This window comes from Variovorax beijingensis, from assembly GCF_003951285.1.
Lineage (GTDB): Bacteria > Pseudomonadota > Gammaproteobacteria > Burkholderiales > Burkholderiaceae_C > Variovorax > Variovorax beijingensis.
In genome coordinates, this window is sequence record NZ_RXFQ01000003.1 from 281,709 (window position 1) to 336,442 (window position 54,734).

Genomic DNA, 54,734 nt, shown 5'->3' on the forward strand with positions numbered 1-54,734 from the left:
CTGGCAGGACGCCCAGGCCGCCGAGGAATCGCTGCGCGCCGACGTGGCCCACTGGCAGCAGCAGGCCGCCGACATCACGGCCGATGCCAACTGGACCAGCCTGGATGCCAGGTTTGCCCCGCAGCTCGAGTCGTCGAAGGCGCAGCTGCTGGTCGTCTCCGATGCGTTCCATGCGGCATTGGCCCAGGCGCAGGCCGCGGCCGCCGACGCTGCGGCTGCCTTGCCGCCGGTGCCGGTGTGGGCCGACGAACTTCGCGCCGCGCGCGGCGAAGTCGTTGCACCCAAGGCGGCGCCCGCCAAGCCCGCCGCACCCAAGGTCGATCCGGCCCTGCGCGCAGCGGCGCAGGACGCCGTGCAGGCGGCCCTGGCCAAGCTCGAACAGGAAACCGCCGAAGGCCACGGCAAGGCCAGCGCCGGCGCGGCCGCCGCACTGCGCGCGGTGCTGAAGGAACACGGCAAGCTGGTCGAGGCACCGCTCGAGGCGCGCGTGCATGCGGCCCTGGTCGCCGCCGGCGAACTCGAAGGCTGGCAGCGCTGGAGCGCCGACAAGGTGCGCGAAGACCTCGTCGCCAAGGCCGAAGGCCTGCTCAAGCGCCCCGAAGGCCAGGCGCTCGGCGGCCGCAAGATGCAGGAAACGCTGCGCTCGCTGCGCGACCAGTGGAAGCAAGCCGACCAGGGCGGCGTGCCCAACCATGCGCTGTGGAAGCGCTTCGATGAAGCCTGCAACGAAGCCCACAAGGTGGTCGAGGCCTGGCTCGAGAAGGTTCGCGCCGATGCGGCAGAGCACCGCGCCCACCGCGTGGCGCTGATCGAAGAGGTGCGGGCCTGGGCGGCCGAGCATGCCGGCGCCTCCGACCTGAAGGCGCACAACCGCGCGCTGCACCAGTTTGCCGACCGCTGGCGCGATGCCGGCCACGTGGGCGAAAAAGTCTTTGCCGAGCTGCAGCCGCAGTGGAACGAAGCTTTCGGTGCCGCGCGCGCACCCTTCGAGGCGGCGCAAAAGGCCAGCATCGAACGGCGCCAGGCCATGATCGCGGAGGCGGCCGAGCTCGGCGCCCAGCCTATGCTGCGCATCGATGCCGTCAAGGCGCTGCAGCAGCGCTGGCAGGCCGAGGCCCAGAGCGTGCCGCTCGACCGCCGCCATGAACAAAAGCTGTGGGACGCGTTCCGCGCGCCCATCGACGAAGCCTTCAACCGCAAGACGGCCGAGCGCGAGAAGGTCTCCTCGGCAATGAGCGAGCACGACCGCCATGTGCTCGAGGCCTCCAAGGCGCTGGACGCGGCCAATGCCGGCGGCGACGTGCAGAAGATCCGCGCTGCCATTGCGCGGCTCGAAGCCGCGCTGCGCGGCGAGGCGCCTCCGCCTGCACCTGCACCTGCACCTGCACCTGCACCTGCACCTGCCGCGAAGCCTGAGTCCTCCAGCGACGGCCCCGCCGTGGGCGCTACCGAAGTGGTTGCGCCCGGACAGGCCGCAGCCGAGTTCGGCGAAAGCGCCGAGCAGGCGCCGGGCTCGAGCGACGCGGAAGCCCTGCCGGGCACGCCCGCTCCGGCCCATGCCGCGGCCACGCCGGACCTCGTTGCGCCGGCCGACGGTGCCGACGCATCCGCGCGTTCCGACGTTGCGGCACACGAAGCCGGCGAAGCTGCCGCGGCCGAGGAAGCCAAGGCACCGCCCGCACCGCCGAAGCCCGCTCCCAAGCCCGTGGTCGCGGTGCGCGGCGACGACCGTCCCGGCAACAAGAAGGCCGAGGCTGTGCCTGCGGGACGCGCGGGCGGCCGCTTCGGCGACCGGCGCGACGGTGCCCGTCCGGGCCCGGGCGGCCCTGGCCGCCCAGGCGATCGCGGCGCACCGCGTTCCGATGGCCGCGGCGACCGTGGCGCCCCGGCCGGACGCTTCGGCGATCGCCCGCCGCGCTTCGAGGACCGTGGTCCGCGGCTCGGCGACGCGGCTTTCCGCGCCCAGCGCGAAGCGCTCGAGCGCGCCGATCTCGCACTGCGCAAGCTCGCGGCCCAGGCCCACGGCGAAGCGCTCACGCAGGTGCTTGGCGCATGGGAGCAGCGCGACGCCTCGCGGCTGCCCAGCGTGCAGGAACTCGGACGCGCGGTCACGCCCGCGGTGCGCAGCGGCTGGTCCCAGGCCATCGGCTCGGCACCCAAGGCTGCGCCCGATGAAGCCGCCGAAGCACTGCTGCGCCTCGAAATGGCCGCCGAAGTGCCGACGCCGGCCGAGCAGCTCGACGCACGCCGTGCGCTGCAGCTCAAGCTGCTGACCAAGCGCGGCGATCCGGCGCCAGCCCAGACCTGGGGGCAGGATGCCGGCAAGGTGCTGGCTGCCGCGCACGATGCGGCCAGCGCGCGCCGCCTGCAGAACGCGTTGAAGGCCTTGCTGCGCAAATAAGGCGCCAGCGTGCGTTCACACGAGAAAGGGCCCGCCGCGTGCGGGCTTTTTCACTTCACCGCCCCATCTGAAAGAGGCAAGTCCAGGTTCAACGAGCGACCAGAGCCGCCGTCAAGCCGGCTCAGGGCAGCTTGGCCAGGATCTTGTCCATTTCCCCGGCGGTGTAGGCGCGCAGGGAGCGCGTGCGCACATTGCCCTGCATGGCGACAGCCAGACTGAATGCGGCCAGCGCCTGCTCCTCCTCGGCCTCCAGCACGCAGACCACATCGCAGTCGCCCATGGTCCAGAAGATCTCGCGCATGGTGACGCCGAGCTTCTGGGCCATTTCCTTGGCGGCAGCGGCGCGCTTGGTGGTTTCCTTGACGCTCTGAATCCCCTTGTCCGTGAAGTTCAGCATACCGATATAGGTCACCATTTTTCGCTCCTGTGTTATCCGCGGGGGGACGAATCACATGAGGCAACGCCGCCCCCGACGGCGACGCTTCACGTCATCACGCGCGCAGCGGTGCTGTGGTGAGCGATGGCGGCAGCGATGCTACGCCTGCGGCCTGCAAAGGCAAGGCGCCCCGGCCAACGCATACCCTGGACAGGGTATGCGGGCCGGTATCGTGCGCGTAAGCAAGGCAACGCCGACGTGATGGACGATCAGGTCCGTTCGGGCTGAAAGAACGCATCGAAGAGAGCCAGCACCGCCGGGAAGTCCCGGGCGAAGTTCGGACGGTTCACGAAGTAGGCTTCGCAGGCCACGGCGAAGAACTCGCCGATCGATGTCGCGCCGTAGTCGTCGAGCCAGGGCGGCTCGGCGCCGAAGCGGTCGGCGAGGATCGTCTTCTCGCGAAAGTCTTCATATGCCGGCTGCAGCACGGCGAGCCAGGCGGCGCGGGATTCGCGTGTACTGCGCTTGCCCGCAAAGCCGGCCGGCAGCGGCGGACAGCCGTCGGCATCGCCTGCGCGCATGTCGATCTTGTGGGCGAACTCATGGATCACCACGTTGTAGCCGCCGTCGCTCGTGATGCTGCTCGCGAGCACGTCCTGCCAGCTCAGCATCACCGGTCCGCGGTCCATGGCTTCGCCGGACACCACCTCGTCGTATTCGTGCACCACCTGTGCTTCGTCGACGATCTTTCGGCGTGCGACGACTTCGGACGGGTGCACCACGATGCCGACGAAATCGTCGTACCAGTCCAGCCCGCCCTTCAGGTTCAGCACCGGCAGCACCGCTTGGGCGGCGATCGCCAGTGCAACCTCGTCGGTGATGACGAAGCCCTGGGTGCCATGGAATTCCTTGTCGCGCAGAAATTCGGCTGCCAGGGTGCGCAGCCGCTGCTGCGCGGCGACGGGCAATGCGCCAAGGAAGGCATAGCGCTCGAGCGTGGCGCGCCAGGCGGCTTCGGGAATCGGGGGCAGGGCGCGCAACCGGCGCAGCCACTTGAACATGGTCTGCGCTAGCGCAGGTCGACGCGCTGCGCGCCGGCGGGGGACAGGCACAGCAGCTGTGCGCGCGGCGAATGGGCCGCAGCGTCCCAGTCGCTGAGCACGATGCGCCTGAGGCCATCGCCCAGGTCGTGATCGGCCGGGCGGTGCGTGTGGCCGTGCACCAGCGTACCTGCGCGCGCCTGCTGCAGCCACTGGCGCGCGGCGCCGCCGTCCACGTCGGCCCAGACGGCGGAGGGATTGCGCTTGCGGTCTTCGCTTTGCGCGCGCATGGAGCGCGCGAGCGCGCGGCGCTCGGCCAGCGGCCTGGCCAGGAATGCGGCCTGCCATTCGGGCGTGCGCACCTGGGCGCGGAACTTGAGGTAGTCGGTGTCGTCCAGGCAAAGGATGTCGCCGTGGCTCAGCAGCCAGCGTTCACCATGCAGCACCAGCACCGTGGGATCGTCCAGCAGCGTGAAGCCGCACCGGGCAGCGAGCGCAGGGCCCACGAGGAAGTCGCGGTTGCCGTGCATGAAGTACACCGGCAGCCGCTCGGCCGTGCGGCGCAGCAACTCGGCGCATTCGGCCTCGAAACCGGGCAGGGCGGCGGCGTCGTCGCCCACCCACACTTCGAACAGGTCGCCCAGGATGACGAGCGCATCGGCCGGCGTGGTCTGCAGGTAGCCGCGCCAGGCCTCGAAGGTGGCGGGCTCGTCGGCCTGCAGGTGCAGGTCGGAGATCAGATCGACGGTGCGCCACGCGGGCGGTGCAAGCAGTTCCTTGAAAACCGGATGTTCCGCCATGCCCGTGCCGTGCCGCGTTCGTTCGCCGGTCCGCGCGTTATTCCGCGACGAGGACGGCCTTCTCGATCACGACGTCCTCGAGCGGCACGTCGTCGTGGAAGCCCTTGCGGCCCGTTTTCACGGCCTTGATCTTGTCCACCACGTCGGTGCCGCCGGTGACCTTGCCGAACACCGCGTAGCCCCAGCCCTGGGCCGAGGGAGCGGTGTGGTTCAGGAAGCCGTTGTCGGCCACGTTGATGAAGAACTGGGCGGTGGCCGAGTGCGGTGCGCTCGTGCGGGCCATGGCCACGGTGTAGTTGTCGTTCTTGAGGCCGTTGTTGGCTTCGTTCTCGATCTCGGCGCCGGTGGGCTTTTGCTTCATGCCGGGCTCGAAGCCGCCGCCCTGCACCATGAAGCCCGGAATCACGCGGTGGAACACGGTGTTGTCGTAGTGACCGTTCTTCACATAGTTGACGAAGTTCTCGGCCGACTTCGGCGCCTTGGCGCTGTCGAGTTCGAGCGTGATCACGCCGTAGTTCTTGATGTGCAGTTCGACTTTGGGGTTGCTCATGAGGGAGTCCTTCTTTCGGATGTTCGGAGGAGATTACTTCGCCAGTGCGGCGGACTTGATGATGATGGGCTCGAGCGGCACGTTCTGCATGCCGCCCTTGTTGCCGGTTTGCACGGCACGGATCTTGTCGACCACCTCGGTGCCGGCCACGACCCGTCCGAACACCGTGTAGCCGTAGCCGTCGGGGTTGGGCGCGTTGAGCGAATCATTGTTCTTCACGTTGATGAAGAACTGCGAGGTGGCCGAGTTCGGATTGCCCGTGCGCGCCATCGCGATGGTGTAGCGGTCGTTCTTCAGGCCGTTGCTGGCTTCGAGCGGAATGGGTGCGCGCGTGGGTTTTTGCTGCATGTCGGCCGTGAAGCCGCCGCCCTGGATCATGAAGCCGTCGATCACGCGGTGGAACACGGTGCCGTCGTAGTGCTTGTCCTTGACGTACTGCAGGAAGTTCTCGACCGTCTGGGGCGCCTTGGCCTGGTCGAGCTCGACCAGGATGTCGCCGGCCGAGGTGGCGAGCTTCACGCGCGGGCCGGGCTGCTGCGCATGGACGGCACCCGCAAGCGCGAGCGAGGCGGCCAGCACGAGCGCGCCGCGGCGGCTGAAACGGGTGGACAGGGAAGGGGCTTGGATCGTCAAGGATGGCTCCGTGTGCGAATGATGTGGGGTGCGGGCCGGGCAATGCAAGCGGCCGCGGCCGGAGGATGCTGCCGGCGGTGGTCGTTACTTGCTGGCGCGGCCGACCGGCTTGCGGACTTCAGGCGGTGCCGCCGGCAGGGCCGCGGCATCGGCCTCGACCTTGGGCGTGAAGATCTGGCGGATCAGCGAGAGCTTGGGCGCCACGCTGGCGTTGGTGCTGGCGAATTGCTGCGCCCGCACATATTCCTGGGCCGCCAGGCGGGCGTACACGTCGCCGAGGTTCTCGTGCGCGGTGGCGTAGTTGGGGTTGAGCCTGAGCGCCTGCTCCAGCGCGGCGCGCGCCTGGTCGAACTTGCTTTGCGCTGCATAGAGCGCGGCCAGGTTGTTGTAGGGCTCAGGCAACTCGGGAAAATCCTGCGTCATCTGCGTGAACGCGGCAATGGCCTCGTTCTGCTTCTTCTGCTCGGTGAGGATCACGCCGCGCAGAAAGCGCATCTGCGGATCGCGCGGCTTGCCGGCAATGTAGGCGTCGGCCTTGGCGAGCGCCTCGTTCGACTTGCCCTGGCGCAGCAGGGTATTCACGTCGTCGTAGTCGTTGGCGTAGGCAGCCGAACCCCACAGGCTGAACAGCAGTGCGAAGGCGATGGAGAGTTTGGAGAACGCGACGTGCTTCATGAAGCCTCGGCAGGAGTGGGAATGCGGGCTTCGAAAACACCCGGAATGAGACGGCAGCAGCCGTTTATACTGCGATGCATTGTAGCCGAGGGGCCATGTCCAACCCCTCGTGGCCACTGTCCCGTCACCCCTGAAATACACCGTCGTTCGCCCGTGCCGCACGAGCGCGAAGCGACGCTTTCCGAGCCTCATGAGTCTGCGCATCTACAACACGCTTTCGCGTGAACTGGAGGAGTTCTCCCCATTGCAACCGGGCCGGGTGCGCATGTACGTTTGCGGCATGACGGTCTATGACCTCTGCCACCTGGGCCATGCACGCTCGATGATCGCCTTCGACCTTGTGCAGCGCTGGCTCAAGGCCAGCGGCTTGGCCGTGACCTACGTGCGCAACATCACCGATATCGACGACAAGATCATTCGCCGCGCGGTCGAGAACGGCGAAACCATCCGCTCGCTCACCGACCGCATGATCGACGCGCTGCACGAAGATGCCGATGCGCTCGGCATCGAGCGGCCCACCCACGAACCCCGCGCCACCGACTACATCCCGCAGATGCTGTCGATGATCGGCACGCTCGAGAAGAAGGGCCTGGCCTACCGCTCGGACAACGGCGACGTGAACTACGCGGTGCGCAAGTTCCCGGGCTACGGCAAGCTCAGCGGCAAGTCCATTGACGAACTGCATGCGGGCGAGCGCGTGGCCGTGCTCGACGGCAAGGACGATCCGCTCGATCCGGTGCTCTGGAAGAGCGCCAAGGCGAGCGAGCCTGAAGAAGTGAAGTGGGCCAGCGAGTTCGGCCCGGGCCGCCCCGGCTGGCACATCGAGTGCTCGGCCATGGCCTGCGAGCTGCTGGGCGAAACGCTCGACATCCATGGCGGCGGCGAAGACCTGCAGTTCCCGCACCACGAAAACGAAATTGCGCAGAGCGAAGGCGCAACCGGCAAGCCGCTGGCCAACTACTGGATGCACAACGGCTTCATCGTGACCGACAACGAGAAGATGTCCAAGAGCCTGGGCAACTTCTTCCTGATCCGCGACGTGCTCAAGAAGTACGACGCCGAAACCATCCGCTTCTTCGTCGTGCGGGCGCACTATCGCCGCCCGCTCAACTACAGCGATGTGCATCTCGACGACGCCCGCGCTTCGCTCAAGCGGCTCTACACGGCGCTGGACCTGGTCGCGCCGCAGGCGGTGGCCATCGACTGGAGCGACCCGTATGCGGCGCGCTTCAAGGCCGCAATGGACGAGGACTTTGCAACGCCCGAGGCCGTGGCCGTGCTGTTCGACCTGGCTGGCGAAGTGAACCGCACGCGGTCGCCCGTGCAGGCCGGGCTGCTGAAGGCGCTCGGCGGATGCCTGAACATCCTGCAGGACGATCCGAAGCGCTTCCTGCGCGCGGGTACCACGCTCGACGAAGCCACCATCCAGGCGCAGATCGATGCGCGCGCGGCCGCCAAGGCCGCAAAGAACTTCGCCGAGGCCGACCGCATCCGCAACGACCTCCTGGCGCAGGGCATCGTGCTCAAGGATTCGCCCACCGGCACAACCTGGGCCGCAGCGCAGTGAACGGAACCACGAATCCCATGCCTGCTTCCTCGAAAAATCCGGCGGTCCAGATCTTCACGCCGGACTATTGGGAAGAGGCCTGCAAGCACCTGTCCAAGAAGGACCGCGTGATGAAGCGGCTGATCCCGAAGTTCGGCGATGCCTGCCTCGAGTCGCGCGGCGATGCGTTCACCACGCTCGCGCGCAGCATCGTGGGCCAGCAGATCTCGGTGAAGGCCGCGCAGACCGTGTGGGACAAGTTCGCGGTGCTGCCGCGCAAGCTGACCCCGGCCAACGTGCTCAAGCTCAAGGTCGACGACATGCGCGCGGCAGGGCTGTCGGCGCGCAAGATCGAGTACCTGGTGGACCTGGCCATTCACTTCGATTCGGGCGCCGTGCATGTCGACGCCTGGAAGGACATGTCGGACGAGCTCATCATCGATGAACTCGTGGCCATCCGCGGCATCGGCCGCTGGACGGCCGAGATGTTCCTCATCTTCCACCTGATGCGCCCCAACGTGCTGCCGGTCGACGACCTGGGTCTGCTCAACGGCATCAGCGTCAACTATTTTTCGGGCGATCCCGTGAGCCGCAGCGATGCCCGCGACGTTGCCGTGGCCTGGGCCCCGTATTGCAGCGTGGCGACTTGGTATATTTGGCGATCGCTCGACCCGGTACCGGTCGCATACTGAACAACAGGAGAAGACGTTGGCGAAACGAACCTTCCTCGACTTCGAGCAGCCCATTGCTGAACTCGAAACAAAGATCGAAGAACTGCGCTATGTACAGACCGAATCGGCGGTCGACATCTCGGAGGAAATCGACCAGCTCGGCAAGAAGAGCCAGCAGCTCACCAAAGACATCTATAGCGACCTGACGCCCTGGCAGATCACCAAGATCGCGCGGCATCCGGAGCGGCCCTACACGCTCGACTACGTCAACGAAATCTTCACCGACTTCGTCGAACTGCACGGCGACCGGCACTTTTCCGACGACCTCTCCATCGTGGGCGGCCTGGCGCGCTTCAACGGCACGCCCTGCATGGTGCTCGGCCACCAGAAGGGGCGCGACACCAGGGAGCGCACCGCGCGCAACTTCGGCATGAGCAAGCCCGAGGGCTACCGCAAGGCGCTGCGCCTCATGAAGACGGCCGAAAAGTTCAAGCTGCCGGTCTTCACCTTCGTCGACACGCCCGGTGCCTATCCGGGCATCGACGCCGAGGAGCGCGGCCAGTCCGAAGCCATCGGCCGCAACATCTACGAGATGGCGCAGCTCGAGGTGCCGATCATCGTCACCATCATCGGCGAAGGCGGTTCCGGCGGCGCGCTGGCCATTTCGGTGGGCGACCAGCTCGTGATGCTGCAGTATTCGATCTACTCGGTCATCAGCCCCGAAGGCTGCGCCTCCATTCTCTGGAAGACCAGTGACAAGGCGCAGGAAGCGGCCGATGCGCTCGGCATCACCGCGCACCGCCTGAAGGCGCTGGGCCTGGTCGACAAGATCGTGAACGAACCGGTCGGCGGCGCGCACCGCGACCACCGCCAGATGGCCGCTTTCCTCAAGCGCGCGCTCAACGACGCCTTCCGCCAGGTCAGCGACCTGAAGCCGAAGGAACTGCTCGAGCGCCGCTACGAACGCCTGCAGAGCTACGGGCGCTTCAACGACACCAAGGCCGACACCGGCAGGTAAACAAGCCAGCGCGCTGCTCCTTCCATGAACGAAGCCTTCGAACGCGCCATGGCCGCGTTCGAGCCGGCGCACCTGCCGCTGGCGGTGGGCTTCAGCGGCGGTGCGGATTCCACGGCGCTGCTGGCCGCTTGTGCCTCGGCCTGGCCAGGGCAGGTTGTTGCCTTTCATGTGCACCATGGCCTGCAGGCCGCCGCCGACGATTTCGAGCGCCATTGCGCGGCCGTGTGCGAACGCCTCGGCGTGGCACTGGTGGTGCACCGCGTGGACGCCCGCCATGCGCAGGGCGACAGTCCCGAAGATGCGGCGCGCCGCGCCCGCTATGACGCCTTTGCAGCGATGGCGCGCATGGATACGGCGCTTGGTGCTATTGAATCGATAGTCCTCGGGCACCATGCCGACGACCAGGTCGAAACCCTTCTGCTGGCGCTCTCCAGGGGCGCCGGTTTGCCGGGCCTCGCGGCCATGCCCGCGCATGCGCGGCGCAACGGGCTGGACATCTACCGTCCGTTGCTGGCGGTGCCCGGGGCCGACATTCGCGCGTGGCTCAAGGGCGTGGACCTGCCCTGGATCGAGGATCCGACCAACGAGGACGAGCGCTACACCCGCAACCGGATCCGCGCCGTGCTGCTGCCCGCGCTGGAGCGGACTTTCCCCCAGTTCCGCGCCACCTTCGCCCGCAGCACCGGCCACGCCGCGCAGGCGCAGGAACTGCTGGGCGAACTCGCGGCGCAGGACCTGGGCGTGGTGGGCAACCCGCCCCGCATTGCCGCGCTGCAGGCGCTTTCACGCGCGCGGCAGGCCAATGTGCTGCGGCACTGGCTGATGCAGGCGCACGGCTGCGCGCCCAGCGCGGCGCAGCTCGACCAGTTGCTGGACCAGGTTCGCGCCTGCACCACCCGCGGCCACCGGATCCACCTCAAGGTGGCCAATGGATTTGCCCAGCGCAGGGGCGACCTGCTGCATTGGTACAATTCCGGGCCCTCGCCCAAGGCTTCGCGCTGACGGCTCGCAGGGCGCCGCGCTGGCACTCGGGAGTGCAGCGGCGGCCCTTCCCATTTCTCTGAATTCATCCATGGCATTGATCGTTCACAAATACGGCGGTACGTCGATGGGCTCGACCGAGCGCATCAAGAATGTCGCCAAGCGCGTCGCCAAGTGGGCGCGCGCCGGCCACCAGATGATCGTGGTCCCGAGTGCCATGAGCGGCGAAACCAATCGCCTGCTCGGCCTGGCCAAAGAGTTGGCGCCGAGCAAACCGAGCGACGCCCACGGGCGCGAGCTCGACATGCTCGCCTCGACCGGCGAACAGGCTTCGTCCGCGCTGCTGGCCATTGCGCTGCAGGCCGAGGGCATGGAAGCCGTGAGCTACGCGGGCTGGCAGGTGTCGGTGCGCACCGACAACTCCTACACCAAGGCGCGCATCGAGAGCATCGACGACGAGCGCGTGCGCGCCGACCTGGACGCCGGCAAGGTGGTCGTCATCACCGGCTTCCAGGGCGTGGACGACGACGGCAACATCACCACGCTGGGCCGCGGCGGCAGCGACACCTCGGCCGTGGCCATTGCGGCAGCGATGAAGGCGCACGAGTGCCTGATCTACACCGACGTCGACGGCGTCTACACCACCGATCCGCGCGTGGAGCCCGATGCGCGGCGCCTCTCGACCGTGAGCTTCGAAGAGATGCTCGAGATGGCGAGCCTGGGCTCCAAGGTGCTGCAGATCCGCTCGGTGGAATTCGCCGGCAAGTACAAGGTGCCGCTGCGTGTGCTCTCGAGCTTCACGCCGTGGGACATCGACATCAATGAAGAGGCCAAGTCCGGCACGCTGATCACTTTCGAGGAAGACGAAAACATGGAACAAGCCGTCGTATCCGGCATCGCTTTCAACCGCGACGAAGCCAAGATCTCGGTGCTCGGCGTGCCCGACAAGCCGGGCATCGCGTATCACATCCTCGGTGCCGTGGCAGACGCCAACATCGAAGTCGACGTGATCATCCAGAACCTCAGCAAGGACGGCCGGACCGACTTCAGTTTCACGGTGCACCGCAACGAGTATGCGAAGACGGTCGATCTGCTGCAGTCGAAGGTCATGCCCTCGCTGGGCGCGACCGAGATCGTGGGCGACACCAAGATCTGCAAGGTCAGCATCGTGGGCATCGGCATGCGCAGCCACGTGGGCGTTGCCAGCAAGATGTTCCGCGTGCTGAGCGAAGAGGGCATCAACATCCAGATGATTTCCACCAGCGAGATCAAGACCTCGGTCGTGATCGACGAAAAATACATGGAATTGGCCGTGCGCGCCCTGCACAAAGCCTTCGATCTGGACCAACCGGCCGCCTGATGGTGGCATAATCTCGGCTTCTTTCAGGAACTGTGACCGAGTGGCCGAAGGTGCTCCCCTGCTAAGGGAGTATGGGGTGTAGAGCCTCATCGAGGGTTCGAATCCCTCCGGTTCCGCCAGATAGCAAACAAAAACGCCCCTCACGGGGCGTTTTTCATTTGGGGCGCTGCACCCGCAGCAGCCACCCCTGCCGCGGCCCCTGCGCGCCGTGACACATTGTCCCGCTCCTGGGACATCGCCGGCCTCCTGAACGCGCCCTGGCCCCGGTGCCCCCTCTGGGCGCATGGACGGAACGGCCCTTGCTATGACAAGCGAGTCCATGACCTCGCCTCATCGCACACCGCCGCCCATGACTTCCGCCGACCTCGCCTTTGCTTCCAGGCTCGACCAGAGCGTTCGCACGGTGAGCGTGAGCGCGCCCGGGCGCCTGCACCTGGGCTTTCTGGACCCCTCGGGCTCGCTGGGGCGCGCGTTCGGCAGCCTGGGGCTGGTGATCGACAGCTTCACCACCGACCTCGAGCTGTCGGCGTCCGCGTCATCGGACCAGCTGTCGGCCGACGTGCCGGCCGGCGAGGCGGAACTGGCCCGCGCGGCGGACTATCTGGCGGTGTTGAAGCAGCGCAGCGGCCGCCACGCGCCGCTGTCGCTGCGGCTGCGCCATGCGCTGCCGCCGCATGCGGGCTTCGGCTCGGGCACGCAGCTCGCGTCGGCGATCGGGCGGGCTTTTGCCGAATGGCATGGGCTCGATCTGGACACGGGCACGCTGGCGCACTGGCTCGGGCGCGGCCTGCGCTCGGGGATCGGCATTGCGGGGTTCGACAGCGGCGGCCTGCTGCTCGATGGCGGCCCGGGCGCCGACGGGCTGCCCGCACCGCTGCTGTCGCGCATCGAGTTTCCGGAAGAATGGCGCGTCATCGTGGTCCAGGACCCCGTGCACAAGGGCCTGTCGGGCGGCGCGGAGAAGAAAGCCATCGCGGCCTTGCCACCCCTGCCGCAGGCGGGCGCGGCCGAGATCTGCCATCAGGTCCTGATGCGGGTGCTGCCCGGCGCCGCGCGTGCGGAGTTCGCGCCCTTTGCCGCGGGCATCAACCGCATGCAGCAACTGCTCGGCCAGCACTTTGCGCCGGCGCAGGGCGGCATCTACACGAGCGCGGCGGTCGGGCGGCTGATGCACTGGTTCGCGGATGCGAGCCGGGGGCATGACGCGGCCATCGGCCAGAGTTCATGGGGCCCCACGAGTTTTGCGATCGTGCCTTCGCACGTGCGGGCCGAGATGCTGGTCGATGCTGCGCGCGCCTCCGGGCAGCTCGATCCGCGGCTGGAGCTGCGCATCGTCTCGGGCCGCAACCGCGGGGCGGTGGTGCGGGGCCGTGCCGCCGAGCCGCGCAATCGTTGAATCCTGCTGGCGCAACCACCCGCCGCCCTCAACCTTCCACATCAACATCAACCAACGCAGGTCCTCATGGAACGTCCCCGCATCCTCCACATGTTCACTCCCGGTCAACAGATGAGCCCGTTCGACATCAACATGGCGGCGGACGCCGGCTACCAGATCATCGTGCCGTACTGCGAAGTGGGCCTGGACCGCATCACCGGACTGACCCAGGACACGATCTTCTCGCGCGGGCCCAAGGGCGTGGCGCGCACCGGCATCTTCATCGGCGGGCGCGACGCGCAGCTGGCGGCCGACATGCTCGAGCGCGCACGAACCTCGATGGTCAAGCCCTTCGTCGTCTCGGTGATGGCCGACCCGAGCGGTGCCTACACCACGGCGGCGGCCATGGTGGCCTGCGTCGAGGCCGCGCTCAAGCGCCACCATGGGCAGGGCCTGGAAGGCCAGCGCGTGGTGATCCTTGGCGGCACGGGGCCGGTGGGCCGCGTGGCCGGTGTGATCGCGGCAGGGGCCGGCGCCGAGGTGTACCTGTCCAGCCGCAACGGCATCGACGCGGCGCAGGAAGCGGCCGACGAAACCGGTCAGCGCTTCGGCGTGAAGCTGCACGGCCTCTCGGGCGGCGACCCCGACGCGGTGCGCCGCTCGATCGCCGATGCCGATGTGCTGCTGGCCTGTGCGGCCGCGGGCGTGCAGGTCGTATCGAGCGAGGCGCTCGGCGCCGCGACGCGGCTCAAGGTGGCGTCCGACGTGAATGCCGTGCCGCCCGAAGGCATTGCCGGCGTCGGGGTGATGGACGACGCCAAGCCATTGGCCGGCACGCAGGCCGTGGCCATCGGCGCGCTGGCCGTGGGCAACGTCAAGTACCAGACGCAGCATCGGCTGCTGGTGCAGATGTGCGAGGCCGAAAAGGCGCAGGTGCTGAGCTTTCCCGAAGCCTTTGCGGTGGCCCGCGCATTCCTGGTCGAGCAGGCCGGGAAGACGGCTTGAAGCCAGCGGGCACCATGCAGACGATCGCCGTCGCCGCCATCTCTGCGCGCGCCATGGCCGACGCGGCGGCAAGCGACGGCTTCAAGGTGGTCGCGCTCGATCTGTTCGGCGATGTCGACACGCGCCGGGCCGCGTCGCGCTGGCTGCCCATTGGCGCGCCCGGCAGTTTACAGATCGATGCGGCCAGCGTCCTGGCTGCGCTGCGGACACTGGCTGAGGACAGCGAGCCGGTGCAGGGCTGGATTGCAGGCAGCGGCTTCGAAGGCGAGCCCGATTTGCTGGAAGAGGGCGCGGCCGTGCTGCCGCTGATCGGTACCGCGCCTGCGGCCGTGCGCCGCCTGCGCGATCCCGCGGCCTTCTTCGGTTTTCTCACGGCGCAGGTCATCCCCTTTCCGCAAGTGCTGCTGCAGCCGCCCGAGGACCCCGCGGGATGGCTCATGAAAGACGCGCACGGCTGCGGCGGCTGGCATGTGCGCCATGCGCCGTGGTCGATCGACGAGCCGCCGTCTTCGCACCACTACTTCCAGCGGGAGATGGCCGGGCTGCCGATGTCGGCCACCTTCGTTGCCAACGGCCGCGACGTTCACGTGCTCGGCTTCAACGAGCAGACCGTGCGCCGCTTCGGCACGCGGCCTTTCGTGTTCTGCGGCGCCGTCGGGCCGGTGCCCGTGTCAGAGGACATCGCGCGCCGCGTGACGGCCATTGCGCGCACGCTGGCCGTGGAGTTCGAACTGCGCGGCCTGTGCAGCCTCGACTTCATGCGCGACGGCGACGCCATCGGCGTGCTGGAGGTCAACCCGAGGCCACCGGCCAGCATGAGCCTCTACAGGGCGCGCGCCGGTTCGCCGGGCGTGATGCAGGCCCATCTGCGTGCCTGCCTGCATGGCGAACTGCCGCCGCCGGTGCCATCGCATGCGCAGGAGGTCGAAGGCATCGAGATCGTATTCACGCGGCAGCCGCTGCAGCTCGACGCGGCCGCGGCGCAGCGCCTTGCCGCATGGCCCGGTATCCGCGACCTGCCCGAAGCCGGCCAGCGCTTCGAGATCGACGATCCGCTGTGCACCCTGACCGCGAGCGGCAGCGGCGCGCAGCAGGTGCGCGCCCGCTTGAGCGAAGGCCGCGAGCGGCTGCTGCAATCATTGGAGACCAAGGCATGAGCAACACATCCTCGCCCACAGCCACTTCGGGCCTGAGCGTCAACCTGCTGGCCCGTCCGCTGGTCGAGCGCCTGCTGGCCGATGCCGATGCGCTCGGGCTGCAGCTGCGCCGCGACGACAGCGGCGCGCGCATCGTCGACGCCGGCATCGAGGCACGCGGCAGCGTGGCGGCCGGCCTGCGGATCGGCGAGATCTGCATGGGCGGGCTGGGGCATGTGAACCTGCGCAGCGGTGGCAGCGGCGAGGGCTGGCCCACGTGGCTCGACGTGCGCAGCTCGCAGCCGGTGCTGGCCTGCCTTGGCAGCCAGTACGCCGGCTGGAGCCTCTCGGCCACCAAGGAAGAGACCGGCGGAAAGAAGTTCTTCTCGCTCGGCTCGGGACCGGCGCGCGCGCTGGCGGTGAAGGAAAAGCTCTTTGCCGAACTGGGCTACCGCGACCATGCGTCCTGCGGCGTGCTGGTGCTGGAAGTCGATCGCGCGCCGCCGAAGATCGTGATCGACAAGCTGCTGCGCGATTGCGGCCTGGCCGCGGAAGCGCTGACCTTGATCCTGACGCCCACCACCAGCCTCGCGGGCACCACGCAGGTGGTGGCGCGCGTGCTCGAGGTGGCGCTGCACAAGGCGCACGAACTGGGCTTTGCGCTGGGCAACATCGTCGAGGGTGCCGGCACCGCGCCGCTGCCGTCGCCGAGTGCCGATGGCGTCGAGGCCATGGGCCGCACCAACGACGCCATCCTGTACGGCGGCCGCGTGCACCTGACGGTCCGCGGCGACGACGACGCGGCACGCGAGCTGGCGCGTGCGCTGCCGTCGCGCAACTCGCGCGATCACGGGCGCTCGTTCGCCGAGATCTTCAAGGAGGTCGGGTACGACTTCTACAAGATCGACGGCGCCTTGTTCGCACCGGCCGAGGTGTGGGTCAGCAACATCGACAGCGGCAACACCTGGCACGGCGGCGCGCCCGACATGGCGCTGCTGCAGCGCCTGTGGCTGCAGGAGGCCTGACCGTGCGCATCGTCATCATGACGGACGAGATCGGCTGGCACACGCGCCAGCTGCAGGCCGCGCTGCGCGCACGCGGCGCGGTGGGGCGCTGCGTCGATCTTGCCGACTGCAACATCGACACCACCGCGGCATGGCATGGCCTGGTCATTCCCGGCTACGGCCGCGAGCTGCCCGATGCGGTGCTGGTGCGCGGCATCGCCGGCGGAAGCTTCGAGCAGGTCACCAAGCGCCTGGGCGTGCTGCATGCCCTGCGCGAGCTGGGCGTGCCGGTCTACAACGATGCACGTGCCATCGAGCGCACGGTCGACAAGTCGATGACCAGCCTGCTGCTGCATGCCGCGCGCATTCCCGCGCCCGCCACCTGGGCCACCGAGTCGGCGGCGCAGGCGCGGCGCATCGCCATGCGCGAGATGGCCGCGGGCCATGCGCTGGTGCTCAAGCCCTTGTTCGGTTCGCAGGGCAAGAACCTGCAACTGGTGGGCGAGGTCGACGGTGTTCATCATCCGATGCCCGACATCGACGCGCGCTACGCGGGCCTGGCCTATCTGCAGCGCTTCGTGCCGCCCATGGCCTCGCCGGGTTTCGACTGGCGCGTGATGGTGGTGGGCGGGCGCGCCGTCACCGCGATGCGGCGCGTCAGCACGCACTGGATCCACAACGTGGCCCAGGGCGCGCGCTGCGAGCCGGCCGTGCTGGAGCCCGCGCTCGCGCAGCTGGCCGAAGGCGCGTCGCAGGCGCTCGACATGGACTACGCGGGCGTGGACCTCATCGCGGCGGCCAGCGGGCCAAAGATCCAGGTGCTCGAGGTCAATGGCGTGGCCGCATGGCAGGGGCTGCAGCGCGTGACGGGCTTCAACATCGCGCGCGCCATCGTCGACGACCTGCTCGACCGCAAGCTCGCGCAGGCGCGCCGCCTCGCGCAGCAGAGCCTGCCGCTGCCGGAACGCCGCGCCTGATGATGATGACGAACGCGCGGCAGGCGGCCATCGAGCGTGCGCGGGCCTGCTTCCTGCGCGCCTGCTGGCTCGACGTGGCGGTGCGAAAGCCCGGCAACGTGAGCCAGGCTTCGCCGGGCCACGGCATGCAGGCCTCGATGTTCGTCGCCAGCGCCGAAGCCGCGGCCGGTGCGCTGTTCGAGCCCGGCTTGCGCGTGGGCGCGCGCATCGAGGCGGCCGTGGCCGCCACCTGGGCGGTGGCGGGATGCAACACCAACCTCGGCATCCTTCTGCTCTGCGCGCCGATCGCGCTCGCGGTAGAGCAGCATCCGCATGCCGGAACCCCCGCAGCCTTGCGCGCCGCCGTGGAGTCGGTGCTGGCCACGCTCGACATCGACGATACACGCGCCGCCTATCGCGCGATTGCGCAGGCGCATCCCGGCGGCCTGGGCACCGCGCCGTCCGAGGACGTGCGCGATGCACCCAGCGTCGATCTGCGTGCCGCCATGGCCCTTGCCGCGGACCGCGACCTCATCGCGCGCCAGTACCGCGACGGATTCGCGGACCTGTTCGCGCTGGCGTTCCAGGAACCGGTGCAACCGGCGGGCTGCGGCGAAGCGCCGGCCGATGCCGGTGCACTGCCCGATACCGCCACTGTGGCTTTCGTCCAACGGCTTTACCTGGCATGCCTCGGCGCCTTTCCTGATTCACACATTGTTCGAAAACACGGCGAGCGCGTGGCACAGACTGTCATGACGGCGGCGCAGGCCTGGCGCGAGCGCGCCGGCGCGGGCGTGGCGCTCGATGCCGACCCCGGCTTCGCCGCCTGGGATCTTTCCCTCAAGGCCGCAGGCGTCAACCCCGGGACCAGCGCCGATTTCACCGTGGCCGCGCTGCTGCTTTCAGGCTGGATCCGCTCGTGCGCGGCGCCCGCACGCGAGGCGGCGAATGGATGGCACGGATCGTGATACCCATGGCTTTGCGCTGGTCTTCCTGACCGGTGTCGTATTGACCCTAATCACCTTGGACCTCTGAGAGGAGACTCGAAACCATGGCAAAAATCGATCGACTGATGGTGGGCGAATCGCTCGTTGGCGACGGCAACGAAGTAGCCCATATCGACCTGATCATCGGACCGCGCGGCAGCGCTGCCGAGACCGCCTTCGCGAACGCGTTGACGAACAACAAGGACGGCTTCACTTCGCTGCTCGCAGTCGTGGCTCCCAATCTGCTGACCAAGCCGGCCACCGTGATGTTCAACAAAGTGACCATCAAGGGCGCCAAGCAGGCAGTGCAGATGTTCGGGCCGGCGCAGCGCGCCGTGGCGCTGGCGGTGGCCGACAGCGTCGAGGATGGCACCATCCCCATGGCGGAGGCGGACAACCTGTTCATCTGCGTCGGCGTGTTCATCCACTGGCTTGCCGACGACGACAAGAAGATCCAGGACTACAACTACCAGGCCACCCGCGAGGCCATCCAGCGTGCCGTGACCGGCTCGCCGACCGCCGCGGAAGTGGTGGACAAGAAGGGCACCACGGCGCATCCGTTCGCAGCCCACCTCTGAGCCGCAGAAAGCAAAAAACCGGCGCGTGGACCGCGCCGGTTTTTTTGTCTTCGAGTGTTCAGTGCTTGGCGGGCACCATGCCGCTGGCAAGGAAGTTCAGCACGGTGGCGCCGTGCACCAGCTTCGAGGCGCGATGCGTGGGCGCGTGGCGCTCGATCTGCACGCCCACGGCCTGCACGTCGTCGAACTTGCGCGGCTTCACGACCTTCACGCGGACCCAGCTGGCGCCGAACTCGTCGATGAGGATGTCGGCAATGGCCTCTGCAAAGGCCTCGAGCAGTTGCAGCCGGTGTTCGGCCATGAGCCGCACCAGCCGCTCGCGCACCACGCCGTAGTCGATGGTGTCGCCGATGCGGTCGGTGTCGCAGGCGCGCGCGCGGGGCACGCCGGCGTGCACGTCGATCAAGAGCGGCTGCGGATGATGCAGCTCGGAGTCGTGGATGCCGATCACCGTCTGGCCGCTGAAGCCCTCGATGAAGATCAGGTCCATGGGCGCCGGTGCCTCGGCCGCGTCGGGCGATGCATTCGAGGCCGGCGAGGCATTCGAAGAAGAAAGGCGGGCGATGGAAGGGCGCGGGCTGGTGTTCAAGTGGTGTCTCCAGTGATTCGAATGTGTTTGAAAGTGTGTCTGGCGGCATGCAAGCCCACCCCAGCAGGATTCATCAACGCAAAATGCAGGCCAGAGACCGGACCCGCTGCGGCATTGCCAGTGCTTGGTGTTTCACCGGGTGCGCGGTAAGCCGGCAGGCACAACAATGGGCCGAACGAGACATGATGGAACGCGCCGGAGAACTCCAATGACATTGACGCTGAGGCAAGGCGATCGACACGCTGACCGTGTGCTCGACGTGGTGAGGCGGGGCTTTCACGAGGAGGGCAATGATCTGGTCACGCGCTCGTGGAGCCGCTGCCTGAACCAGTACCAGCTCGATCCGGGCCGCCCGCGCGAACCGGTGGTCATTGCATCGTCGGCGCTGCAGAGCCGGCGCAACCAGCATGCCGACGTCATCGAGTGCGCACGCTACGAGATGACCACGCTCTACCAGCAGCTCGCGGATGCCGAGTCCGCCGTGGTGCTGACCGACACCGACGGCGTGATCGTGCACATGGTGTCCTCGCCCGAGTTCGCCGCCGAAGCGGAGCCCATGGGCCTGCGCGCCGGTGGCATGTGGGGCGAGGCCGAAGCCGGCACCAACGGCATGGGCACCTGCCTGGCCGCTGCGCATCCGATCTCGGTGCGGCGCGAAGAACATTTCTTCAGCCACTTCACGCAGCTCACGTGTTCGGCGGTGCCGGTGTTCGATCCGTCCGGCGAGATCATCGCCGTGCTCGACGTGACCAGCCGATCCAGCCTCATGCAGCAGCACGTGCTGGTGCTCCTGGGCATGACGGCGCGCATGATCGAGAACCGGCTCATCGACAAGCGCTTCTCGAATGCGCATCCGCTGCATTTCCACAGCCGGCCCGAATTCGTCTACACACTGCACGAAGGCAAGCTCGCGGTCGGCGACGACGGGCGCATTCTTGCGGCCAACCGCAGCGCCTTGTTTCAGCTCGGCCTGCAGTCGATGGACGAGATCCGCACGCAGCGCATCGACGACCTGTTCCAGACCTCGCTCGAAGACATCGTCCAGCGCAGTCTTTCTTCTTCATTCCATCCGGTGGTGGCCTACCGGGCCAATGCGGCGCTGCGCTTCTTCGCGGTGGCGCGGCGGCCGGCCTCCGATGCCGCCACGCCGGCGCGTGCGCGTGTGGCCGGCGCTGCAGGCACGGCTTCGATGGTGGCAGAGACAGGCGCCGAGGCCTTCCGTGCGCCGCTGCGGCCCGCAGCCGCGCGTGCGCCGAGCGTCCGCACCTTCAAGGACGCGCGGCTCGTCGCGCACCTGGACACCGCGCGGCGCGTGGTCGCGCGCCGGACCCCCGTGCTGCTGTGCGGCGAAACCGGTTCGGGCAAGGAAGTGTTCGCGCGCGCCATCCACGAGAGCAGCCCGCATGCCGAAGGCGCCTTCGTCGCAGTCAATTGCGCGAGCCTGCCCGAGACGCTGATCGAATCCGAACTCTTCGGCTACAAGGCCGGCGCTTTCACCGGTGCACAGCGCAGCGGGCGGCGCGGCAAGATCCTGCAGGCCGATGGCGGCACGCTGTTCCTCGACGAAATCGCCGACATGCCGCTGGAGCTGCAGGCCCGGCTGCTGCGCGTGCTCGACGAGCGCCAGGTCACGCCGCTGGGCACCGAGGAAACCCATCCGGTGGACTTCCAGCTCGTGAGCGCGAGCCACCAGCACCTGCCAAGCCTGGTGCGCGAAGGCCGTTTCCGCGAAGACCTCTACTACCGCCTGGCCGGCATCGAGCTCGACCTGCCCGCGCTGCGCGACCGCAGCGACAAGCGCGATCTGATCCACGACGTGCTCAAGGACGAAGGCGGCAGCGACAGCCGGCTCGGCGAAGAAGCCGAGCGCCTGCTCATGGCCTATTCATGGCCCGGCAACCTGCGGCAGCTGCGCCATGTGCTGCGCAGTGCCGCCGCGCTGGCCGACGGCAAGACCATCACGCGGGAGCACCTGCCTTCGCTGGCCGTGCGTACGGCGCCGTCGCCATTGCCCGCGCTGGCCCATGCGGCTGCAGTGTCCGAACCGGCCGATGCGGCTGCGGACGCAGCGCCGTCCGATGCGGCGCCCGCCATCAAGCAACTCAACCCGATCCAGGCCAACGAGCGGCAGGTGCTGCTGCAGATGCTCGAGCAGCATCGCTGGAACGTGAGCAACGTCGCCAAGGCGCTCGATGTCAGCCGCAACACCCTGTACCGAAAACTCCACAAGCTTCACATCGAGATCTCTCCACCCGATTGAGCCTCAAGGCTCGCAGACATGACGAACGGGGAACCGGCGGGCACGGGCAAGATCGATCCACGCGGCGCCGCGCTGGCTGCCGAAGACGGGGAAGCGCCGCTGCCCGCATCGCCGCCGCGCTCGCGGCTGGCCTGGTGCGTCACGGGTTCGGGCCATTTCCTCGAGGAATCGCTCGCCCTGGCGGCGCGGCTGCCCTCGGTCGACCTGTTCCTCTCGGCCGCTGCCGAGGAAGTGCTGCCGATCTACAAGCTGCAGATCGAAGCGCTCAAGCCGCGCTTCCGTGTCTTTCGCGACAAGACGGCCAGCGGCGTGCCAGTGGGCATGCTCTACGACGACGTCTATCACACGGTGGTGGTGGCGCCGGCCACCAGCAACACGGTGGCCAAGTGCGCATTCGGCATCAGCGACTCGCTGCCGACCAACATGTTTGCGCAGGCCGGCAAGCTCGGCATTCCTGGCATCGTGTTTGCATGCGATACGGAACCGGTGGTGGTGACCAAGTCGCCGCATGACTGGGTCACGCTGCGTCCGCGGCGCATCGAACTGGACAACGTGGAGCGGCTGCGCGGCATCGACTTCTGCCAGGTGGTCTGTTCACCGGCCGAACTGGAGACAGCGCTCGACACGCGCCTGAAGGAACTTTCTCTCGCATGGAACACATCGTCTTCCTGACCGGGCGCCTCGCCCAAGCCAGCCTCACGCGGGTGCTGGCCGGGATCGAGGCGGCACCGTTCACATGGGAAGTGCGCGAGATCGGTCTGCAGGTGGCGGCGCTGATGACGGCCGACATGATCCGCCGCCGCGTTGCGGCCCCGGTGTTCACCGAGGGCGAAGGCAAGGGCGCCGCGCCGCGCCGCGCGGACCGCATCATGGTGCCAGGCCGCTGCCGTGGCGACGTCGAGGCCCTGAGCCTTCACTTCGGCGTTCCGGTGGAGCGCGGCCCGCAGGAACTGAAGGACCTGCCGCGCCACTTCAACCGCAGCGCGCGCGCGGTCGACCTGGACGACTACGAGGTCGCGATCTTTGCCGAGATCGTCGACGCGCCGCGGCTCTCGGTGGCGCAGATCATCGAGCGCGCGCGGCAACTCGCGGCCGACGGTGCCAACGTGATCGACCTGGGCTGCCTGCCCGAGACGCGCTTCGACCACCTGGCCGAGAGCGTGCAGGCACTGAAGGCCGCGGGCTTCCAGGTCAGCGTCGATTCGAGCGACACAGAGGAGCTGCTGCTCGGCGGCAAGGCCGGCGCCGACTACCTGCTGAGCCTCACGCTCGACACGCTGTGGATCGCCGACGAGGTCGCGGCCACGCCGGTGCTGATACCGCGCGTTCCGGCCGATGAAGAATCGCTGTACGAAGCTGTGGCGCAGATGCAGAGCCGCGGCCGTGCCTTCCTGGCCGATTCGATCCTCGACCCCATACCGTTCGGCCTGACCGCTTCCATCGTGCGCTACCACCGGCTGCGCGAGCGCTTTCCAGATGCGCCGATCATGCTGGGCGTGGGCAACCTCACCGAGCTCACCGAGGCCGACACCAGCGGCATCAACGCGGTGCTGTTCGGCATTGCCGCCGAGCTGAACGTGGCGGCGGTGCTGACCACGCAGGTGAGCCAGCATGCGCGCCGCGCGGTGAGCGAGGCCGACTGGGCGCGCCGCATCATGCATGCCGCGGCGCGCAACGCCACGCTGCCCAAGGGCATGAGCGATGCGCTGATGACGGTGCACGCCAAGCATCCCTTCCCCGACACGCCCGAAGAAATCGGCGAGATCGCCTCGCAGGTGCGCGACCCCAACTTCCGCGTGCAGATCTCGCCGCTGGGCCTGCACGTCTACAACCGCGACGGCATGCGGCTCGCGCAGGGCGCCTTCGAACTCTGGCCGCAGCTCCAGCTGCAGGACGACGCCGACCATGCGTTCTACATGGGCGTGGAACTGGCGCGGGCCGAGATCGCCTGGCAGCTCGGCAAGCGCTACGTGCAGGACCAGCCGCTCGACTGGGGCTGCGCCACGCCGCGGGCCACCGAAGACCTCGCGCGCTGGTGCGCGCCGGGAACCACCATGAAGACATCGAAGAAGAACAGCGCGGCCGAGACCGGCGCCACCGGCACCACCACCGCGCCATCACCCTCATGAACGACCAGATCTTCGAAGCCGTGGTGACCACCGTGGCGCCCGGCGGCAAGCCGCACGTGGCGCCGATGGGCGTCCGCTACCAGGAGGGCGGCATCCTGCTGATGCCGTTCAAGCCCTCGACCACGCACGACAACATCGTGGCGACTGGCCATGCGGTGCTCAACATCGTCTGCGACACGCGCGTGTTCGCGGGCTGCGTCACGGGCCGCAAGCTGTGGCCCACGCTGCCGGCTGAGCGCATCGAAGGCGTGCGGCTGGCCGCTGCGCTGCGCCACGTCGAACTCGAACTGGCCGGGCAGCGCGACGACGTGCAGCGGCCGGTGCTGCGCATGGTGGCCGTGCACGAGGCCACGCATGCGCCGTTTGCCGGCTTCAACCGCGCGCAGGCTGCGGTGATCGAAGGCGCCGTGCTGGTGAGCCGGCTGCACATGCTCCCTCCCGAGAAAGTGGAAACCGAAATGACCTACCTGCAGATCGCGATCGACAAGACCGCCGGCCCCGAGGAACGCGAGGCCTGGGAGTGGCTGCGCGCCGCGGTCGCGCAACACCGGGCCGGCGACCGGGAGCGCACATCATGACGATGCGCATGCTGGTGAGCGTGCGCAGCGTGGACGAAGCCCTGCTCGCGGCCCGCGGCGGCGCCGACTTCATCGACCTGAAGGAACCCAGCGAAGGCGCACTGGGCGGCCTGCCGGTGGCAACCATCGGCGCCATCGTGAGCGCGCTGCGTGCGCACGGCATCGGCCTGCCCGCGAGCGCGACGATCGGCGATCTGCCGATGCATGCGCTGGATGCCATCCTGGTGCAGGTGGACGCGGTGGGGGCCTGCGGCGTCGACTATGTGAAGGTCGGCATCGAGCGCGGGCCCGAGGCCTTTGCGGTGCTCGATGCGCTGGCGGCCTGCCGCTGGCCGGTGGTGCCGGTCTTCATCGGCGACCACGGGCTCGATGCCGCGCTGACCGCGCATGCCTGCACGCTCGGCTTTCCCGGGCTCATGGTCGACACCGCCGACAAGGAGGCCGGCAGCCTGTTCGATGCCGTGCCGATGGCCGATCTGCGCGCCTTCCTGGCCCAGGTGCGCGCCGCGGGCCGGATGGCCGGCGTGGCGGGCGCACTGCGCATGGCGCATGTTCCGCTGCTGCAGTCGCTGGCGCCGGACTTCGCGGGGTTTCGCAGCGCCGTCTGCGTGGGCGACCGCAAGGCGGCCCTCAGCCCGGAGCGGCTCGCGGCACTGGCCGCGCTGCTGCACGGCGAGGCCGTGGAGCCCGTACCGGCCTGAACGGTTTTTCGCGAGCGGGGCGCGAGGCCCGCTCAGCGCGGGGCGAAGGTCGCCTCGCCCAGCAGCAGCGCACGCATGGTCGCCAGCTGGTTCTTGTGAAGCAGGGTGATCGGAAACGCCGCATCGCCGGAGCGTTCGGCAAACTGCTGGTCGACCACGCCGGCATCGCCAAGTTCATTGAGCGTCATCTGCGGATCGATGGCGCATGACTTCACCAGCACCAGCTGCTCGGCATTGAGATGCTTGGCGAGGTCGAGCGCGATGGTGTCCGACGTGGCGTCCCAGCTGGTGCGGCCGTCCGGCTTGTCGCGCCGCAGCTCGAGCGGCAGCCACAGCGCGGTTTTTCCGCGCCGCAGCAGGTCGGGGATTTCGGTCTTGCGCGCGGCCAGCTGCAGCGCCGGGTTCAGCGCATGCAGCTGGTAGGCCGTCTGCGCCATGGCCAGCACCGCCATGTTGTGCGCGGCCAGGTCGTTGAACTGCCAGTGCGCCTGCACGCGCCGTACTTCGTCTGCAAAGGTGCCGCCGCCGCAGACCACCGTGACGCGGCCGCCGCCGATCTGCGTGAGCAGATCGAGCCACTGCGGCAGCACCGGGTCGGCACAGAGGCTGCCGCCAATCTTGACCACCCACATCAGTCGTGCTCCCTTTCGAACAGCGCGGCCACCGCCACGCTCGGTGCGCACACCTGCGCCCAGCCGGCGGTGCCCGCGGGCGCATGGCGGGCGACGTTTGCCACGTCGCCGCCATAGGCGGCAAAGCGGCGCGGCACGGCTTGCGCGCCTTCACCCGATGCGGCGACGGCGGCCAGGCCGGGCACCAGGAAGGCGCCGCAGCCCGCGCTCACCACCACGGCATCGCGCGAGAGCGCATGCGCCGCCAGCACGCGGCGCAACTGCGCACCGATGGCCTCGACCTGCGCCGCGCGCCAGGCGCGTGCGAGGTCCAGCCATTCTTCAGCGGATGCATCGCGTTCGTCCAGCCCCACCATGCGCGCAAGGCGCTGGCGCGTGGCCGGCAGGGTCTTGGCCGCGTTGTCGGCGCTGGGGTGCAGGTCGTGCGCGGGATCGAGCTCGCCGCACAGGCGATACACGTCGGCCGTGGTGGCGAAGAACTCGTTCATCACGTGCCTTGCCTGGCCGCGCCATTCGATGCGCTGGGCGAGCGCGCACACCGGCGTGCGCACCACGCCGTGGTAGGCGAGCTCGCCGCTCACCAGGCGCTCGGCGTCGCTGCGGCTGGTGGTCAGCACGCCCTTGTTGCCGAAGGCGATCAGGTCGGTGGTGGTGCTGCCGATGTCGACCAGCACGCCTTCCGGGAACACGAGCGCGGCATGCCGCACGGTGGCTAGCCAGTTGGCCGAGGCGATGTGCTCCCAGTGCCGTGCCACGCCGGCGGCCGTGCACCAGCCCACATCGCCGGCAAAGAATTGCAGCGCGCCTGGCTGCGTGGGCAGCGCAGCTGCCAAGGCGGCGGCAATGCCGCGCACGCCGGCTTCGCGGTCGGGAAACAGGTCGACCATCTCGCCTGTCATCGTGACGGCATGCTGTGCAGATGCAAGCACGGGCCAGCGCGTGCCTGCGGCCTGCAGCGCACGCGCCAGATGGTCGAGGCCCTGCCAGAGCGGACAGCCCCACTGCGCCACGTCGGCCACCTCGCCGCGTTGCATCAGGCAGGCCTTGACATGGGCGCCGCCGATGTCCCAGCCGATGGTGGTGCGTTCAGGCGTCGGCACGCGCAAGTTCCCGTTCCTGGGTGCCGCTGCCGTGCAGGCGGTCCGCCAGCAGTTCCGCCGCGAGGTTGCGGCCCAGCGCTGCGGAAAGCCCGACGTAGGCGCAGGTGACACGCGGATTGACCTCGATCACCACCGGCCCGTGCTGCGGATGCCAGACCAGGTCGATGCCCGCGAAGCCGCGCAGCCCGGGGATGGCACGCGCCACCTGCATGGCCAGCGCGGCCAGGTCATGCCGGCGCGGGTCGCCGCGGCCCACCGCATCGACGCTCACGCCATCGAAGGACAGCCTGCCGTGCGCATCGATCGAAATGCGTTGGCGGTTGATGCTCAGCATTTCGGCATTCTGCTCCGTGCACAGCAGCGAGAGGCTCAGGGCTTCGCCCTCGATCCAGGGCTCGAGCGTCAAGGTGGCGCCGGCTTGCGTGCGCGTGGCTTGGTCTTCGAGCGCATCGGCGTGGCGCTGGTGCACGTGGGTGGCCACGCCGCCGGCGCCGTCGTCGGGCTTGACCACCCAACGCGTGATATCGGGCGCATCGGCAAAGGCCAGCGGCGTCTGAACGCCGTGGGCGGCCAGGTGCGCGAGCGTGGCTTTCTTGCCGGCCGTGAGCTCGATGGCTTCGGCACTGCAGCCGAGCCAGCGCGCATGGCCCACCGTGCGCTGGAAGCGCGCGAGCAGGCCATCCGTCTCGGGCGCCACCAGCCACACGAGGTCGTGCAGCACGCTCTGGCGCGCGACGAAGTCGAAGGCCGATTCGTTGGCGCGGGCCCGCAGTGGCACGGCGCCTGCTGGCAGGGTGTTTCCCGGTCCGCAGACCGCCGCGGAGACCGAACAATCGGCGGCGCGCACCAGGTCCGCCACCATGGCATCGCGCATCGACAGGCCCAGCGGCAGCAGTTCGTCGGCTGCGGCGTCGTCGCCATAGTCGCTCCAGCCGCCGCCGCTGAGATACTCGTAAACAAAAACGCGTTTGGTCATTTCATCATCCACTTTCCGGGCTCTTCCCCATCCTTCCCATGACTTCCGAACTGAACCTGATCCCTGTCGTCGACCTGCTGAAGGGCCAAGTGGTGCGGGCCGTGCGCGGCGACCGCAAGGCCTACCGGCCGATCGTTTCGGCGCTGTGCGCCAGCAGCGATCCGGTGACGGTGGCGCGCATCCTGTGCGAGCACTGCGCGGCCCGCCAGCTGTACGTGGCCGACCTCGATGCCTTGCAGGGCGGGGCGGTGCAGGCCGGCGTGCTGGCCGATCTGCTGCAGGCACTGCCGGGCATGGAGCTGTGGCTGGATGCCGGCCTTGCGGACGCATCGGCCGGCCAGGCGCTGCGCGAACAGCTGGCGCCGTATGCCTCGCGCATCGTGCTGGTGTTCGGCAGCGAATCGCTGCGTTCGCGCGAGGCGCTGGAGCGCTGTTTCGAGGCCACGGCCGGTGATGGCGCCGATGGCCCCGGGGCGGCGCTGTCGCTGGACCGGCGCGACGGCCAGCGGCTCGATGCGGCCGGCTGCTGGGATGCGGTGGCGCTGTGGCCGAAGCGGCTGATCGTGATGACGCTGGAGCGCGTCGGCTCCGGCGCCGGCCCCGACCTGGAAACGCTGCAGGAGGTGAGGCGCCTGGCGCCGGGCGCCATGGTGATCGGTGCCGGCGGCATCCGCAGCGAGGACGACCTGGCGCGCGCGAGCGCGGCCGGCGCCGATGCCTGGCTGGTGGCCAGCGCGCTGCACGACCTGCAACTGCCACGCGTACGCCGCTGATCTGCCGAAGCCGGTGCGACGAGGGTGGGTGAGGCGTGCCATCCGCCCGCTGTACACACGAACCGTGCCATCCACCGGCGGGCTCGCCTGCACTGCCGCCGGCCCCTGCCGGCACGCATTGACCGCCAAAAGCGCAACACTCTGTCTCACTTCGTGTGTGTCAACAGGGCCCGGTCCCAAGGCGCGGCGGCCCTTCGGGTGAATGGCACATGGCTTGCGTGGTGGCCTGCCCATGAATCAACCCGACACTGCCGCGCCTGCCGGCAATGCCCCCTGGACCTGCCCCTTTTGCCCCCTGCTGTGCGACACCTTCGGCGTGGCGGTGGGCACGCCGCTCAGGCTCGTGGGCAGCGACTGCCCGCGCGCGCGCAAGGCGCTCGCCAACTTCGATGCCGAAGCCGGCGCGGGGCGGCCTCGGGTCGACGGCCAGGACTGCGACCTGGACACGGCGCTCGGCAAGGCCGCCTCGCTGCTCGCGGCCAGCCGCCAGCCCCTGTTCGGCGGCCTCGGCACCGATGTCGCGGGTGCCCGGGCGCTCTATGCGCTGGCCTGCGAAACCGGCGCCATCTGCGACCCGGCCCATGGGACGGCGCTGATGCACGGCCTGCGCGCGCTGCAGGACCGCGGCGGCTTCAGCACCACGCTGGCGGAAGCGAGGACGCGGGCCGACCTGGTCGTCTGCATGACCGAGGAACCGGCGGCGCACTACCCGGAGATCTTCCGCCGCATCGGCGTGGGGGAGCGGGAGGGCGTGGCGGTGGAAGCGCTGCCGCTGCACGGCGACCTGTTCGACACCGTGGCGCTGCTCGCGGCGCTCGTCGCGGGCCGTGTTTCCAAGGACGATGCCCGCGTGCCGGCCGATCTGGCGGCGCTCTCGGCACGGCTGCAGGCAGCGCGCTATGCGGTACTGGTGTACGAATCGGGCCGGCTGCCGGCGCAGGGCGCGCTGATCGTCGAGGCCATCCAGCGCATCGTCGCCACGCTCAACCGCAGCACGCGCGCGGCTTCGCTGCCGCTGGGCGGCGGCGATGGCGCCTCCACCGTGAACCAGGTGTTCGCCTGGCTCTCGGGCCTGCCGCTGCGTTCGCGCGCCGGACCGCTGGGCCTGGAGCATGAGCCGCTGTGCTTCGATGCCGGGCGCCTGCTGGCCGATGGCGCGGCCGATACGCTGCTGTGGGTGTCGAGCTACGGCCCCGAGCCGGCGCCACCGCCGGCCGGCGTGCCGCGCATCGTGCTCGGCCATCCCGGCATGCCCGTGCCGCGGGATGCGCACGGGCTGGTGTTCATTCCCGTGTCGACACCCGGCATCGGCTCCGTGGGCCATCTGTTCCGCACCGACGGCTCGGTGCTGCTGCCGCTGCGGCCCGTGTACGAGGACGGGCTGCCGAGCGTGGCCGAGGTGGTCCGGCGCCTGACGCAGGCGGTGCAGGCGCTGAAGAAGGAGCGCGTGCAATGACGGCGACACTGCGCTTGCGCGGCGGCCGCGTCATCGATCCCGCGAATGGCCGCGACGAGGTGCGCGACCTGTACGTGCAGGGCGGCCGCATGGTCGAGCTCGCACCGGACGAGGCCGCCACCGAGGAGATCGACATCGGCGGCTGCATCGTGATGGCCGGCGGCATCGACATGCACACCCACATCGGCGGCGGCAAGGTCAACCTCGCGCGCATGCTGCTGCCCGAAGACCACCGCGCCAATGCGAACCCCATTGCGCTGCCCGACAACGTGCTCGAGCTCGCCTCGTGCGGCACCTGCACGCCGGGCACGCTGGCCACCGGCTACCGCTATGTCGAGATGGGCTACACGGCGGCCTTCGAGCCGGCCATGATGGCCTGCAACGCGCGCCACGCGCACATGGAGATGGGCGACACGCCGATCCTCGACCACGGCGCCTACGTGATGCTCGGCAACGACGAGCTCTTCCTGCGCATGCTGGCCGAGGGCTGGGACTTCGAGCGCATCCGCGACTACGCGGGCTGGACCATCAACGCCAGCAAGGCGATGGGCGTGAAGGTGGTGAACCCGGGCGGCATCTCGGCCTTCAAGTTCAACCAGCGCAAGCTCGACGTCGACGAGAACCATGTGCACTGGCAGGTCACGCCGCGGCAGGTGGTGCACACGCTGGCGCGCGCGCTGCGCGAGCTTGGCGTGCCGCATCCGCTGCACATCCACGGGAGCAACCTGGGCGTGGCCGGCAACATCCAGTCCACGCTCGACACCATCGCCGCGCTCGACGGACTGCCCGGGCACCTGACGCACATCCAGTTCCACGCCTATGGCACCGAGGGGCCGAAGAAGTTCTCCTCGGCCGCGCTGCAGCTTGCCGAGGTGGTGAACGCGAACAAGAACGTGAGCATCGACGTGGGCCAGATCATGTTCGGCCAGACCGTCACGGCCTCGGGCGACACCATGCGCCAGCATGCGCAGTCGGGCCTGGCCGATCCGCGCAAGTGGATCGGCGCCGACATCGAGTGCGAGGCCGGCTGCGGCGTGGTGCCGTTCCGCTACCGCGAGCAGAGCTACGTGAATGCGCTGCAGTGGGTCATCGGGCTGGAGATCTTTCTCCTGGTCGACGATCCGTGGCGCGTGGTGCTGACCACCGACCATCCCAACGGCGGCCCGTTCACGAGCTATCCGCACCTGATCCGCCTCTTGATGGACCGCAGCTTCCGCGAGGAACAGCTCGCCAAGCTGCATCCCGAAGTCGCGGCGCAGGCCGCGCTGCGCTCGATCACGCGCGAGCTTTCGCTCTACGAGATCGCGATCATGACCCGCGCCGGCCCGGCGCGGCTGCTGGGCCTGCGCGACCGCGGCCACCTGGGTGCGGGCGCGGCGGCCGACATTGCGGTGTACCGCGAGAACGCCGACCGCGAAGCCATGTTCGCGACGCCCGAATACGTGTTCAAGGACGGCGTGCTGGTCTCGCGCGCGGGCCGCGTCACGGCGGCGCCGGTAGGCGGCACGCACTTCGTCGCGCCGGACTACGACCGCGGCATCGAGAAGCGGCTGCGCCGGCATCTTGCGGCGCAGGGTTCGGTCAACTTCGACCACATCGCCATCGGGCACGACGAGCTGTGCCAATGCTGCAACGGCGGGCGCCTGCTGCCGGCCGAGTGCTTCAAGGAGTCGTCGTCGTGAAGGCCCTGGAGCGCAACGGCGTCGTCATCGACCAGACCTTTGCCGAGGCCTTTCCGATGAAGGCCACGCGCATCCTCATCACGGCGCACAACATGGCGTGGGCGCGCCATGCGGCGGTGTCGGCCACCGGCTTCGCGACCTCGGTGATCGCCTGCGGCTGCGAGGCCGGCATCGAGCGCGAGATATTGCCGGACGAATCGCCCGATGGCCGGCCCGGCGTGAGCGTGCTGATCTTCTCGATGTCGGGGAAGGAGCTCGGCAAGCAGCTCGAGCGCCGCGTCGGCCAGTGCGTGCTGACCTGCCCGACCACCGCGGTGTTCGCGGGCCTGCCGCGCGGCGCACCCGGCAGCGACGTGGCCGCGCTCGGCAAGAACCTGCGCTTCTTCGGCGACGGCTGGCAGATCTCGAAGGTGATCGATGGCGTGCGCTACTGGCGCGTGCCGGTGATGGACGGCGAATTCGTCGCGCAGGAAGACACGCCCGTGGTGAAGGCCGTGGGCGGCGGCAACCTGCTGCTGCTCGCGCGCGACACCGATGCCGCGCTGGCCGCCGCCGAGGCCGCCGTGGCGGCGATGAAGCGGCTGCCCAACGTGGTGATGCCGTTTCCGGGCGGCGTGGTGCGATCGGGCTCGAAGGTCGGCAGCCGCTATGCGAATCTCAATGCTTCGACCAACGATGCCTTCTGCCCGAGCCTCGTCGGGCTGGTGGCGCACAGCGAACTGGCGAGCGGAGCATCCGCACAGGAGATCGGCTGCGTGATGGAAATCGTGATCGACGGCCTGACCGAGGCCGACGTGGGTGCCGCCATGCGCGTGGGCATGGAGGCCGCCATTGCCATCGGACCGGCGGGCGGCCTGCTGCGCATTTCGGCCGGCAACTATGGCGGCAAGCTGGGGCCGTTTCATTTCCACCTGCACAAGCTGCTGGGCGTGGCGGGAGATGCGGCATGAACGGATGGCACTTCAGGCTGCGGCAGGCGCCGGCGCTGCGTGTCGATCTGCGCGGCATCACGCCGGCCGCGCTGGCGGAACTCTCGGCCGCGCAGATCGAGCAGCTGCGCGTGGGCCATGGCAACGCGATGCTGCCCCTGGCCGAGCTGTTCGATGCTGCGCCGGGCACGGAAGAGGGCGTGCTTCGCTTCGAAGGCGATCTCGGGCGCTTCGACCGCATCGGCTGGCAGATGGACGGCGGCTGCATCCGCGTCGAAGGCGATGCGGGCCACTATGCGGGCGGCTGCATGCGCGGCGGCGCGCTGCAGATCGATGGCAGCGCCGGCCTGCTGGCCGCCTGCGAAATGGCCGGCGGCAGCATCGACGTGAAGGGCGACGTCGGCGACTTCGCAGCCAGCACCTTGCCCGGCAGCATGGACGGCATGCGCGGTGGCACCCTCGTGGTCCATGGCCATGCGGGCGAGCGCTTCGGCGACCGCATGCGCCGCGGGTCCGCGCTGGTCCATGGCGATGCGGGCGCGTTCCTGGGCTCGCGCATGGTGGCGGGCACGATCGCCGTCGGCGGCAAGGCCGGCGCGCATGCGGGCTACGGCATGCGCCGCGGCAGCATCGTCCTTGCAGGGCCGGGCGCGGCGCTGCCGGCGGGGTTGACCTTCGTGCCGAACCGGACCGCGACGCCGGTGTTCTGGGCCCTGCTGGCGCGTGATCTGGCGCGCCACGGCGGAGCTTTTTCGGCCTTGCCCACGCGCCGCATCGAACGCCACCTGGGCGATCTCTCGGCCGACGGCAAGGGCGAACTCATCCTGTGCCCGTGACCCGTCCCGGCCTTCTTTTCAAACCACTCCTGAGTTCCTTTCCATGACGCATCCCTATCTTTTCCATGCCGGCGAAGCCACCGTCCTTGCCAAGGAAGGCCAGTTCACCGACGCCATGCCCGAGATCCTGATCGGCGCAACCGATGGTCCCGTGGGCCAGGCCTTTGCCAACATGATGGCGCAGAGCAAGGGCCACACCGCGATGTTCGCGATCCGCGCCTGCAACCAGCTCGTGCGACCCGCGACCATCATGGTGCCCAAGGTCACGCTGAAGGACGTGGCCAACATCGACCTGTTCGGTGGCGTGGTGCAAAGCGCAACCGCCGATGCGGTGGTCGATTGCCTGATCGATGGCATCATTCCCCGGGAACATGCCAACACGCTGTGCATCATCAGCCTGGTGTGGATCGATCCGCGCTGCGCCAAGGACGAGAACCTCGACAAGAAAGACATGTACCGCACCAACTACGAAGCCACCAAGCTCGCGATCCGGCGCGCGCTGAACAACGAGCCGTCGGTGGACGAGCTGATCGCCAACCGCCACCGCATCAAGCACGACATGGACGACTGGAGCTGACCTTGCCTTCGTTCGCGCTCCTCGACGACTGCGGCTCGACGCCCGCGCGGCCCACCAGCCGGCTGCACACCGGCTTCGTGCGCGAGCACCACTGCGCCGATCCGGCCGATCTCGATGCAACCTGGGCACACGTCGATGCCGACCTGCGGCAGGGCCTGCACGCGGTGCTGCTGGCCGACTACGAATGGGGCGCCAGGCTGCAGCGCGCGGGGCATGCACGGCTTGCGGCCGACGATGCCTCGGCGCTGCGCGTGCTGATGTTCCGCGAATGCGCGATGCTTTCGTTGGACGAGGTCGCCAGCTGGCTGGAGCAGCGCGAGGCGAGCGAGGCCAATCCGCCGCAGCCCGTCGGCGTGATGGATCTGCAGCCCAGCATCGACGAGCCGGCCTTCACCGAGGCCATCGCGCGCATCCACGACGCCATCGCCGCGGGCGAAACCTACCAGGTCAACTTCACCTACCGGCTGCAGGGCCAGGGCTACGGCTCGCCCGTGGCGCTGTACCGGCGCCTGCGCGAGCGGCAGCCCGTGGCCTACGGCGCGCTGATCGCCTTGCCCGAAAGCAATTCAAAGGCGGGACAGGGCGACATCACCCACGTGCTCTCGTGCTCGCCCGAACTCTTCCTGCGCCACGACGCGGGCGTGCTCACCGCGCGCCCGATGAAAGGCACCGCGGCCCGCGCCGATGCGCCCGAGGGCGACAGCGAGATGGCGCGCCGGCTCTCGGTCGACGCCAAGAACCGCGCCGAGAACGTGATGATCGTGGACTTGCTGCGCAACGACATCGGCCGCGTGGCGCAGATCGGTTCCGTCAAGGTGCCGACGCTCTTTGCCATCGAGCCCTACGCCACGGTGTTCCAGATGACCTCGACCGTGCAGGCACGGCTGCGCGCCGGTGTCGGCATGCCGGAGCTGCTGCGCGCGGTGTTTCCCTGCGGCTCCATCACGGGTGCGCCCAAGCATCGCACCATGGAGTGGATCGGCGAGCTCGAAAGTACGCCGCGCGGCCTCTACTGCGGCGCGATCGGCTGGATCGATGCGTCGGCGGAGGGCGCGGCCATCGGCGACTTCTGTCTGTCGGTGGCGATCCGCACACTCACGCTGGGCGCGCAGGCGAAGGGCCTGCGGCCGCTGCGGCTGGGCATTGGCGCAGGCATCGTGCAGGACAGCATTGCGGCCGACGAGTTCGAGGAATGCCTGCTCAAGGCGCGCTTTCTCACCGCGCTCGATCCCGGCTTCGAGCTCTTCGAGACCATGCTGGTCACGCCTGGCGAAGGCATCCGCTACTTGGACCGGCACCTCGCGAGGCTGGCGCGCAGCGCGCGTGCGTTGGGCTTCCGGTTCGACCGCGATGCCTCTATGCAGGCGCTGCGGGAGGCCTTGCCCGCGCTCGCGCCCGGCCAGCCCTCGCGCCTGCGGCTCGCGCTGGCGCACGGCGGGCGCATCGGCATCACGCATTCGCCGCTGCCGCCCTTGCCGCCGGGCGCAGTGAAGCTGCTGATTGCCGGCCAGCGGTTGCCCAATGCGAATCCGCTGGCGGCCTACAAGACCACCGTGCGCCAGCACTACGACGCCGGCGTGCGCGCGGCCGAACGCGCCGGCGCCTTCGACAGCCTGTTCTTCACCGAAGACGGCAGGCTCGTCGAAGGCGGGCGCAGCACCGTGTTCGCGCGCATCAACGGACGCTGGTGGACGCCGCCTGTTGCCGATGGCGCGCTGCCCGGCGTGATGCGCGGCGTGCTGATCGAAGACTCGATCTGGGAGGCCACCGAACGCAGCCTGTACCGGCAAGACCTGGAGGCCGCGCAGAAGCTCGTGGTCTGCAATGCGCTGCGCGGCGTGCTGCCGGCGCAGCTGGTTCGGCAACCGCAGCCGCACGAGGCGGCCGCCGCTTGAAAAGCCGGGCCCGCGCTTTGCTCGACCGAGGTCGCCGATGAAGCTGGCGCTGTTCGACCTGGACCACACGCTGATTCCATTCGACAGCGGCATGGCCTGGACGCGCTTCCTGGTGGCGCGCGGCGTGCTGCCGGCCGATGCCGAGACGGTCTACCTGGGCTATTGCCGGCAGTACGTGGACGGCACGCTGGACATCCGCGAATTGCATCGGGTCAGCGTCGCGCCGCTCGCGCGCTTCGGCATGGCCGCGCTGCGCCAATGGGCGGCGGAGTTCGAAGCCGAGATCGCGCCGCAGGTGCCCGTGCCGATGCGCGCGCTGGTGCGCAGGCACCAGGACGCGGGCCATGTCTGCGCCATCGTGACTGCCACCACCCGCTTCATCGCCGAGCCTTTCGGCCGCGTGTTCGGCGTGGCCGACGTGCTGGCGACGCGCTCCCTGGTGATCGACGACACGCTCGACGGCGGCATCGACGGCGATCCGTGCTTCGGCGTCCACAAGCTGATGCACGTGAACCAGTGGCTCGCCACGCGCGGCACGCGGCTCGAAGCACTCGAGCAGTCGTGGTTCTATTCCGATTCGGCCAGCGACCTGCCGCTCTTGTGCGCCGTGACCGATCCGGTGGCGGTGACGCCCGACGATCGCCTGCGCGCCCGGGCCGTCGAGGCCGGCTGGCCGATCCTGGAACGCAGCTGAGAGCCCGGATCGGGTTCGCGCGCTAGACCTGGATCAGCCCCCAGCGCAGCGCCACCCACGTGAGCTCCGCCTGGTTGGTGGCGCCCAGCTTCTGCTTGACGCGGTACAGGTGCGAGCCCACCGTGCTGAGCGAGAGGTTCAGCGTGCTGGCAATCTGCGCCACCGTCATGCCGCGCGCGAGCTGGATGAAGACCGAGAACTCGCGCTCGCTGAGCAGGTCGGCCGGATTGGCCTCGCCCTCGATCTGCGCCGTGGCCAGCGCCTGGGCGGTGTTGGCGTCGATGTAGCGGTCGCCGCGCGCCACGGCCTTCACTGCGGCAATCAGCGCATCGGGCGCACTGCGCTTGGCCAGGTAGCCGAGTGCGCCGGCGCGCAGTACGCGGCGCGGATGGATCGTGTCCTCGTGCGCCGACAGCGCCAGCACGCGCGCCTTGGGGTCGTGCGCCAGCAGGCGGCGCAGCGCCTCCAGGCCGCCCATGCCGGGCATCGACAGGTCCATCACCACCACGTCGGGCCGCACCTGCGGATAGTCCTGGCAGGCCTGCTCGCCGGTGTCGGCCTCGGCCGCCACTTCGATCTGCGCGTCGGCCAGCAGCATGCGAAAGCCCATGCGCACCAGCGCATGGTCGTCCACCAGCATCACTCGAATCGGCTGAATCGCCTGGGTCATGTGTTCTCCGCGGCGGCCGCCGGCAAGGGCAGGCGCACCGTCAATTGGGCGCCGCTGGGCGCGGCGGGTTCGAGGCGCAGGTCGCCGCCCAGGCTGTCGATGCGCTCGGCAAGCCAACGCAGGCCATAGTGCCCTGTGCTGGTTTCCCTTGCGGCGTCAGGGCCGGGCAGGCCGCGCCCGTCGTCGGTCAGCGTGAGCTTCACCGTCTGTTCGTCGCCCTGCAGGGCCAGCACGATATGGCGCGCCTCGCCGTGCCGCAATGCGTTGGTGATGCCTTCCTGCGCGGCGCGGTACAGCACCAGCGCGGTGTCGGTGTCGAGCCGCAGGCGGTCGAGCTCGATTTCCAGGTGCCACTCGACCTGCACGCCGCCATGGCTGTTGCGGGTTCGCTCGACCAGGTCCTCGAGCGCGGCCACCAGCCCGAACTTGTCGAGCACCAGCGGAGTCAGGCGCGGGATCATGCCGTGCATGGCCGTGTAGAGCCGCCCCGACTCCTCGGCGATCAGCCGCGCCGCCTGCTCTGACTGTGGATCGAGCGCCTGCACGCGCTGTGCGATCGACAGGGCCATGCTGCGCATCGCGGTGACCGATTGGCCCAGCTCGTCGTGCAGCTCGCGCGCGATCAGGCGGCGCTCCTGCTCGATCTTCTGGTCGACCCAGCGGCCCAACTCGCGGCTTTCGGAGAGGCGGCTCTCGGCGCGTACGGCGCGCCGTTCGGTCTCGATGTGCTGCTGCAGCATGCCGACCATGCGGTTGAAGGCGGCGCCGATGGCCGCCGCCTCGGTGCCGGGCAGGGCGCGCAGGGAAACGTCGAAGCGCCCGCTCTCGAGCTGGTTCAGTGCATGCACGATGTCCGCGAACGGGCGCGTCGCGCGGCCCACGAGCCAGAACACGCCGGCATTGACGACCGCCAGCAGGCCCAGCGCGCTGAGCGTCAGCAGCACGAAATCGTCCCACGCGTCGAGCACGGCGCGCGACGCGTTGGAATTCACCATCAGCTTGCCACCCGGAAAGGCGATGGACAGCTGCGACGGTGGCGGCGAGACAAGGCCGGCGAACCAATCCGGCGCATCGCGGCCGGCCTTGTAGATCGAAGTCGGCGAGCTGTACAGCACGCGATCCTCGCTGTCGAGCAGCGTGATGTCGTTGGAGCGCACGCGCCCGACGCCCTGCAGGAACGACAGCATGGCCGGCGTGCCCTGGGCCGCATAGAGCCAGGCGGTGCGGTTCAGCAGTTGCGCGGCCACGCGATTGGCGGCCACGACTTCCTCGTGCACCGATTCGCGCATGGCGCGCATCTGCAGCGCGAGCATGGCCGCGACGAACAGCAGCGTCAGCAGGCTGACGATGAGGTTGATCTTCAGGCGCAGCGTCATGGTGCGGGCGCATTGCCGAAATGGCCATGCCGCGCGTAGCCGTCGAGCGCGGCGACCATCGCAGAGGCCATGGCCGGGTGCGCGGGGTCGTGGCCTGCGCCGTCGACCCATTGCAACTGGCTGTGCGCCATGCGATCTTGCACGGCCTGTGCGCAACGCGGCGGGCAGATGCGGTCGTCGCGCGAATGCAGCAGCAGGGTGGGCACGCGGGGCAGTGCGGCCAGGCGGTCCAGCAGCGGGGGTGAATCGAGCCAGCAGCGGTGCAGCAGGTAGTGGCTCTGCACGCGATAGCGGTCGACCAAGGCGTCGAGCGTGTTTCGGTCGGGTTCGGCTGTTGGCGGCTCGCTGGTCGCCGCGTCCGCGCCGCGCGCGAGGCTTTGCTCCCAGCGCCACCAGGCGAGCGCGAGCTGCCGGGGCAGCGCGGCATCGCCATCGGCCGGCACTTGCTGCAGGCCGCGGGCCAGGAAGCCCAGCATGTCGCCGCGCTCGCCGGCCGGCGCCACGGACGCGAACCGCGCCCACGCGGCGGGTGCGCGGCCGGCGCTGTCCTGGAAGAAGGCGCCGATCTCTTCGGCGTTCGGCAGGAACACCGCGCGCAGCAGCAGCGCCGCCACCGCTTGCGGCTCGAACGCCGCATGGGCCAGCGCCAGCGTGGCGCCCCACGAGCCGCCGACCACCAGCCAGCGCGGCACCCCGAGTTGTTCGCGCACGCGGTGCAGGTCGTCGAGCAGGTCGGCCGTGCGGTTGTGCGCCGTCGCGCCGCGCGGCTGGCTTCGGCCGGCGCCGCGCTGGTCGATGCTGATCACGCGGTATCGCGCCGGATCGAAGAAGCGCCGCAGCAGCGGCGAGCTGCCCGAGCCGGGCCCGCCGTGCAGGACCACGGCGCAGATGCCTTCCGGATTGCCACCTTCTTCTACATGCAGCACGTGGCCATGCGGCACCTCCAATGCGTGGGTGCGCCAGGGCGGAGATTCGGGGTACAGGCCGGTGGGAAGCACGAGGGCGATGGTACGCGGTGGCCCTGTTGCCGCTATTCATGAAAATCATGAAGTGCGAATCATGATTTCATGGCTGGGTCTCGGTGGTTCATGGGTTCAAGATGGGGACCGGAGCACACGAAGTTCCCGCAGCCGCCACATGGCGCTGTGCAACCTTGCAGGAGACACCCTATGAAGTGGGAAACCCCGACGGCCACCGATCTTCGCTTCGGCTTCGAGATCACGATGTACGTCAGCGCTCGTTGAGCTGCGCCTCGCCACAACCCGCCCCGGCACTCCCGGGGCGGGTTGTTTAGAGCCCCTGCGTCTTTCTTCTTTTTTCATCTCCCGATGCGCATCACCGTCCTGGGCTCGGCCGCCGGCGGCGGCTTTCCGCAGTGGAACTGCAACTGCCCCAATTGCGCCGGCGTGCGCAACGGCACGGTGCGCGCCAGGCCGCGCACGCAGTCGTCGATCTTCGTGCGCCCCGACGAGGGCGAGGACGGCGTGCTGTTCAACGCATCGCCCGACATCCTGGAGCAGATCCGCAGCAGCCCCATATTGCAGCCCGCACGCGCGATGCGCGACACCGCCATCGCCGGCGTGGTGCTGATCGACGGCCAGGTCGACCATGCCACCGGCCTCTTCATGCTGCGCGAGCGCGGCACGCCGCTGCCGCTGTGGTGCACCGACCCGGTCGCCGAAGACCTGAGTGAGGGTAATCCCGTGCTGCGCGTGCTCTCGCACTACTGCGGCGTGGCGCGCCACGCGATCACGCTCGACGGCAATTCCTTCGAGGTGCCCGGCGTGCCCGGCCTGGTCTTCCGCGCGATGGCGCTGACCGGCAAGGCCGCGCCGTACTCGCCGCACCGCGAGCAGCAGGTGCCGGGCGACAACATCGGCGTGACCATTCTCGACCGCAGGAGCGGCGGGAGCCTGTTCTACGCGCCGGGCCTGGGCGCCATCACGCCGCCCGTGTTCGACGCCATGGCCAGCGCCGACGCGGTCATGGTCGACGGCACCTTCTGGACCGACGACGAAATGATTCGCCTGGGCGTGAGCAGCAAGCGCGCGCGCGAGATCGGCCACCTGCCGCAGTCGGGCGAGGGCGGCATGATCGAATGGCTGTCTAAGCTGCCCGCGACCACCGCGCGGCGCATGCTGATCCACATCAACAACACCAACCCCATCCTCGACGAGGACTCCGAAGAGCATGCGGCGCTGCGGCGCGCAGGCATCGAGCCCTGCGAGGACGGGATGACGATCCAACTCTGAAGAAGAGGCACCGAGCCCGCCATGCACGCCGACAGGATCCAGGACCCGTTCCACCCAGCCACAGGCAGCGAGAAAGCCGGCCCGGCATGGAACCGCGAGGAGTTCGAAGCCAAGCTGCGCGAGCGCGGCCGCAGCTATCACATCCACCATCCGTTCAACGTCATGCTCAACAGCGGCCGGGCCACGCCCGAGCAGATCCGCGGCTGGGTGGCGAACCGCTTCTACTACCAGATCGCGATTCCGATCAAGGACGCCGCCGTGCTCTCGAACTGCCCCGACCAGCAGGTGCGCCGCGGCTGGGTGCAGCGCATCCTCGACCACGACGGCTTCGAGCTCGGCGGGATCAAGGACGAAGGCGGCGTCGAGGCCTGGCTGCGCCTGGCCGAGGCCGTGGGGCTCGCGCGCGAAGAAGTGCGCGACCTGCGCCACGTGGTGCCGGCGGTGCGCTTCGCGGTCGATGCCTACGTGAACTTCGCGCGCCGCGCGCCCTGGCAGGAGGCCGTGTGCTCCTCGCTCACCGAACTGTTCGCGCCCGAGATCCACAAGCAGCGCCTGGCCACCTGGCCCGAGCACTATGCGTGGATCGAATCGGCAGGCCTCGACTACTTCCGCAACCGGGTGAGCCAGGCGAGGCGCGACGTGGAGCAGGGCCTGGCCATCACGCTCGACCACTTCGACACCCGCGCGCTGCAGGAGCGCGCGCTCGAGATACTGCAGTTCAAGCTCGACATCCTCTGGGCCATGAACGATGCGATGGCGACGCGCTACGGCGTGAACGGCGCATGACCGGGAACAAGACCATGCTCACCGCCGAAAGCAAACCCCGCGTCGGTCCCGGATTCCGCCTGCAGTGGGAGTCGGCGCAGGAATGCCATGTGCTGCTCTACCCCGAGGGCATGGTGCGGCTCAACGGCAGCGCGGGCGAGATCATGAAGCGCTGCGACGGCGAGCGCAGCGTCGCGGCCATCGTGGCCGACCTGGAGCAGGCCTTCGACACCACCGGGCTCGAGCCCGAGGTGCGCGGCTTCGTCGAAATGGCGGCGCAGCAGAACTGGCTGCGCTGGGACCCCCAATGACCGCCGCGCCGCCGCGCCCCGGGCCGCCGCTCTGGCTGCTGGCCGAGCTGACCTACCGCTGCCCGCTGCACTGCGTGTTCTGCTTCAACCCGGTGGACTTCGCGCAGCAGGAGAACGAACTGGGCACCGAGGACTGGCTGCGCGTGCTGCGCGAAGGCCGCGAGCTCGGCGCGGTGCAGTGCGGCCTCTCGGGCGGCGAGCCGCTCCTGCGCGACGACCTCGAGATCATCATTGCCGAGGCCGCGCGCCTGGGCTACTACACCAACCTGCTGACCTCGGGCGTGGGCCTCACGGCGCAGCGCGCCGCCGCGCTGAAGGCCGCGGGCCTGGACCACGTGCAGCTGTCGTTCCAGGACTCCACGCGCGAGATGAACGACTTCCTCTCGCACACCAAGACCTTCGAGCTCAAGAACCGGGTGGCGAAGATCATCAAGGACCAGGGCTGGCCGATGGTGCTGAACGTGGTGATCCACCGCATGAACATCGACCACATCGACCGCATCATCGAGATGGCGCACGAGATGGGGGCCGAGTACCTCGAGCTTGCCAACACCCAGTACTACTCGTGGGCCTTCGTCAACCGCGACCAGCTGCTGCCCACGCACGAGCAGCTGCGCCATGCCGAGGAGGCGACCGACGCCTGGCGCAAGCGGCTCGGCGAGCGCATGCGGATCTTCTTCGTGGCGCCCGACTACCACGAGGGCAAGGCCAAGAAATGCGTCAACGGCTGGGGCAGCATGTTCCTTACCGTGGCGCCCGACGGCACCGCGCTGCCTTGCCACACGGCCAAGATGCTGCCGGGCCTCGAATTTCCGAACGTGAAGGCGCACAGCCTGCGCGAGATCTGGTTCGATTCCGAAGGCTTCAACCGCTACCGCGGCACCGGCTGGATGAAGGAGCCCTGCGCGAGCTGCGACCAGCGCGAGCAGGACCTGGGCGGCTGCCGCTGCCAGGCCTACCTGCTGGCCCAGGACGCGGCCGCGGCCGATCCGGTGTGCGCGAAGAGCCCGGACCACCACCGCGTGGTCGAGGCGGTGGAACGCGCGGCCGCGCGCGATCCGGCGGCGCCGAAGGAGCATCCGCTGGTGTTCCGCGATCCCGCCAATTCGCGGCGGCTTTCCGCGGCCCTCGTCACGCCGGACGCGTGAGGCCGCGCGGCGGCAGGCTGCGATCGATCGCCTTCTTTTCCCGTTTATTTGGCCGCCGTTCGCGCAGCCAGCCCAGATCCGGCGCGAACCGCCACGCCAGCAGCAGCAGCGCCAGCAGCGCGGGAATCCACCGCAGGTCCGTGTCGGCCGGCAGATACTGGGCGTAGCGGCGGTCCAGCATGGCGGTCTTCAGTGCCTCGGGCGTGTTCAGGCGCCGGTAGTTCACGCCGACCAGTTCGGCCAGCGCACGCAGGTGGTCCTGCCGCAGCTCGGAGAGATGTTCATGGTTCAGCGCGCTGCCGATGGCCGAGCCCTGCACCACCTCGTCGGCCCGCCAGTAGCCGGCAGGCTCGCCGTTGCTGCCGGTCTTGGGAATCGGCATCGGCACGTCGCCGCCCACGCCGATCAGCCAGCCCTGGACTTCGCCGGGCTTGATGTCCGTCATGGGCGGCGTCTCGTTGATGCGCAGCGGGGGCGATTCCTGCCCGTCGCTGATGAAGACGAAATGGGTGTCGTGCCCTACGCTGCGGGCGCCGCGCACGGCCCAGGTCACGCCCTTGCTCACGTTGCTGGCGTTGGCCCAGCGCATGCGGCCATCGATGCGCTCGAGCGAGGCCAGCAGTTCCTCGTAGTGGCTGCAGACCTCGACGGGCGCGAGGATCACCAGCGAGCGGTAGTCCGCGAAAACGCTCCAACCCACTCTGGAGCCGCAGGGCAGCGCGCCCAGCACGTCGCGCATGGCGGCGCGCGCGAGCGTGAGGCGGCTGACCGCTGCGTGGTCCAGCTCCACGTCCTCGACATTCATGCTCTGCGTGATGTCGAAGCTGACCTGCCAGTTGAACACCGGCCGCTGCAGCTGCACGCGCGGCGGCCAGACGGCGAGCGCCAGCAGCAGCAGGGCCAGCACCAGCGGCCAGCTGCCGGTGCTGCCGCCGATGCGCTGCCAGGCGGCGCGCCACCGCTGCGGCAGCGGCGGCCTCATGGCAGGTCTCCGGCGACGAAGCCCGGCACCCGGACCCGGCGCTGCTCGTGCGCCGGCTGCTGCTCAGCGGAGAAGGCTTCCTGGTCCTCAGGCGCGAGCCGCAGCGCGCGCTCCAGGTTGTAGCGCGCATCCCAGTCCTCGGGCGCGGCGCGCAGCAGGTCGCGCAGCCGCTGCTTGCCGAGTTCGAACAGCGGCAGCGCGCCAGCGTCCTGCGCCATGCCCTGGCGCAGGTACATGTTGCCCAGGTTGAACAGCGCCTGCTGTGCGACGGGATCGCGCTCGCCGGCCTGGATCAGGCTCGCGTAGCCCTTGAGCGCGGCATCGTGCGCGCCGGCCTTCGAGAGCGCCAGTGCCTGCGCCAGCTGCAGCTCGCGCGGCGCCGAAAGCGGCGCCGTCGTTGCTTCCTTGCCGACCGGCGCGGCGGCGATGCGCGCGATCTTCGTGTTGAGGCTCATCGTCTGGCGCAGCCTCAGCCCGCGTTCCAGCGCCACGCCCACGCAGCACAGGCTCAGCACGCCGAAGACCAGGTGAACCGTGCGTCGCTTCATGGGCTTTCCTTCCGCCAGCTCTGCAGCTGCACCGCGCGGCAGGCGAGCAGGCCCGCGCAGCACAGCATCGCTGCAAGGTAGAACGCGGCGCCGTGGTCGCGCCGCGGAACCCGCTCATGAATGGTGAGTGGAAAATTCTGCTGCCGGTCGATCTCGGCCATGGCGGCGGCCATCGCGGTGGAATCGTCGACCTGGTAGAGCCGGTAGGGCGTGCCCAGCGTCTTGAAGAACTGGTGCAGCGCCAGTTCCTCGCCGAGGCCGTAGGCCGAGACCGTCTCGGTGTTGAGGTTGGGCGAATTGGGGCCGCTGCGCACGTAGATCCAGTACAGGCCGATCTTTTCGCGCGCGAGGCCGGCGTGGATGCGCTGGCGCGTCGGCTCGTCGAGCTGCGCCCCGCCGTCCGAAACGATCAGGATCACGCGGCTGCCCGAATAGCTGCGGCCTTCGAATTCCTCGATGGCGGCGAGCAGCGCCACGCCCATGCGGGTCTCGGGCAGGCCGCGGCCGACGGCGGTGGCGGCGAGCGCGGCCTGCACCGTGTCGGTCTTCTGCGTGAACGGCACCACCGCGATCGGCACCGTGCTGAAGGTCATGAAGGCAAAGCGGTTGTCGGGCCGCTTGGCCACGAATTCGCTCAGCAGGTCGCGCACGACCTTGGCCTTGGGCTCCTGCGACATGCGGCCCGCGGTCTGCAGACCGTTGGTGTGCACCGTCGCGTCCATGCTGCTGCTGCGGTCCATCAGGATCAGCACCTCGGCGCCGCGCCCGGCGCGCTCGACCACGGCGCCCGATTGCCCCGGCCCCGCGAGCCCGAGCACCGTAAAGGCCATGGCGCCGACCGCGAACGCGCGCCACAGAAAGCCGACCAGGCGGCCGATGCGATCGGCCGGCAGCCAGGCCACATACGAGAAGCCCAGTGTGTCGCTTCGCTTGCGCAAGAGCGGCAGCAGCGCGAGCGGCAGCAGCACGAGCATCCAGGGCTGGGCGAGGTCGAAGCGCATGGCTTTGTCGCCGGTCAATGCCGGTGGCGCTTTTCCGCGTTGCGCAGCGCGCGGCACAACGGCTTGAGCGGATAGGCGGCCTGGGGCTGCGCCGGTGCGGCGGCGCTTTCGGCGAAGAAAAAGCGCCGGGTCGACTCGCGGTAGAAGTCTTCCAGGCGCGGCTGCAGCGGGCGCAGATAGGGCGCGTCGGCCAGCAGTTGCGGCAGGCTGGCGCCGTGCACGACGCGGCCGGCGCTCCTGTTGAGCGCGCGGTGCAGCACGCGCCATGCCTCGGGGCTGCTTGCCGGATCGTCGATGCGCTTGAGCTCGCGCCAGGCATGCGCGAACGGAAGCTGCTGCGCTTCGCGCATGTTGCGCCAGGCCCACCAGGCGAGCCAGGCCAGCAGCACCGCGAGCAGCGCAAGGAGCGAGAGCTTCAGATGCTGTTCGATGGGATGGGTCGCAAGCGCCGCGATCGGGCGGTCCGGCCGCAGCGGCTGCAGGTCGCCCTGGCCGAAGGTTTCCGCCGGCGTCAGCGGCCCGATGCTGACCGGCCATGCGGGCAGCGCGATCGCCGGGCCAGAGCCGGTGGCGATCGTCAGGGCCGGCAGCGAGATGGCGGTCAGCGCGCGCGGCGCATTGATGAGCTGGTATTCGATGGCGAGCCAGCGCCGTCCCTCTGCATCGGTCTCGATGCGCGATGGCCTGCGTTCGAGCCAGAGATCGATGCGCGCCGCGGCGGGAAGCAGGCCGGGCTCGAGCGGCCGGCCTTGGTGTTCGAGCAGCACGCGCTGCGTGAGCACGTCGCCGAGCACATGGCCGAAGCTGCGCGGCTGTTCGATGGTTGCGGCTGCGGCTGCGGCTGCGGCGGGCGTGGCGGGATCGGCGGCGAGTGAAAAACCGGTGGGCAGGGCGGTCAGCACCAGCGCCAATGCCAGCGCTGCGGGATGAACAAGGTTCATTGCGCTCATGCCGCCGTCTCCAGGAAATAGCGCGTGAGCGCCTCGGCGTCGAAGCGGCCCTGCAGGTGAAAGGGCGGCATGCCGTGCGCGTTGAACAGGGCGGTGAGTTCGGCGCGGCGCGCCGCGACCGATTCGCGCCACCGCGCGCGCAGCGAATCGCGCATCCACAGGCTGCGCCGCGCGCCGGTTTCGGCGTCGCGCAGGGCGACCAGCGCGCGGGCGTCGGGCGGTTCGATCTCGGCCGGGTCCCAGGCCACCAGCGGAACGACGCAGGCGGGCGAGAACTGTTCGAGCAGTTCGCCGAGCGCGCCGACCGGCCAGTGGAAGTCGGACGCGAGAAACACCAGCCCGCCGCGGCCCACCAGCCGTTCGGTGGCGCGGCGCAGGCCCGCCAGCGCGTGGTCGTCCGTGGGTGGTGTGCCCGTGGCCGCAGGGCATTCGCGCAGCATCCGCGCCATCAGGCTGCCGTTGCCGCGGCTGTGGCGCGCGGGCACGAAGAGGTCTTCGCGCTCGCGCTGGTCGAAGGCCAGCAGGCCGACGGTGTCGCCGGCGCGAAAGGCGCTGTAGCCCAGCGCCTCGACCAGGTCGGCCACCACATCGAGCTTGCGCCGCTCGGCGCCGAAATGCATCGAGGCCGACACGTCGGCCACCACGTGCACGGGTATCGCCACGCGCAGCCGGTGGATGCGCACCAGCCAGTCGCCGCGGCCCTCGCGCACGCTCGCGCGCAGGTCGATGCGGCGCGGGTCGGGATGGTCGAACAGCCGCCGGTGCGCGGCGAATTCCTGCCCGCTGCCCTGGCTCAGGCCGCGCTGCGCGCCCGGACGCCAGCCGCCGAAGCGGCGCGGCAGCTGGTAGTGGAATTCGTCGACGCGGTCCATGGCATCAGGGGGCGGCGATCTTGTCCATGATCTGTGCCACCAGTGCTTCCGAGAGTTCTGCGCGGCGCAACTCGTACACGGGCGTGAAGAAGACGCGGTGCCCGAGCACCGAGGGCAGCACGGCCGCCAGGTCGGCCGGCTCCAGGTGCGAGCGGCCTTCGAGCCAGGCCACGGTGCGCGCCGCGCGCAGCAGTGCGCTCATGCCGCGCGGGCTGGCGCCGGCCAGGATCAGGCGGTCCATGTCCACGCCGTCGAGCCGGATGCCGAACTTCTGCGGCGCCTCGGTGGCCTCCCACACGTCGAGCACATAGCGCTCGATGGTCTCGCTGGCGCGCACGCTGAGCTGCACCTGCGCGCCGATGGCGTTGAGCCGGTCCCAGGGCAGGATGGCGGGCGCCACCTTGTCGATCAGGCTCTCGGTGTCGTGGTAGGCGGTGTCGAACACCAGCGACTGGCGGATGCCGCGGTCGCCGGGCTTGGGCATGTTCAGCTCGAACATGAAGCGGTCGCGCGCCGCCGAAGCCAGCTCGAAGGTCTCTTCGCGCTCGACCTTGTTGCGGTCGGCGAACACCGTCATGTGCGGAAAGCTGTACTCGCGGTCGAAGGCCGACACCGTGCGCTCGGCCATCGCGCGCAGCAGCAGCGACTGCACCTGCGGCCGCGCCCGGTTGATCTCGTTGAAGAAGAAGGTGACCAGGCGCTCGCCGTGGCGCAGCAGCGGCCCCGGGTCGATGCGTGGCCGGCCCTCGGCATCCACGTAGGTGTGATAGACCAGGTCGCCGGGCATCAGGTCGACCGTGCCCTCGACGCGCTCGAAATCGCCGCCGATGGCGCGCGAGAAGGCGCGCAGCACCGTGGTCTTGCCGACGCCCACGTCGCCCTCGAGCAGCACGTGGCCGCGCGCGAACAGCGCCACGTTGATGAGGCGGATCGTCTCGGCCTGGCCGATCACTGCTTTCGCGACTTCGCTTTCGACGCGCAGCGCGAGCCGGCGCCAGTCTTCGAGTTGTTCTTCGGTGCCCATGATGGTGTCCGGCGCCGCGGGCTACTTCGACTCCATCATCTTCTTCAGGTGGGCGAGGCCGCCGCGGTAGACGTCGGTCACGGCCTTGAGCGCCGCCTCGTCGTTGAGCTCGGGCGGCGGATTGTTGTTGGGAAATCCGCGATAGAAGGCGCCGCGCCATTCGACGACCGACTTGCCGCCGTCGGCCACCACCGAGAGCACGGAGGTGTAGTTGGTGACCGGCAGCGCGCCGCCGTCCTTGGCGCGGTAGTTGTATTTCATCTTCGCGTCGTCGTAGCCTTCGAGCGTCTCGACCAGCGTGCCACCGGACTTGAGCTTGACGGTGCGCACCGAGCCTTCGGCATTGCCCTTGTCGGCCGCGCTCTCGGCCACGGCCGGATGCCAGTCCTTCAGCGCATTGAAGTTCTTGATCCTGGCCCAGACGGCATCGGCCGGGGCCTCGATGGTGACTTTCTCGCTCACCTTCTGGCGCGTGGGCCCGTGGGCCTGGCTCGGTGCCGATGCGGCAAGCAGGATCGATGCGAGAAGAACGGAGAGCGCCCGTCGGCCGGAAGCGTGTGTCAGCATGGAAATATCCGTGATGAGGTGGAGAAAAGATCGGTCGTCAAAAATACGTCAGGGCTCGATCGGCGTGCCGATGAAGGCACCGAAGCCGCGGCTGTTCTGCCCCGTGGCAATGGTCTTGAGCTTCCGCCCGCTCGCGGCGTCCAGCACCTGCACGTTGTCGTCCATCCAGTTCACGACGTAGACGCGGTCGCCGTGCGCGGCAATGCCTTCGGGGTAGGCGAAGCCGGGGAGGGTGCGCAGCAGCTTCAGCGAGGCGGCGTCGATCACGCTGACCGAGTCTTCGTGCTGGTTGGTCACGTAGAGCAGCGCACCGCCCTGGGCCAGCGCCGCGCCGTAGGGGGCCTTGCCCACCTTCATCGTGGCGATGACGGCCGGGCGGCGGATGTCGCGCATGTCCACCACCGAGACGTCGTTGCTCTGCACGTTGAGCGCATAGAGGCGCGAGCGCGGGGCGTCGTAGAGCAGCGCGAACGGATGGCTGCCGACGCGCACGCGCGCCAGCACCCGCCGCGAAGCGGTGTCGACCACGGCCACGCGGTCGTCGTCGCGCTCGGCCACGAAAACGGTGGCGCCATCGGGATGCGCAGCCACGCCGGCGGGCGCGCGGCCGACCGCGACCGAGGCCAGGAACTTGGAGGCATCGCCGGCCTGTGCGTCGTACACCAGCAGGCGGCTGCTGTACCAGTCGGCCACGTACAGGCGCTTGCCGTCGGCCGAGATGTCGATGCCCACCGGCCCGTCGCCGGCCGACAGCGTGCTCACGACCTTCTGCTGGCGCATGTCGATGACCGAGATGGTCTTGCTGTCGGGATTGGAGACGAAGACCCGGCCAGCGCGGCTGGACGCCACCACGCCGGCCGGCGACCGGCCCACCGGGACGGTGGCCACCACCTGCTGAGAGGCAAGGTCGATCACCGACACGTCGTGGCTGCCCTGGTTGGTGATGTAGGCGAACGGCGAGGCCCAGGCCGAGGCGCACAGCAGCATCGCGGCAACTCCGGCGTGCACAGGTGTCGCGATACCCGGCATGGCGATCGGTCGGCCCGGGATGCGGCTCAGCGCGCGGTGGCAGGGCCGATGAAGCAGCCCTTGGTCACCTTGGCCTGGAGCGCCTTGTAGCGCTTGATGTCGGTCTGCAGCTTCTCCGAGTCGCGGATGTAGCCGCCGCGCTCGCCGCCGATGGTGGTGGCCTTGGCGGCGGTGCTCAGCTGCACATACTCGTCGTACTTCACTTCCCTGGCGAGCGCGTCGAGCGCGCAGGAGCACTTGTTCGTCATCTCGAAGTTGCCTGCGTCCGGATGCGCAGCGATGCATTCCTGCACGTACAGCACGCGGTCCACCGTGGGAAAGTCGTTCGCGTGCGGCGCGCCATGCACGGCCATCGGGAGGCCCAGAAGACAAAAGAGAAGGCGGACTGTTTTTTTCATGGCGTTCGCTGGAAGAATTTCGTGAGAGGCAACAGGCGCTAGCGCGCCGGCGCCTTCGCCCCCTCGATCAGGAGCTCCTCGACGACGAGGGGCTGGGCCGCGGCGCTTTCGCCCGGAATGGAAGTGCGGATGCCGTAGACGCCGCCCGGCACCGCGTCGGACAGCGTGAAGCGGTAGCTCTTGGTCGCGAACTTCTCGTACTTCGGCCGGTTCGGGTCGTCCAGGAAGGGGCTGAAGACGATTTCCTTGCCCTTGATGGCGCGGCCCTGGTAGCGCAGCGACACGTCGCGCACTTCGGCGGCCTGGTAGATCCCCATGCGGATGCGCTTGCGAAAGTGGTACTCGGAGCCGCGCGTGAGGCGCTTCATCTCGCGCACGTCGTGCTCCAGGAAATAGAGGATCACGGGATTGCCGTCGGCGGCCGGCACGTCGGGCACCTGCAGCTTGCGCGCACCGCTCAGGAACACGCCCTTGGCGTCGCAGCAGCGGCCGTCTTCCTTGGCGCTCAGGGACACGGTCACGCTGTCGGCAAACGATTCCTCGAAGCTGCCGGTCTTGCCGAAGGTGTAGCGCAGCAGCATGGGCGCCTGCAGGCCTTTCAGCTGCGGCGTCATGAACAGCAGGCGTTCGGCGGGCGAGAAGTCGCGCTTGTCGGGCTCGGCGTGCGAGGCCGGGAGAGACAGGAGCAGGACGCAGAGCGAAGCGGCGATGGCGAGGCGCATGGGGAAAGAACGGCAACTCAGTTGGTGGGAGTCCCGAACGATGCATCGACCAGCGGCACGCCGAACTCCTTCAGGATGGCCTGGATCTCGGGCGCCTTGGATTCGATCAGCCCCTCGACCTGCTGCTTCCATTCGCGCTCGCCGTAGCGCACGCCCATCGCCATCTGGTAGTCGAGCCGCAGGCCTTTTTCGGACTTGAGCGGCACCACGACGAGGGCCGGGTTCTTGACGCGCCGGGCGAAGAAGCCCGCAATCGGGCCCCAGACGACCACGGCATCGAGCTTGCCTTCCGCCAGGTCCTTCTCGACGATCTCGCCCGGGTATTGCGCGGGGTCGGCGCTCATGAGCTTGTAGGGCACGCCCTGCTCGAGCAGGCCGTGCTTGTTGAGCCACTGCGAAGCCGGCGAGCGGTCGTAGATGCCGATGCGCAGCGACTTGAGCTTGGCCGGATCGAGCTTGAGGAAGTCTTCCGCCGAGGCCACGTTGTCCATGCCCTTGCCCTTGGGAAAGACCAGTGCGTAGGTCGAACGGTAGTAGGGCTTGGTGACCGAGACTTCGTCGAGGCCGACGGGCACACCCATCACGATGTCGCAGGGGTAGTCCTGCCCCGGCAGCTTGAAGCGCAGCGTGTTGCGGAAGAAGGCCAGCCGCTGCGGGAACGAATAGTAGGTGACCGGAAGCCCCAGCGCCTTGCCGAACAGCTCGGCGATGCGGTTCTCGATGCCTTCTCCCTTGGTGTTGGAGAAGGGCATGTTGTTGGGATCCTGGCAGACGCGCAGCGCCTTGCGCGGCGGCGACTCCTGGGCCAGGGCCGGAACCAGCGCGCAGCAGCATGCCGCGCCCAGAAGGCCCGCCCGCAGGCGGGCGCCGAAGGAGAAGGGCCTGCCGGCGCGCGGCCGGGCGGTCATTTGTTTTCTTCCACTCGGGCGCGAGTGATGGCGCCGTCGGACCGGCCCTTGAGGTAGGCGTAGAGCTGGTTGATGTTGTCCATCACCGCCGGGTTGTTGCCGAAGCTCTGCATGCCCTTGTCCAGCCTGCCGTCGCGCACGACCTTGATGAACTCTTCCTTCTTCATCGTCTTGAGGCTGTTGATGAGGGACGGTCCCACCATCCCCTCCTGGTTGGGTCCGTGGCAGCGGTCGCAGGCCGCGGAGCGCCAGGTGCGGAAACCCTTCATGGTTTCGGGGTCCACCTTGTATCCCTCGGTGACTTTGTAGGGCGCGGGGTCTGGCGCGGCGACGGCCAGTGTGCAGGCCACGCCGGCGAGCAGGATGAGGGAAGGCAGCAACGTTGACTTACGAAATTTCATGGCTCCTGGGTCTCCGGTATCTTTTGAAAGTGCGTGGGGGAGAGCCCTCGAGCGAGTGCTCTCCCGGTTCGCATGTTGCGTCTATCTGTGCAATGACGCCTCGGTAGTAACGCCTCGGTAGTAACGCCTCAGTTGGGCAGCGCGAAGACAGTCAGCGAGCCGCCGAGCTCGGTGTACTGGGCGAGTTCCTTGTAGCCGCCGACGGCGCCCAGGCCCTCGGTGCTCTTCTCGGGGTCGATGCCTGCAGCCATGCCGATGCCGGCCCAGCCGCCAATGCCCGAGAACACGCCGACGTACTGCTTGCCCTTGTGCTCATAGGTGAACACGTTGCCGATGATGCCGGACGGGGTCTTGAACTTGAACAGCTCCTTGTTGATGTCCTTGGCATCCACGCACTTGAGGTAGCCCTCCAGCGTGCCGTAGCAGGAGATCCCGCCGGCGGTGTTCAGCGAGCCGCTCCACACCGAGAACTTCTCGGCCTTGGTCTGCACGATCTTGCCGGTGCCCGCGTCCCAGGTGATGAAGTTGCCCATGCCGCCATGGCTGCCCGGCGTGGGATACATCGAGAGCGTGGCGCCCACGTACGGCTGGCCCGCCGTGTACTCGACCTTGAACGGCTCGTAGTCCATGCAGACGTGGTTCGTCGGCACGTAGAAGAGCTTGGTGTTGGGGTCGTAGGAGGCGGGTTGCTGGTCCTTGCTGCCGAGGGCGGCGGGGCAGATGCCCTTGGTGTTGACGTCGGCGCCGTTCTGCGCGGTCGAGTACTTGGCCACCACCTGCGGCCGGCCGGTCTTCATGTCGACGTGCGTGGCCCAGTTCACCTTGGGGTCGTACTTCTCGGCCACCAGCAGCGCGCCGGTCACGCGGTCCAGCGTGTAGGCGAAGCCGTTGCGGTCGAAGTGCACCAGCGCCTTGGTCGGCTTGCCCTTGACGTTGATGTCCGCCAGGATCATTTCATTGATCCCGTCGAAGTCCCATTCGTCGAACGGCGTCATCTGGTAGACCCAGTTGACCTTGCCGGTGTCCACGTCGCGCGAGAAGATGCTCATCGACCACTTGTTGTCGCCGGGCCGCTGAGAAGGGTTCCAGGTCGACGGGTTGCCGGTGCCGTAGTACACGGAATTGGTCGCCTTGTCGTAGCTGTACCAGCCCCAGGTGGTGCCGCCGCCGATCTTCCACTGATCGCCCTTCCAGGTCTTCAGCGAAGAGTCCTTGCCTACCGGCGCGAGCTTGCCGTCGGTCCAGGTCATGGTCTTGGCCGGGTCCATCAGCATTTCTTCGTCGGGGCCGGTGCTGAAGCCCTTCCACGCCAGCTTGCCGTCCTTGATGTTGTAGGCTGCAAGGAAGCCGCGCACGCCGAATTCGCCGCCGCTGATGCCGGTGATGACCTTGTCCTTGAAGACGTGGGGCGCGTTGGTGTTGGTGGCACCGACCTTCGGATCGCCGTTCTTCACCGTCCAAACCACCTTGCCGGTCTTGCTGTCGAGCGCCACCAGGGTGGTGTCGGCCTGCTGCAGGAAGATCTTTCCTTCCGCATAGGCGAGCCCGCGGTTCACCGTGTCGCAGCACATGACCGCGATCACCGACTGGTCCTGCTTGGGTTCGTACTTCCACAGGATCTTCTGGGTTTCCACGTCGAGCGCGAACACCTTGTTCGGAAACGGCGAGTGCAGGTACATGACGCCATCGACCACCAGGGGCGAACCCTCGTGGCCGCGCAGGACGCCGGTGGAGAAGGTCCACGCGACCTGCATCTTGCCCACGTTGCTCTTGGTGATCTGATTCAACTTGCTGTATCGCTGGTTGAACATATCGCCCGCTTGCGTGGCCCAGTTCTTCGAGTTGGCGATGTTTTTCTCGACGTCGGCATTGGCTAGCGCCAAGGCCGGAAGAGCCAACATCGCGACGCCGA

General features: G+C 68.8%; 57 protein-coding genes and 1 tRNA gene (1 of these 58 only partly in view). 32 read left to right on the forward strand and 26 right to left on the reverse strand.

Translation table 11 applies throughout. The features are described 5' to 3' along the window. Positions 1–2,401, forward strand: partial view of a DUF349 domain-containing protein gene (locus EJO66_RS06740; RefSeq protein WP_240648529.1) — the 3' portion only. It extends 551 nt beyond the left edge of the window; 2,401 of the gene's 2,952 nt are visible here — the last part of the coding sequence; its start codon lies off the left edge, out of view; its stop codon occupies positions 2,399–2,401. 121 nt (positions 2,402–2,522) lie between these two features. Here EJO66_RS06740 and EJO66_RS06745 read toward each other — a convergent pair whose 3' ends face one another. From EJO66_RS06745 to EJO66_RS06770, 6 genes are all read right to left on the reverse strand, one after another. After that, positions 2,523–2,816: a GYD domain-containing protein gene (locus EJO66_RS06745; RefSeq protein ID WP_124958072.1), complete on the reverse strand. Its 294-nt coding sequence runs from the start codon at positions 2,814–2,816 to the stop codon at positions 2,523–2,525. A gap of 230 nt (positions 2,817–3,046) precedes the next feature. Continuing rightward, positions 3,047–3,838, reverse strand: a complete 792-nt coding sequence (locus EJO66_RS06750) for a M90 family metallopeptidase (RefSeq protein WP_124958071.1) — start codon at positions 3,836–3,838, stop codon at positions 3,047–3,049. A gap of 8 nt (positions 3,839–3,846) precedes the next feature. Then, positions 3,847–4,617 (reverse strand): UDP-2,3-diacylglucosamine diphosphatase, encoded by a 771-nt coding sequence (locus EJO66_RS06755; RefSeq protein WP_124958070.1) that lies wholly within the window; start codon positions 4,615–4,617, stop codon positions 3,847–3,849. A 37-nt stretch (positions 4,618–4,654) separates the two neighbouring features. Continuing rightward, on the reverse strand, positions 4,655–5,167 hold the full coding sequence (locus EJO66_RS06760) for a peptidylprolyl isomerase (protein WP_012748192.1): 513 nt from the start codon (positions 5,165–5,167) through the stop codon (positions 4,655–4,657). 33 nt (positions 5,168–5,200) lie between these two features. Then, positions 5,201–5,800 (reverse strand): peptidylprolyl isomerase, encoded by a 600-nt coding sequence (locus EJO66_RS06765; protein ID WP_124958069.1) that lies wholly within the window; start codon positions 5,798–5,800, stop codon positions 5,201–5,203. Positions 5,801–5,884: 84 nt separating this feature from the next. Continuing rightward, entirely contained in the window at positions 5,885–6,475 is a 591-nt protein-coding gene (locus EJO66_RS06770) for a tetratricopeptide repeat protein (RefSeq protein WP_124958068.1), read from the reverse strand. A 190-nt stretch (positions 6,476–6,665) separates the two neighbouring features. Here EJO66_RS06770 and cysS point away from each other — a divergent pair, with 190 nt between their 5' ends. The 13 genes from cysS (at position 6,666) to fae (EJO66_RS06835) (ending at position 19,091) form a co-directional block, all read left to right on the forward strand. Next, positions 6,666–8,042, forward strand: coding sequence for a cysteine--tRNA ligase (gene cysS, locus EJO66_RS06775; protein ID WP_124958067.1), 1,377 nt, complete (start codon positions 6,666–6,668; stop codon positions 8,040–8,042). 17 nt (positions 8,043–8,059) lie between these two features. Next, on the forward strand, positions 8,060–8,713 hold the full coding sequence (locus EJO66_RS06780; protein ID WP_124958066.1) for a DNA-3-methyladenine glycosylase family protein: 654 nt from the start codon (positions 8,060–8,062) through the stop codon (positions 8,711–8,713). A 16-nt stretch (positions 8,714–8,729) separates the two neighbouring features. Then, positions 8,730–9,710: an acetyl-CoA carboxylase carboxyltransferase subunit alpha gene (locus EJO66_RS06785; protein WP_124958065.1), complete on the forward strand. Its 981-nt coding sequence runs from the start codon at positions 8,730–8,732 to the stop codon at positions 9,708–9,710. A gap of 24 nt (positions 9,711–9,734) precedes the next feature. Then, entirely contained in the window at positions 9,735–10,712 is a 978-nt protein-coding gene (gene tilS / locus EJO66_RS06790) for a tRNA lysidine(34) synthetase TilS (RefSeq protein WP_124958064.1), read from the forward strand. A 70-nt stretch (positions 10,713–10,782) separates the two neighbouring features. Further along, a complete protein-coding gene (locus EJO66_RS06795; RefSeq protein WP_124958063.1) occupies positions 10,783–12,051 on the forward strand; it encodes an aspartate kinase in 1,269 nt (422 codons plus the stop codon). Positions 12,052–12,077: 26 nt separating this feature from the next. Further along, positions 12,078–12,170, forward strand: a tRNA-Ser gene (locus EJO66_RS06800). Positions 12,171–12,400: 230 nt separating this feature from the next. Next, positions 12,401–13,447, forward strand: a complete 1,047-nt coding sequence (locus tag EJO66_RS06805) for a beta-ribofuranosylaminobenzene 5'-phosphate synthase family protein (RefSeq protein ID WP_125964789.1) — start codon at positions 12,401–12,403, stop codon at positions 13,445–13,447. 66 nt (positions 13,448–13,513) lie between these two features. Continuing rightward, positions 13,514–14,431 (forward strand): NAD(P)-dependent methylenetetrahydromethanopterin dehydrogenase, encoded by a 918-nt coding sequence (locus EJO66_RS06810; protein ID WP_124958061.1) that lies wholly within the window; start codon positions 13,514–13,516, stop codon positions 14,429–14,431. 14 nt (positions 14,432–14,445) lie between these two features. After that, on the forward strand, positions 14,446–15,588 hold the full coding sequence (locus EJO66_RS06815) for an ATP-grasp domain-containing protein (protein WP_124958060.1): 1,143 nt from the start codon (positions 14,446–14,448) through the stop codon (positions 15,586–15,588). Continuing rightward, positions 15,585–16,592 carry a methenyltetrahydromethanopterin cyclohydrolase gene (gene mch, locus EJO66_RS06820; protein ID WP_124958059.1) on the forward strand — a complete coding sequence of 336 codons (1,008 nt, stop codon included), beginning with the start codon at positions 15,585–15,587 and terminating at the stop codon, positions 16,590–16,592. Before EJO66_RS06815 ends, mch begins: the two co-directional genes overlap by 4 nt. 2 nt (positions 16,593–16,594) lie before the next feature. Beyond that, positions 16,595–17,548, forward strand: a complete 954-nt coding sequence (locus EJO66_RS06825; RefSeq protein WP_223262227.1) for an ATP-grasp domain-containing protein — start codon at positions 16,595–16,597, stop codon at positions 17,546–17,548. Continuing rightward, positions 17,548–18,495 (forward strand): triphosphoribosyl-dephospho-CoA synthase, encoded by a 948-nt coding sequence (locus EJO66_RS06830; RefSeq protein ID WP_124958058.1) that lies wholly within the window; start codon positions 17,548–17,550, stop codon positions 18,493–18,495. The genes EJO66_RS06825 and EJO66_RS06830 overlap by 1 nt, the downstream gene beginning before the upstream one ends. A gap of 83 nt (positions 18,496–18,578) precedes the next feature. Further along, positions 18,579–19,091, forward strand: a complete 513-nt coding sequence (fae, locus tag EJO66_RS06835; RefSeq protein WP_124958057.1) for a formaldehyde-activating enzyme — start codon at positions 18,579–18,581, stop codon at positions 19,089–19,091. A gap of 58 nt (positions 19,092–19,149) precedes the next feature. Here fae (EJO66_RS06835) and EJO66_RS06840 read toward each other — a convergent pair whose 3' ends face one another. Further along, positions 19,150–19,581, reverse strand: a complete 432-nt coding sequence (locus EJO66_RS06840; protein WP_124958301.1) for a dihydroneopterin aldolase — start codon at positions 19,579–19,581, stop codon at positions 19,150–19,152. Positions 19,582–19,888: 307 nt separating this feature from the next. Here EJO66_RS06840 and EJO66_RS06845 point away from each other — a divergent pair, with 307 nt between their 5' ends. Genes EJO66_RS06845 through EJO66_RS06865 form a run of 5 tightly spaced genes read left to right on the forward strand, consistent with a single transcriptional unit; the run spans position 19,889 to position 25,348 of the window. Then, entirely contained in the window at positions 19,889–21,940 is a 2,052-nt protein-coding gene (locus EJO66_RS06845) for a sigma-54-dependent Fis family transcriptional regulator (protein WP_125964790.1), read from the forward strand. A gap of 18 nt (positions 21,941–21,958) precedes the next feature. Beyond that, positions 21,959–22,612, forward strand: coding sequence for a flavoprotein (locus tag EJO66_RS06850; RefSeq protein ID WP_125964791.1), 654 nt, complete (start codon positions 21,959–21,961; stop codon positions 22,610–22,612). Continuing rightward, a complete protein-coding gene (locus EJO66_RS06855) occupies positions 22,591–24,069 on the forward strand; it encodes a DUF6513 domain-containing protein (protein WP_125964792.1) in 1,479 nt (492 codons plus the stop codon). The genes EJO66_RS06850 and EJO66_RS06855 overlap by 22 nt, the downstream gene beginning before the upstream one ends. Beyond that, the gene (locus EJO66_RS06860) at positions 24,066–24,647 is read left to right on the forward strand and encodes a DUF447 domain-containing protein (protein ID WP_125964793.1); all 582 of its coding nucleotides are present in this window, start codon (positions 24,066–24,068) and stop codon (positions 24,645–24,647) included. Before EJO66_RS06855 ends, EJO66_RS06860 begins: the two co-directional genes overlap by 4 nt. Continuing rightward, positions 24,644–25,348: a (5-formylfuran-3-yl)methyl phosphate synthase gene (locus EJO66_RS06865; protein WP_125964794.1), complete on the forward strand. Its 705-nt coding sequence runs from the start codon at positions 24,644–24,646 to the stop codon at positions 25,346–25,348. Before EJO66_RS06860 ends, EJO66_RS06865 begins: the two co-directional genes overlap by 4 nt. 32 nt (positions 25,349–25,380) lie before the next feature. On the opposite strand, the gene EJO66_RS06870 is transcribed toward EJO66_RS06865, so the two are convergent. Genes EJO66_RS06870 through EJO66_RS06880 form a run of 3 tightly spaced genes read right to left on the reverse strand, consistent with a single transcriptional unit; the run spans position 25,381 to position 28,056 of the window. Further along, positions 25,381–25,980 carry an amino acid kinase family protein gene (locus EJO66_RS06870; RefSeq protein WP_125964795.1) on the reverse strand — a complete coding sequence of 200 codons (600 nt, stop codon included), beginning with the start codon at positions 25,978–25,980 and terminating at the stop codon, positions 25,381–25,383. Beyond that, positions 25,980–27,080 (reverse strand): hydantoinase/oxoprolinase family protein, encoded by a 1,101-nt coding sequence (locus tag EJO66_RS06875; protein WP_240648523.1) that lies wholly within the window; start codon positions 27,078–27,080, stop codon positions 25,980–25,982. Before EJO66_RS06875 ends, EJO66_RS06870 begins: the two co-directional genes overlap by 1 nt. Further along, positions 27,067–28,056, reverse strand: coding sequence for an ATP-grasp domain-containing protein (locus EJO66_RS06880; RefSeq protein ID WP_125964797.1), 990 nt, complete (start codon positions 28,054–28,056; stop codon positions 27,067–27,069). The genes EJO66_RS06875 and EJO66_RS06880 overlap by 14 nt, the downstream gene beginning before the upstream one ends. A 38-nt stretch (positions 28,057–28,094) precedes the next feature. Between EJO66_RS06880 and EJO66_RS06885 the strand changes: the two genes are divergently transcribed. The 8 genes from EJO66_RS06885 (at position 28,095) to EJO66_RS06920 (ending at position 36,898) form a co-directional block, all read left to right on the forward strand. Further along, positions 28,095–28,829 carry a HisA/HisF-related TIM barrel protein gene (locus EJO66_RS06885; RefSeq protein ID WP_124958048.1) on the forward strand — a complete coding sequence of 245 codons (735 nt, stop codon included), beginning with the start codon at positions 28,095–28,097 and terminating at the stop codon, positions 28,827–28,829. A gap of 232 nt (positions 28,830–29,061) precedes the next feature. Further along, positions 29,062–30,285: a molybdopterin-binding domain-containing protein gene (locus EJO66_RS06890; RefSeq protein WP_125964798.1), complete on the forward strand. Its 1,224-nt coding sequence runs from the start codon at positions 29,062–29,064 to the stop codon at positions 30,283–30,285. Further along, a complete protein-coding gene (locus EJO66_RS06895; RefSeq protein ID WP_125964799.1) occupies positions 30,282–31,967 on the forward strand; it encodes a formylmethanofuran dehydrogenase subunit A in 1,686 nt (561 codons plus the stop codon). Before EJO66_RS06890 ends, EJO66_RS06895 begins: the two co-directional genes overlap by 4 nt. Continuing rightward, positions 31,964–32,917 (forward strand): formylmethanofuran--tetrahydromethanopterin N-formyltransferase, encoded by a 954-nt coding sequence (gene fhcD / locus EJO66_RS06900; protein ID WP_124958045.1) that lies wholly within the window; start codon positions 31,964–31,966, stop codon positions 32,915–32,917. Before EJO66_RS06895 ends, fhcD begins: the two co-directional genes overlap by 4 nt. Next, positions 32,914–33,732 carry a formylmethanofuran dehydrogenase subunit C gene (locus EJO66_RS06905; protein WP_124958044.1) on the forward strand — a complete coding sequence of 273 codons (819 nt, stop codon included), beginning with the start codon at positions 32,914–32,916 and terminating at the stop codon, positions 33,730–33,732. The genes fhcD and EJO66_RS06905 overlap by 4 nt, the downstream gene beginning before the upstream one ends. 43 nt (positions 33,733–33,775) lie before the next feature. After that, complete coding sequence (gene fae / locus EJO66_RS06910; protein WP_124958043.1) at positions 33,776–34,309, forward strand: formaldehyde-activating enzyme; 534 nt, start codon at positions 33,776–33,778, stop codon at positions 34,307–34,309. Positions 34,310–34,311: 2 nt separating this feature from the next. Beyond that, entirely contained in the window at positions 34,312–36,204 is a 1,893-nt protein-coding gene (gene pabB / locus EJO66_RS06915; RefSeq protein WP_124958042.1) for an aminodeoxychorismate synthase component I, read from the forward strand. A gap of 37 nt (positions 36,205–36,241) precedes the next feature. After that, on the forward strand, positions 36,242–36,898 hold the full coding sequence (locus EJO66_RS06920) for an HAD family hydrolase (protein ID WP_124958041.1): 657 nt from the start codon (positions 36,242–36,244) through the stop codon (positions 36,896–36,898). A gap of 22 nt (positions 36,899–36,920) precedes the next feature. Here the strand turns inward: EJO66_RS06920 and EJO66_RS06925 are convergent, their stop codons facing one another. Genes EJO66_RS06925 through EJO66_RS06935 form a run of 3 tightly spaced genes read right to left on the reverse strand, consistent with a single transcriptional unit; the run spans position 36,921 to position 39,942 of the window. After that, the gene (locus tag EJO66_RS06925) at positions 36,921–37,568 is read right to left on the reverse strand and encodes a response regulator (RefSeq protein WP_021007691.1); all 648 of its coding nucleotides are present in this window, start codon (positions 37,566–37,568) and stop codon (positions 36,921–36,923) included. After that, complete coding sequence (locus tag EJO66_RS06930) at positions 37,565–38,944, reverse strand: ATP-binding protein (protein ID WP_124958040.1); 1,380 nt, start codon at positions 38,942–38,944, stop codon at positions 37,565–37,567. Before EJO66_RS06930 ends, EJO66_RS06925 begins: the two co-directional genes overlap by 4 nt. Then, positions 38,941–39,942 carry an alpha/beta fold hydrolase gene (locus EJO66_RS06935; protein ID WP_124958039.1) on the reverse strand — a complete coding sequence of 334 codons (1,002 nt, stop codon included), beginning with the start codon at positions 39,940–39,942 and terminating at the stop codon, positions 38,941–38,943. The genes EJO66_RS06930 and EJO66_RS06935 overlap by 4 nt, the downstream gene beginning before the upstream one ends. A gap of 171 nt (positions 39,943–40,113) precedes the next feature. On the opposite strand from EJO66_RS06935, the gene pqqA reads away from it, so the two are divergent. From pqqA to pqqE, 5 genes are all read left to right on the forward strand, one after another. Continuing rightward, on the forward strand, positions 40,114–40,188 hold the full coding sequence (gene pqqA, locus EJO66_RS06940; protein ID WP_010100094.1) for a pyrroloquinoline quinone precursor peptide PqqA: 75 nt from the start codon (positions 40,114–40,116) through the stop codon (positions 40,186–40,188). An 84-nt stretch (positions 40,189–40,272) separates the two neighbouring features. Then, a complete protein-coding gene (gene pqqB, locus EJO66_RS06945) occupies positions 40,273–41,196 on the forward strand; it encodes a pyrroloquinoline quinone biosynthesis protein PqqB (RefSeq protein WP_124958038.1) in 924 nt (307 codons plus the stop codon). Positions 41,197–41,217: 21 nt separating this feature from the next. Continuing rightward, positions 41,218–41,982 carry a pyrroloquinoline-quinone synthase PqqC gene (pqqC, locus tag EJO66_RS06950; protein WP_124958037.1) on the forward strand — a complete coding sequence of 255 codons (765 nt, stop codon included), beginning with the start codon at positions 41,218–41,220 and terminating at the stop codon, positions 41,980–41,982. Beyond that, on the forward strand, positions 41,979–42,272 hold the full coding sequence (gene pqqD / locus EJO66_RS06955; protein ID WP_124958036.1) for a pyrroloquinoline quinone biosynthesis peptide chaperone PqqD: 294 nt from the start codon (positions 41,979–41,981) through the stop codon (positions 42,270–42,272). The genes pqqC and pqqD overlap by 4 nt, the downstream gene beginning before the upstream one ends. Further along, entirely contained in the window at positions 42,269–43,420 is a 1,152-nt protein-coding gene (gene pqqE / locus EJO66_RS06960) for a pyrroloquinoline quinone biosynthesis protein PqqE (protein WP_125964800.1), read from the forward strand. The genes pqqD and pqqE overlap by 4 nt, the downstream gene beginning before the upstream one ends. Here the strand turns inward: pqqE and EJO66_RS06965 are convergent. The 13 genes from EJO66_RS06965 to EJO66_RS07025 all read right to left on the reverse strand — a co-directional run bounded on the left by EJO66_RS06965 (position 43,404) and on the right by EJO66_RS07025 (position 54,723). Next, complete coding sequence (locus EJO66_RS06965) at positions 43,404–44,402, reverse strand: VWA domain-containing protein (protein ID WP_124958034.1); 999 nt, start codon at positions 44,400–44,402, stop codon at positions 43,404–43,406. The two genes, pqqE and EJO66_RS06965, sit on opposite strands and share 17 nt — an antisense overlap. Next, positions 44,399–44,950 carry an MxaK protein gene (locus tag EJO66_RS06970; protein WP_124958033.1) on the reverse strand — a complete coding sequence of 184 codons (552 nt, stop codon included), beginning with the start codon at positions 44,948–44,950 and terminating at the stop codon, positions 44,399–44,401. The genes EJO66_RS06965 and EJO66_RS06970 overlap by 4 nt, the downstream gene beginning before the upstream one ends. Next, entirely contained in the window at positions 44,947–45,951 is a 1,005-nt protein-coding gene (locus EJO66_RS06975; protein ID WP_125964801.1) for a vWA domain-containing protein, read from the reverse strand. Before EJO66_RS06975 ends, EJO66_RS06970 begins: the two co-directional genes overlap by 4 nt. A 14-nt stretch (positions 45,952–45,965) precedes the next feature. Next, a complete protein-coding gene (locus EJO66_RS06980; RefSeq protein WP_125964852.1) occupies positions 45,966–46,892 on the reverse strand; it encodes a calcium incorporation protein MxaA in 927 nt (308 codons plus the stop codon). Between the two features lie 5 nt (positions 46,893–46,897). Next, positions 46,898–47,773: a DUF58 domain-containing protein gene (locus EJO66_RS06985; protein WP_125964802.1), complete on the reverse strand. Its 876-nt coding sequence runs from the start codon at positions 47,771–47,773 to the stop codon at positions 46,898–46,900. Between the two features lie 4 nt (positions 47,774–47,777). Next, positions 47,778–48,797: an AAA family ATPase gene (locus tag EJO66_RS06990; protein WP_125964803.1), complete on the reverse strand. Its 1,020-nt coding sequence runs from the start codon at positions 48,795–48,797 to the stop codon at positions 47,778–47,780. Positions 48,798–48,818: 21 nt separating this feature from the next. Further along, complete coding sequence (locus EJO66_RS06995) at positions 48,819–49,364, reverse strand: SRPBCC family protein (RefSeq protein ID WP_125964804.1); 546 nt, start codon at positions 49,362–49,364, stop codon at positions 48,819–48,821. Positions 49,365–49,412: 48 nt separating this feature from the next. Beyond that, positions 49,413–50,372 carry a YVTN family beta-propeller repeat protein gene (locus EJO66_RS07000; protein ID WP_240648525.1) on the reverse strand — a complete coding sequence of 320 codons (960 nt, stop codon included), beginning with the start codon at positions 50,370–50,372 and terminating at the stop codon, positions 49,413–49,415. A 47-nt stretch (positions 50,373–50,419) separates the two neighbouring features. Continuing rightward, positions 50,420–50,791 (reverse strand): hypothetical protein, encoded by a 372-nt coding sequence (locus tag EJO66_RS07005; protein ID WP_223262224.1) that lies wholly within the window; start codon positions 50,789–50,791, stop codon positions 50,420–50,422. A gap of 38 nt (positions 50,792–50,829) precedes the next feature. Then, positions 50,830–51,513, reverse strand: a complete 684-nt coding sequence (locus EJO66_RS07010) for a hypothetical protein (RefSeq protein ID WP_125964806.1) — start codon at positions 51,511–51,513, stop codon at positions 50,830–50,832. A 17-nt stretch (positions 51,514–51,530) separates the two neighbouring features. Further along, complete coding sequence (locus EJO66_RS07015; protein ID WP_124958025.1) at positions 51,531–52,421, reverse strand: substrate-binding domain-containing protein; 891 nt, start codon at positions 52,419–52,421, stop codon at positions 51,531–51,533. After that, positions 52,418–52,822: a c-type cytochrome gene (locus EJO66_RS07020; RefSeq protein WP_124958024.1), complete on the reverse strand. Its 405-nt coding sequence runs from the start codon at positions 52,820–52,822 to the stop codon at positions 52,418–52,420. Before EJO66_RS07020 ends, EJO66_RS07015 begins: the two co-directional genes overlap by 4 nt. A 128-nt stretch (positions 52,823–52,950) precedes the next feature. Further along, positions 52,951–54,723 carry a methanol/ethanol family PQQ-dependent dehydrogenase gene (locus tag EJO66_RS07025; RefSeq protein ID WP_399281405.1) on the reverse strand — a complete coding sequence of 591 codons (1,773 nt, stop codon included), beginning with the start codon at positions 54,721–54,723 and terminating at the stop codon, positions 52,951–52,953. Positions 54,724–54,734: the final 11 nt, after the last annotated feature.

What these genes read in the sequence shown, in the direction of transcription:
- EJO66_RS06745 (WP_124958072.1), bottom strand. Translation starts at nt 2,816, where the DNA reads ATGGTGACCTATATCGGTATGCTGAACTTCACGGACAAGGGGATTCAG.
- EJO66_RS06750 (WP_124958071.1), bottom strand. Translation starts at nt 3,838, where the DNA reads ATGTTCAAGTGGCTGCGCCGGTTGCGCGCCCTGCCCCCGATTCCCGAA.
- EJO66_RS06755 (WP_124958070.1), bottom strand. Translation starts at nt 4,617, where the DNA reads ATGGCGGAACATCCGGTTTTCAAGGAACTGCTTGCACCGCCCGCGTGG.
- EJO66_RS06760 (WP_012748192.1), bottom strand. Translation starts at nt 5,167, where the DNA reads ATGAGCAACCCCAAAGTCGAACTGCACATCAAGAACTACGGCGTGATC.
- EJO66_RS06770 (WP_124958068.1), bottom strand. Translation starts at nt 6,475, where the DNA reads ATGAAGCACGTCGCGTTCTCCAAACTCTCCATCGCCTTCGCACTGCTG.
- cysS (WP_124958067.1), top strand. Translation starts at nt 6,666, where the DNA reads ATGAGTCTGCGCATCTACAACACGCTTTCGCGTGAACTGGAGGAGTTC.
- EJO66_RS06780 (WP_124958066.1), top strand. Translation starts at nt 8,060, where the DNA reads ATGCCTGCTTCCTCGAAAAATCCGGCGGTCCAGATCTTCACGCCGGAC.
- tilS (WP_124958064.1), top strand. Translation starts at nt 9,735, where the DNA reads ATGAACGAAGCCTTCGAACGCGCCATGGCCGCGTTCGAGCCGGCGCAC.
- EJO66_RS06795 (WP_124958063.1), top strand. Translation starts at nt 10,783, where the DNA reads ATGGCATTGATCGTTCACAAATACGGCGGTACGTCGATGGGCTCGACC.
- EJO66_RS06805 (WP_125964789.1), top strand. Translation starts at nt 12,401, where the DNA reads ATGACTTCCGCCGACCTCGCCTTTGCTTCCAGGCTCGACCAGAGCGTT.
- EJO66_RS06810 (WP_124958061.1), top strand. Translation starts at nt 13,514, where the DNA reads ATGGAACGTCCCCGCATCCTCCACATGTTCACTCCCGGTCAACAGATG.
- EJO66_RS06815 (WP_124958060.1), top strand. Translation starts at nt 14,446, where the DNA reads ATGCAGACGATCGCCGTCGCCGCCATCTCTGCGCGCGCCATGGCCGAC.
- mch (WP_124958059.1), top strand. Translation starts at nt 15,585, where the DNA reads ATGAGCAACACATCCTCGCCCACAGCCACTTCGGGCCTGAGCGTCAAC.
- EJO66_RS06830 (WP_124958058.1), top strand. Translation starts at nt 17,548, where the DNA reads ATGATGATGACGAACGCGCGGCAGGCGGCCATCGAGCGTGCGCGGGCC.
- fae (WP_124958057.1), top strand. Translation starts at nt 18,579, where the DNA reads ATGGCAAAAATCGATCGACTGATGGTGGGCGAATCGCTCGTTGGCGAC.
- EJO66_RS06840 (WP_124958301.1), bottom strand. Translation starts at nt 19,581, where the DNA reads ATGGACCTGATCTTCATCGAGGGCTTCAGCGGCCAGACGGTGATCGGC.
- EJO66_RS06845 (WP_125964790.1), top strand. Translation starts at nt 19,889, where the DNA reads ATGACATTGACGCTGAGGCAAGGCGATCGACACGCTGACCGTGTGCTC.
- EJO66_RS06850 (WP_125964791.1), top strand. Translation starts at nt 21,959, where the DNA reads ATGACGAACGGGGAACCGGCGGGCACGGGCAAGATCGATCCACGCGGC.
- EJO66_RS06855 (WP_125964792.1), top strand. Translation starts at nt 22,591, where the DNA reads ATGGAACACATCGTCTTCCTGACCGGGCGCCTCGCCCAAGCCAGCCTC.
- EJO66_RS06860 (WP_125964793.1), top strand. Translation starts at nt 24,066, where the DNA reads ATGAACGACCAGATCTTCGAAGCCGTGGTGACCACCGTGGCGCCCGGC.
- EJO66_RS06865 (WP_125964794.1), top strand. Translation starts at nt 24,644, where the DNA reads ATGACGATGCGCATGCTGGTGAGCGTGCGCAGCGTGGACGAAGCCCTG.
- EJO66_RS06870 (WP_125964795.1), bottom strand. Translation starts at nt 25,980, where the DNA reads ATGTGGGTGGTCAAGATTGGCGGCAGCCTCTGTGCCGACCCGGTGCTG.
- EJO66_RS06880 (WP_125964797.1), bottom strand. Translation starts at nt 28,056, where the DNA reads ATGACCAAACGCGTTTTTGTTTACGAGTATCTCAGCGGCGGCGGCTGG.
- EJO66_RS06885 (WP_124958048.1), top strand. Translation starts at nt 28,095, where the DNA reads ATGACTTCCGAACTGAACCTGATCCCTGTCGTCGACCTGCTGAAGGGC.
- EJO66_RS06890 (WP_125964798.1), top strand. Translation starts at nt 29,062, where the DNA reads ATGAATCAACCCGACACTGCCGCGCCTGCCGGCAATGCCCCCTGGACC.
- EJO66_RS06895 (WP_125964799.1), top strand. Translation starts at nt 30,282, where the DNA reads ATGACGGCGACACTGCGCTTGCGCGGCGGCCGCGTCATCGATCCCGCG.
- EJO66_RS06905 (WP_124958044.1), top strand. Translation starts at nt 32,914, where the DNA reads ATGAACGGATGGCACTTCAGGCTGCGGCAGGCGCCGGCGCTGCGTGTC.
- fae (WP_124958043.1), top strand. Translation starts at nt 33,776, where the DNA reads ATGACGCATCCCTATCTTTTCCATGCCGGCGAAGCCACCGTCCTTGCC.
- EJO66_RS06920 (WP_124958041.1), top strand. Translation starts at nt 36,242, where the DNA reads ATGAAGCTGGCGCTGTTCGACCTGGACCACACGCTGATTCCATTCGAC.
- EJO66_RS06925 (WP_021007691.1), bottom strand. Translation starts at nt 37,568, where the DNA reads ATGACCCAGGCGATTCAGCCGATTCGAGTGATGCTGGTGGACGACCAT.
- EJO66_RS06930 (WP_124958040.1), bottom strand. Translation starts at nt 38,944, where the DNA reads ATGACGCTGCGCCTGAAGATCAACCTCATCGTCAGCCTGCTGACGCTG.
- pqqB (WP_124958038.1), top strand. Translation starts at nt 40,273, where the DNA reads ATGCGCATCACCGTCCTGGGCTCGGCCGCCGGCGGCGGCTTTCCGCAG.
- pqqC (WP_124958037.1), top strand. Translation starts at nt 41,218, where the DNA reads ATGCACGCCGACAGGATCCAGGACCCGTTCCACCCAGCCACAGGCAGC.
- pqqD (WP_124958036.1), top strand. Translation starts at nt 41,979, where the DNA reads ATGACCGGGAACAAGACCATGCTCACCGCCGAAAGCAAACCCCGCGTC.
- pqqE (WP_125964800.1), top strand. Translation starts at nt 42,269, where the DNA reads ATGACCGCCGCGCCGCCGCGCCCCGGGCCGCCGCTCTGGCTGCTGGCC.
- EJO66_RS06965 (WP_124958034.1), bottom strand. Translation starts at nt 44,402, where the DNA reads ATGAGGCCGCCGCTGCCGCAGCGGTGGCGCGCCGCCTGGCAGCGCATC.
- EJO66_RS06970 (WP_124958033.1), bottom strand. Translation starts at nt 44,950, where the DNA reads ATGAAGCGACGCACGGTTCACCTGGTCTTCGGCGTGCTGAGCCTGTGC.
- EJO66_RS06975 (WP_125964801.1), bottom strand. Translation starts at nt 45,951, where the DNA reads ATGCGCTTCGACCTCGCCCAGCCCTGGATGCTCGTGCTGCTGCCGCTC.
- EJO66_RS06980 (WP_125964852.1), bottom strand. Translation starts at nt 46,892, where the DNA reads ATGAACCTTGTTCATCCCGCAGCGCTGGCATTGGCGCTGGTGCTGACC.
- EJO66_RS06985 (WP_125964802.1), bottom strand. Translation starts at nt 47,773, where the DNA reads ATGGACCGCGTCGACGAATTCCACTACCAGCTGCCGCGCCGCTTCGGC.
- EJO66_RS06990 (WP_125964803.1), bottom strand. Translation starts at nt 48,797, where the DNA reads ATGGGCACCGAAGAACAACTCGAAGACTGGCGCCGGCTCGCGCTGCGC.
- EJO66_RS06995 (WP_125964804.1), bottom strand. Translation starts at nt 49,364, where the DNA reads ATGCTGACACACGCTTCCGGCCGACGGGCGCTCTCCGTTCTTCTCGCA.
- EJO66_RS07005 (WP_223262224.1), bottom strand. Translation starts at nt 50,791, where the DNA reads ATGAAAAAAACAGTCCGCCTTCTCTTTTGTCTTCTGGGCCTCCCGATG.
- EJO66_RS07010 (WP_125964806.1), bottom strand. Translation starts at nt 51,513, where the DNA reads ATGCGCCTCGCCATCGCCGCTTCGCTCTGCGTCCTGCTCCTGTCTCTC.
- EJO66_RS07015 (WP_124958025.1), bottom strand. Translation starts at nt 52,421, where the DNA reads ATGACCGCCCGGCCGCGCGCCGGCAGGCCCTTCTCCTTCGGCGCCCGC.
- EJO66_RS07020 (WP_124958024.1), bottom strand. Translation starts at nt 52,822, where the DNA reads ATGAAATTTCGTAAGTCAACGTTGCTGCCTTCCCTCATCCTGCTCGCC.
- EJO66_RS07025 (WP_399281405.1), bottom strand. Translation starts at nt 54,723, where the DNA reads ATGTTGGCTCTTCCGGCCTTGGCGCTAGCCAATGCCGACGTCGAGAAA.